The organism is Mesorhizobium sp. UC74_2 (assembly GCF_042701485.1).
Classification (GTDB): Bacteria; Pseudomonadota; Alphaproteobacteria; order Rhizobiales; family Rhizobiaceae; genus Mesorhizobium.
Map to the genome: position 1 here is coordinate 1,414,966 of NZ_CP170562.1, position 57,671 is coordinate 1,472,636.

General features: G+C 63.5%; 45 protein-coding genes, 3 pseudogenes and 3 riboswitches (2 of these 51 only partly in view). Of the genes and pseudogenes, 17 read left to right on the forward strand and 31 right to left on the reverse strand.

The genetic code is table 11. The features are described from left to right. A riboswitch (cobalamin riboswitch) is annotated at nucleotides 1-62 on the reverse strand; it reaches 155 nt to the left of the window's first position. 129 nt (nucleotides 63-191) lie between these two features. From ACFJIU_RS06670 to metH, 9 genes and pseudogenes are all read right to left on the reverse strand, one after another. After that, a complete protein-coding gene (locus ACFJIU_RS06670; RefSeq protein ID WP_379069025.1) occupies nucleotides 192-1,094 on the reverse strand; it encodes an AraC family transcriptional regulator in 903 nt (300 codons plus the stop codon). Nucleotides 1,095-1,174: 80 nt separating this feature from the next. Beyond that, nucleotides 1,175-1,564, reverse strand: a complete 390-nt coding sequence (locus ACFJIU_RS06675; RefSeq protein WP_379069028.1) for a hypothetical protein — start codon at nucleotides 1,562-1,564, stop codon at nucleotides 1,175-1,177. 181 nt (nucleotides 1,565-1,745) lie between these two features. Continuing rightward, a pseudogene (locus tag ACFJIU_RS06680) lies at nucleotides 1,746-2,721 on the reverse strand (GlxA family transcriptional regulator). Between the two features lie 119 nt (nucleotides 2,722-2,840). Then, the gene (gene fdhA, locus ACFJIU_RS06685; RefSeq protein ID WP_379069031.1) at nucleotides 2,841-4,031 is read right to left on the reverse strand and encodes a formaldehyde dehydrogenase, glutathione-independent; all 1,191 of its coding nucleotides are present in this window, start codon (nucleotides 4,029-4,031) and stop codon (nucleotides 2,841-2,843) included. 140 nt (nucleotides 4,032-4,171) lie between these two features. Then, nucleotides 4,172-5,398: an aromatic ring-hydroxylating dioxygenase subunit alpha gene (locus ACFJIU_RS06690; RefSeq protein WP_379069034.1), complete on the reverse strand. Its 1,227-nt coding sequence runs from the start codon at nucleotides 5,396-5,398 to the stop codon at nucleotides 4,172-4,174. Between the two features lie 48 nt (nucleotides 5,399-5,446). Beyond that, a complete protein-coding gene (locus ACFJIU_RS06695; protein ID WP_379069037.1) occupies nucleotides 5,447-5,725 on the reverse strand; it encodes a hypothetical protein in 279 nt (92 codons plus the stop codon). Then, nucleotides 5,722-6,813 (reverse strand): 2Fe-2S iron-sulfur cluster-binding protein, encoded by a 1,092-nt coding sequence (locus tag ACFJIU_RS06700; protein ID WP_379072987.1) that lies wholly within the window; start codon nucleotides 6,811-6,813, stop codon nucleotides 5,722-5,724. The genes ACFJIU_RS06695 and ACFJIU_RS06700 overlap by 4 nt, the downstream gene beginning before the upstream one ends. Before the next feature lie 19 nt (nucleotides 6,814-6,832). Beyond that, nucleotides 6,833-8,080: an aromatic ring-hydroxylating dioxygenase subunit alpha gene (locus ACFJIU_RS06705; RefSeq protein ID WP_379069040.1), complete on the reverse strand. Its 1,248-nt coding sequence runs from the start codon at nucleotides 8,078-8,080 to the stop codon at nucleotides 6,833-6,835. Between the two features lie 114 nt (nucleotides 8,081-8,194). Next, nucleotides 8,195-8,401: riboswitch (cobalamin riboswitch) on the reverse strand. A 67-nt stretch (nucleotides 8,402-8,468) separates the two neighbouring features. Beyond that, a pseudogene (metH, locus tag ACFJIU_RS06710) lies at nucleotides 8,469-12,265 on the reverse strand (methionine synthase). Between the two features lie 218 nt (nucleotides 12,266-12,483). On the opposite strand from metH, the gene ACFJIU_RS06715 reads away from it, so the two are divergent. Then, the gene (locus ACFJIU_RS06715) at nucleotides 12,484-12,903 is read left to right on the forward strand and encodes a Fur family transcriptional regulator (RefSeq protein WP_379069043.1); all 420 of its coding nucleotides are present in this window, start codon (nucleotides 12,484-12,486) and stop codon (nucleotides 12,901-12,903) included. Between the two features lie 39 nt (nucleotides 12,904-12,942). On the opposite strand, the gene ACFJIU_RS06720 is transcribed toward ACFJIU_RS06715, so the two are convergent. The 11 genes from ACFJIU_RS06720 to ACFJIU_RS06770 all read right to left on the reverse strand — a co-directional run bounded on the left by ACFJIU_RS06720 (nucleotide 12,943) and on the right by ACFJIU_RS06770 (nucleotide 25,320). Continuing rightward, entirely contained in the window at nucleotides 12,943-13,794 is an 852-nt protein-coding gene (locus ACFJIU_RS06720) for a metal ABC transporter permease (RefSeq protein ID WP_379072989.1), read from the reverse strand. Further along, nucleotides 13,791-14,651: an iron/manganese ABC transporter permease subunit SitC gene (gene sitC / locus ACFJIU_RS06725; protein ID WP_379069046.1), complete on the reverse strand. Its 861-nt coding sequence runs from the start codon at nucleotides 14,649-14,651 to the stop codon at nucleotides 13,791-13,793. Before sitC ends, ACFJIU_RS06720 begins: the two co-directional genes overlap by 4 nt. Next, nucleotides 14,648-15,547 (reverse strand): manganese/iron ABC transporter ATP-binding protein, encoded by a 900-nt coding sequence (locus ACFJIU_RS06730; RefSeq protein WP_379069049.1) that lies wholly within the window; start codon nucleotides 15,545-15,547, stop codon nucleotides 14,648-14,650. Before ACFJIU_RS06730 ends, sitC begins: the two co-directional genes overlap by 4 nt. Beyond that, nucleotides 15,544-16,464, reverse strand: coding sequence for a metal ABC transporter substrate-binding protein (locus ACFJIU_RS06735; RefSeq protein WP_379069052.1), 921 nt, complete (start codon nucleotides 16,462-16,464; stop codon nucleotides 15,544-15,546). The genes ACFJIU_RS06730 and ACFJIU_RS06735 overlap by 4 nt, the downstream gene beginning before the upstream one ends. 105 nt (nucleotides 16,465-16,569) lie before the next feature. Next, on the reverse strand, nucleotides 16,570-17,022 hold the full coding sequence (locus ACFJIU_RS06740) for a hypothetical protein (RefSeq protein ID WP_379069054.1): 453 nt from the start codon (nucleotides 17,020-17,022) through the stop codon (nucleotides 16,570-16,572). After that, a complete protein-coding gene (locus ACFJIU_RS06745) occupies nucleotides 16,986-17,324 on the reverse strand; it encodes a hypothetical protein (RefSeq protein WP_379069057.1) in 339 nt (112 codons plus the stop codon). The genes ACFJIU_RS06740 and ACFJIU_RS06745 overlap by 37 nt, the downstream gene beginning before the upstream one ends. Further along, nucleotides 17,321-17,563, reverse strand: a complete 243-nt coding sequence (locus tag ACFJIU_RS06750; RefSeq protein ID WP_379069060.1) for a hypothetical protein — start codon at nucleotides 17,561-17,563, stop codon at nucleotides 17,321-17,323. The genes ACFJIU_RS06745 and ACFJIU_RS06750 overlap by 4 nt, the downstream gene beginning before the upstream one ends. After that, entirely contained in the window at nucleotides 17,554-18,681 is a 1,128-nt protein-coding gene (locus ACFJIU_RS06755) for a ribonucleotide-diphosphate reductase subunit beta (RefSeq protein ID WP_379069063.1), read from the reverse strand. Before ACFJIU_RS06755 ends, ACFJIU_RS06750 begins: the two co-directional genes overlap by 10 nt. A gap of 29 nt (nucleotides 18,682-18,710) precedes the next feature. Then, the gene (locus tag ACFJIU_RS06760) at nucleotides 18,711-21,596 is read right to left on the reverse strand and encodes a ribonucleoside-diphosphate reductase subunit alpha (protein WP_379069066.1); all 2,886 of its coding nucleotides are present in this window, start codon (nucleotides 21,594-21,596) and stop codon (nucleotides 18,711-18,713) included. A 104-nt stretch (nucleotides 21,597-21,700) separates the two neighbouring features. Then, a riboswitch (cobalamin riboswitch) is annotated at nucleotides 21,701-21,901 on the reverse strand. Nucleotides 21,902-21,972: 71 nt separating this feature from the next. Next, nucleotides 21,973-23,148, reverse strand: coding sequence for a TonB family protein (locus tag ACFJIU_RS06765; protein ID WP_379069069.1), 1,176 nt, complete (start codon nucleotides 23,146-23,148; stop codon nucleotides 21,973-21,975). A 3-nt stretch (nucleotides 23,149-23,151) separates the two neighbouring features. Then, complete coding sequence (locus ACFJIU_RS06770) at nucleotides 23,152-25,320, reverse strand: TonB-dependent receptor plug domain-containing protein (protein ID WP_379069070.1); 2,169 nt, start codon at nucleotides 25,318-25,320, stop codon at nucleotides 23,152-23,154. A 233-nt stretch (nucleotides 25,321-25,553) separates the two neighbouring features. Here ACFJIU_RS06770 and ACFJIU_RS06775 point away from each other — a divergent pair, with 233 nt between their 5' ends. The 4 genes from ACFJIU_RS06775 to ACFJIU_RS06790 are packed head-to-tail and all read left to right on the forward strand — an operon-like array spanning nucleotide 25,554 to nucleotide 28,934. Further along, nucleotides 25,554-26,615: an iron ABC transporter substrate-binding protein gene (locus ACFJIU_RS06775; RefSeq protein ID WP_379069073.1), complete on the forward strand. Its 1,062-nt coding sequence runs from the start codon at nucleotides 25,554-25,556 to the stop codon at nucleotides 26,613-26,615. 1 nt (nucleotide 26,616) lies between these two features. Next, entirely contained in the window at nucleotides 26,617-27,666 is a 1,050-nt protein-coding gene (locus ACFJIU_RS06780) for a FecCD family ABC transporter permease (RefSeq protein WP_379069076.1), read from the forward strand. After that, nucleotides 27,663-28,499, forward strand: coding sequence for an ABC transporter ATP-binding protein (locus ACFJIU_RS06785; protein ID WP_379072991.1), 837 nt, complete (start codon nucleotides 27,663-27,665; stop codon nucleotides 28,497-28,499). Before ACFJIU_RS06780 ends, ACFJIU_RS06785 begins: the two co-directional genes overlap by 4 nt. Nucleotides 28,500-28,538: 39 nt before the next feature. Next, on the forward strand, nucleotides 28,539-28,934 hold the full coding sequence (locus ACFJIU_RS06790; protein ID WP_379069079.1) for an NUDIX domain-containing protein: 396 nt from the start codon (nucleotides 28,539-28,541) through the stop codon (nucleotides 28,932-28,934). 29 nt (nucleotides 28,935-28,963) lie between these two features. On the opposite strand, the gene ACFJIU_RS06795 is transcribed toward ACFJIU_RS06790, so the two are convergent. Then, on the reverse strand, nucleotides 28,964-30,040 hold the full coding sequence (locus ACFJIU_RS06795; RefSeq protein WP_379069082.1) for a substrate-binding domain-containing protein: 1,077 nt from the start codon (nucleotides 30,038-30,040) through the stop codon (nucleotides 28,964-28,966). Nucleotides 30,041-30,272: 232 nt separating this feature from the next. On the opposite strand from ACFJIU_RS06795, the gene ACFJIU_RS06800 reads away from it, so the two are divergent. Together ACFJIU_RS06800 and ACFJIU_RS06805 are read left to right on the forward strand one after the other, a co-directional pair. Next, a complete protein-coding gene (locus tag ACFJIU_RS06800; RefSeq protein ID WP_379069084.1) occupies nucleotides 30,273-31,730 on the forward strand; it encodes an aldehyde dehydrogenase family protein in 1,458 nt (485 codons plus the stop codon). A 102-nt stretch (nucleotides 31,731-31,832) separates the two neighbouring features. Continuing rightward, on the forward strand, nucleotides 31,833-32,798 hold the full coding sequence (locus ACFJIU_RS06805) for a methionyl-tRNA formyltransferase (RefSeq protein WP_379069087.1): 966 nt from the start codon (nucleotides 31,833-31,835) through the stop codon (nucleotides 32,796-32,798). A gap of 6 nt (nucleotides 32,799-32,804) precedes the next feature. On the opposite strand, the gene ACFJIU_RS06810 is transcribed toward ACFJIU_RS06805, so the two are convergent. Continuing rightward, nucleotides 32,805-33,323, reverse strand: a complete 519-nt coding sequence (locus tag ACFJIU_RS06810) for a DUF2478 domain-containing protein (protein WP_379069089.1) — start codon at nucleotides 33,321-33,323, stop codon at nucleotides 32,805-32,807. 213 nt (nucleotides 33,324-33,536) lie between these two features. Between ACFJIU_RS06810 and ACFJIU_RS06815 the strand changes: the two genes are divergently transcribed. From ACFJIU_RS06815 to ACFJIU_RS06825, 3 genes are all read left to right on the forward strand, one after another. Further along, a complete protein-coding gene (locus tag ACFJIU_RS06815; RefSeq protein WP_379069092.1) occupies nucleotides 33,537-34,493 on the forward strand; it encodes a helix-turn-helix domain-containing protein in 957 nt (318 codons plus the stop codon). Nucleotides 34,494-34,634: 141 nt separating this feature from the next. Further along, the gene (gene adh / locus ACFJIU_RS06820; RefSeq protein WP_379069095.1) at nucleotides 34,635-36,152 is read left to right on the forward strand and encodes an aldehyde dehydrogenase; all 1,518 of its coding nucleotides are present in this window, start codon (nucleotides 34,635-34,637) and stop codon (nucleotides 36,150-36,152) included. A 67-nt stretch (nucleotides 36,153-36,219) separates the two neighbouring features. Then, a complete protein-coding gene (locus tag ACFJIU_RS06825) occupies nucleotides 36,220-36,573 on the forward strand; it encodes a DUF779 domain-containing protein (RefSeq protein WP_379069098.1) in 354 nt (117 codons plus the stop codon). Between the two features lie 76 nt (nucleotides 36,574-36,649). Here the strand turns inward: ACFJIU_RS06825 and ACFJIU_RS06830 are convergent, their stop codons facing one another. Both ACFJIU_RS06830 and ACFJIU_RS06835 read right to left on the reverse strand, forming a co-directional pair. After that, nucleotides 36,650-37,459 carry an autotransporter outer membrane beta-barrel domain-containing protein gene (locus tag ACFJIU_RS06830; protein WP_379072993.1) on the reverse strand — a complete coding sequence of 270 codons (810 nt, stop codon included), beginning with the start codon at nucleotides 37,457-37,459 and terminating at the stop codon, nucleotides 36,650-36,652. Continuing rightward, nucleotides 37,399-40,404: an autotransporter-associated beta strand repeat-containing protein gene (locus ACFJIU_RS06835; protein ID WP_379069100.1), complete on the reverse strand. Its 3,006-nt coding sequence runs from the start codon at nucleotides 40,402-40,404 to the stop codon at nucleotides 37,399-37,401. Before ACFJIU_RS06835 ends, ACFJIU_RS06830 begins: the two co-directional genes overlap by 61 nt. 174 nt (nucleotides 40,405-40,578) lie before the next feature. Between ACFJIU_RS06835 and ACFJIU_RS06840 the strand changes: the two genes are divergently transcribed. Further along, nucleotides 40,579-41,367 carry a DeoR/GlpR family DNA-binding transcription regulator gene (locus ACFJIU_RS06840; RefSeq protein ID WP_379069103.1) on the forward strand — a complete coding sequence of 263 codons (789 nt, stop codon included), beginning with the start codon at nucleotides 40,579-40,581 and terminating at the stop codon, nucleotides 41,365-41,367. A gap of 178 nt (nucleotides 41,368-41,545) precedes the next feature. On the opposite strand, the gene ACFJIU_RS06845 is transcribed toward ACFJIU_RS06840, so the two are convergent. From ACFJIU_RS06845 to ACFJIU_RS06870, 6 genes and pseudogenes are all read right to left on the reverse strand, one after another. Beyond that, nucleotides 41,546-42,631, reverse strand: coding sequence for an ABC transporter ATP-binding protein (locus ACFJIU_RS06845; RefSeq protein ID WP_379069106.1), 1,086 nt, complete (start codon nucleotides 42,629-42,631; stop codon nucleotides 41,546-41,548). A 2-nt stretch (nucleotides 42,632-42,633) separates the two neighbouring features. Next, the gene (locus ACFJIU_RS06850) at nucleotides 42,634-43,680 is read right to left on the reverse strand and encodes an NAD(P)-dependent alcohol dehydrogenase (protein ID WP_379069108.1); all 1,047 of its coding nucleotides are present in this window, start codon (nucleotides 43,678-43,680) and stop codon (nucleotides 42,634-42,636) included. Nucleotides 43,681-43,695: 15 nt separating this feature from the next. Beyond that, the gene (locus tag ACFJIU_RS06855; protein WP_379069111.1) at nucleotides 43,696-44,505 is read right to left on the reverse strand and encodes a carbohydrate ABC transporter permease; all 810 of its coding nucleotides are present in this window, start codon (nucleotides 44,503-44,505) and stop codon (nucleotides 43,696-43,698) included. Then, nucleotides 44,502-45,365: a carbohydrate ABC transporter permease gene (locus tag ACFJIU_RS06860; protein WP_379069114.1), complete on the reverse strand. Its 864-nt coding sequence runs from the start codon at nucleotides 45,363-45,365 to the stop codon at nucleotides 44,502-44,504. The genes ACFJIU_RS06855 and ACFJIU_RS06860 overlap by 4 nt, the downstream gene beginning before the upstream one ends. An 86-nt stretch (nucleotides 45,366-45,451) precedes the next feature. Next, a pseudogene (locus tag ACFJIU_RS06865) lies at nucleotides 45,452-46,724 on the reverse strand (ABC transporter substrate-binding protein). Between the two features lie 220 nt (nucleotides 46,725-46,944). Beyond that, a complete protein-coding gene (locus ACFJIU_RS06870; protein WP_379069117.1) occupies nucleotides 46,945-47,898 on the reverse strand; it encodes a helix-turn-helix domain-containing protein in 954 nt (317 codons plus the stop codon). A gap of 203 nt (nucleotides 47,899-48,101) precedes the next feature. Between ACFJIU_RS06870 and ACFJIU_RS06875 the strand changes: the two genes are divergently transcribed. From ACFJIU_RS06875 to ACFJIU_RS06900, 6 genes are all read left to right on the forward strand, one after another. Then, nucleotides 48,102-48,959, forward strand: a complete 858-nt coding sequence (locus ACFJIU_RS06875; RefSeq protein WP_379069120.1) for a helix-turn-helix domain-containing protein — start codon at nucleotides 48,102-48,104, stop codon at nucleotides 48,957-48,959. 262 nt (nucleotides 48,960-49,221) lie between these two features. Continuing rightward, on the forward strand, nucleotides 49,222-51,297 hold the full coding sequence (locus ACFJIU_RS06880) for a TonB-dependent siderophore receptor (protein WP_379069123.1): 2,076 nt from the start codon (nucleotides 49,222-49,224) through the stop codon (nucleotides 51,295-51,297). A 39-nt stretch (nucleotides 51,298-51,336) separates the two neighbouring features. After that, nucleotides 51,337-52,134 carry an ABC transporter ATP-binding protein gene (locus ACFJIU_RS06885; RefSeq protein WP_379069125.1) on the forward strand — a complete coding sequence of 266 codons (798 nt, stop codon included), beginning with the start codon at nucleotides 51,337-51,339 and terminating at the stop codon, nucleotides 52,132-52,134. Beyond that, a complete protein-coding gene (locus ACFJIU_RS06890) occupies nucleotides 52,124-53,041 on the forward strand; it encodes an ABC transporter substrate-binding protein (RefSeq protein WP_379069128.1) in 918 nt (305 codons plus the stop codon). The genes ACFJIU_RS06885 and ACFJIU_RS06890 overlap by 11 nt, the downstream gene beginning before the upstream one ends. Beyond that, nucleotides 53,034-55,010, forward strand: a complete 1,977-nt coding sequence (gene fhuB, locus ACFJIU_RS06895) for a Fe(3+)-hydroxamate ABC transporter permease FhuB (protein ID WP_379069131.1) — start codon at nucleotides 53,034-53,036, stop codon at nucleotides 55,008-55,010. Before ACFJIU_RS06890 ends, fhuB begins: the two co-directional genes overlap by 8 nt. A gap of 464 nt (nucleotides 55,011-55,474) precedes the next feature. After that, nucleotides 55,475-56,383, forward strand: coding sequence for a GntR family transcriptional regulator (locus ACFJIU_RS06900; RefSeq protein WP_379069134.1), 909 nt, complete (start codon nucleotides 55,475-55,477; stop codon nucleotides 56,381-56,383). Nucleotides 56,384-56,392: 9 nt separating this feature from the next. Here the strand turns inward: ACFJIU_RS06900 and ACFJIU_RS06905 are convergent, their stop codons facing one another. Further along, a protein-coding gene (locus ACFJIU_RS06905) for a N,N-dimethylformamidase beta subunit family domain-containing protein (RefSeq protein WP_379069136.1) crosses the window boundary here: on the reverse strand, nucleotides 56,393-57,671 show its 3' portion. 941 nt of this gene lie beyond the right edge of the window; the window shows 1,279 of its 2,220 coding nt (coding positions 942-2,220); its start codon lies beyond the right edge, outside the window; its stop codon occupies nucleotides 56,393-56,395.

Genomic DNA, 57,671 nt, shown 5'->3' on the forward strand with positions numbered 1-57,671 from the left:
TTCCCTCTTAGCCCCGGCGCGCTGCACGCAACGATCGGGGAACCTAGACGCCTTCACCCTCCTGCAATTGTCAGATGAAGTCAATAGCGCATAAAGAAATGTTTATATCTTTATCGCACGCGTCGGCGTCGGATATGGCGGCTCCGACGCTGTCCCGGTTCGGCCCTGCTTGTCGCGCACGCAGCATCACGTCACGCCGGCCGTTTTTTCAGCGGGATGATGTTCGGCGCTGCCCCAGCCTCGGCGGCGCCGTGGCCAACCGCTTCGCCGCGGGCAAGCGTCCTTCGCGCGTTTCCCTCGGCGAGGCCTGTGGCAACATCCTCGAAATAGCGCGCCGGGGTTGTTCCCAGCATGCGCTTGAACATGGAGATGAACGCGCTGACGCTGTCATAGCCGAGATCGCCGGCGATGTTGGTGACCGACTGGCCCTCCCCAAGACGCCGCAACGCCAGGCCGATGTGAAGCTGCTGTCGCCAGCGAAGGAACGACATGCCGGTTTCCCGTTGGAACAGCCGGCTCAACGTTCTGTTGCTGGCGCTGACGCGGGCGCCCCATTCGTCGATCGTGAAGCGCTGGTCCGGGTGCTCGATCATCGCCCTGGTCAGCCGCTGAAGCCTCCTGTCGGTCGGCATGGGCAGATGGATCGGTTCCAGCGTTGCGGTCGCCAGTTCGTCGAGCAGCACGGCGATGAGCCTGGCTTCGCGTTCGCGGCCCATCGCCGCCGGCGGCGTCGCGCAGTCGAGCCGCAGGATGAGCTCGCGCAGGAACGGCTGGACGAACAGGATGCCGCAATCCGGGTCGAGCGCAGCGGCCAGATTCGCATCGATGTAGAGGTTGAGGATCTTGATATGCCCGGCGACGCGACCGGCATGGGAAACACCGCTCGGTATCCACATGGCGCAATGCGGCGGGACGGTCCAGAGCCCGCCGGCAGCCTGCATCGTCAGCACGCCGCCGATGACACACATCAGCTGCGCCTTGTCATGATGGTGGGGCTCTGTCTCGCCGACGAAAGTCGTTTCGGTGATCAGGCTGAAAACGGGGCGTGGTACGTCATCCACTTGCCCGAAGCCTTGTATTTGCGGAAAATTCACCCGCTTCTCCTGATCCGGATCAACCAAACCGACAGCGTATCCCAAACCCGTGCGGCATGTCATCGAGGCCCTGGAGGAGCCTATGATCCGGCACGCGACTCGAGCAGCACAAGCATGCCTCTCGCCGCCGCTCGCCTCTCGTCGGTCTCGAAAAGAACGGAAAAGCCGAACGCCTTGCTCGCGGTCGCCGCAGCCAGCCGCACCGCCGCGCTGGTGGGTTTTTTCCCCTCGATCACGATCATGGCGCGGCAGTACTTCCTGAAACGATCCCGGGTCCGTTTGAAGAACAGGGCCTTTTCCCTGCGCTCTTCGGCCGTTTCCGTGTCATGGTCGTCCGGTGAGTGGTCGGTTATCAGGACGAACGGTGCCTGCCGGTTCAGAAGCGCTTCGAGCTCGGCGAGAATCGAAGCAGGCGACTGTCCTTCCTCCCGCGCGAAGACAAGCGGGAAGCGCGTATCGTCCAGGAACATTGATTTGTTTCCTTCCGCAGACCGGGTCGATCGGCAAGCCTTTCCGAGGGGCTACCTGGCGGCATCACCGATATCCCAAGCATGCCACGGCGGCGTTCAGGCTGCTCTCGCGCGTCTGCCAACAAATCCCGCGAACCCGCCATTGCGGTTTCGCGCGGACTTTCCCGTCAGATATGGCCCGTCAGATATGGATAGCCGCCGTCCGCAGCTCCGACGGGCTCTGGCCGTGGAACTTCTTGAAGGTCCTGGCAAAGTGCGAGGCGCTTTCAAATCCCGCTTCCAGGGCGATCTCAAGCATGGAGGCATCGGTGTTTGCGACAAGCGCCTTGGCATGGATCAGCCGCACGCGCTTGTAGGCATTGGCGGGCGACATTCCCGCCTTCTCCTTGAAAAGGCGCTCGAGCTGGCGGCGGCTCACCCCTACCTGCCGCGCCAGCTGCGTGATCGGGATACGGTCATTGATATGCTGCTCCATCGCCAGAAGCGTCGCCTTGATACGGACGTCTTCCGCCTCGTCGGCAAATGTGCGCCTCGCCTGCAGATGGAAGGGGGAGCGAGCGTGATCGATCTGGAGGACTTCCAGCGCGTTGCGTTCGGCATCCTCGCTGATGTGGCTGCGCACGATGAGCGCCGCCATGTCGGCGGCGCTGCTGCCCCCGGCGCAAGAACCACGGTTCTCATCGAGATGGAAGATCCTGTCCGAGCGGACGACATGGTCGGGAAACCGGTCCTGGAAGTCGCGCGCATGGAGCCAACTGACACAGCACTCGTGGTTCTTCATGAGTTCCGGCATCAGCCAGGATGAACGTGCCGGTGCACAGGCCGATGAGCGGTACGTTTGCTGCTGCAACGCGACGCAGATAACGCGTGGTCTCGGCGTCGACGGGCTCCTCCACATTGAGCAGTCCGCCGACCACCACGACATGGCTGAAATGAGCCGGGTCGACGAAACCGGACGTTGGAACGACCTGCACGCCGCAGCTCGATTTCACGGGGTTCTTCGAACTTGCCAGCACATGCCAGTCCGCACTGACGCGGCCCGACCGGTCGAGCTCGTCGCTTGCCAGCCGCAGCGTGTCGATGAACAGCGCGAAGGCCGACAGGGTGAAAGAGCGGCCGAGGATAAAACCCACGCGCAGCTTTGCCGGGGAATTCATGGATCTATCTCCTGGCTCGAACACAATCCGGCAGCCTCCCGTTCCCATCGGGAAGAGGCGCAGGCCATCGGTTCTCCCAAAGCCTGCGCCACGGCTGCGACATTTTTGGGTCGTCCCGATCAGGCAGCTTTCGAAATATCGCCATGCGGGTCAAGCACGTACTTGACCGCCGCGCCCTGGTCGAAGCTCTCGTAGCCTCGCGCGGCGTCCTCGAGCGAGATCACCCTGGCGTTGACGATATCGGCGATCGGCAGGCGATCATGCAGGATGGCCTGCATCAATTGCCGATTGTATTTGAGCACCGGCGTCTGCCCGGTGTGGAAGGATTGCGCCTTGGCCCAGCCGAGTCCAAGACGCAGCGAGAGGCTGCCGTGCTTGGCAGCCGCGTCGACAGCACCTGGGTCTTCCGTCACATAGAGCCCGGGAATGCCGATGGAGCCGGCAGCACGGGTGATGTCCATCATCTGGTTCAGCACGATCGCCGGCTGCTCGCCGCCGCTATGGCCGCGGGCCTCGAAACCGACCGCGTCGATCGCGCAGTCGACCTCGTTGGAGCCGGTGACTTCGGCGATCATGTCGCCCAGCCGGTCGCTCTTGGAAAGGTCGATGGCCTCGAAACCCACCTTGGCGGCATGGGCGAGCCGTTCCTTGTTGAAATCGCCGACCATGACGACGGCAGCACCGAGGATGCGGGCGGATGCGGCCGCGGCGAGGCCAACAGGTCCGGCACCGGCGACATAGACGATCGAGCCGACACCGGCGCCAGCGCGAACGGCGCCATGGAAGCCGGTCGGCAGGATATCGGACAGCATGGTCAGATCGCGGATCTTTTCCATCGCACGGTCGCGATCGGGGAATTTCAGCAGATTGAAATCGGCATAGGGCACCATGACGTAGCGGGCCTGCCCGCCGATCCAGCCACCCATGTCGACATAGCCGTAGGCGCCCCCGGCGCGAGCCGGGTTGACGGTCAGGCACACGCCCGTGTCCTGCCCCTTGCAGCAACGGCAGCGTCCGCAGGCCACGTTGAACGGCACCGAGACGATATCGCCGACCTCGAGCATTTCGACGTCGCTGCCCTTTTCGATGATCTCGCCGGTGATCTCATGGCCGAGCACCAGGCCGGCTTCCGCCGTGGTGCGGCCGCGAACCATATGCTGGTCGGATCCGCAGATGTTGGTGGAAACCACCTTGAGGATCACCGCGTGTTCGATGCGCCGGCCATCCGGCGCTGCGAATTTGGGATCGTCGATGTCCTGGACCTCGACCTTTCCGGGGCCCAGATAGACCACGCCTCTGTTCCTGCTCATGCTCTTCCTCCCAGTTGGATTTTCCCAGTCGGATCAGGAGGGCGTTCGATTGAATCGCCAAGCTGATCTAACTCTTTGCTGGAGCATGATCTTTTCCGAAAACGGGTTCCCACTTTTCGAGATCAAGCTCTGGTCATTCGCTACGGGCGGCTGATCTCCTCCAGATACCAGTTGATGTAGCGAAGCTCGTTGTGCTCCATCGGCGCGATCGGGCCGGGCACGAAATAGTGCGAGCGCACGCCACGCGCGGTGTGCTCGATGATCTTCTTGTCCTCCTCGGTGGTGACCTTCCAGAGCCAGGTCAGCTTTTCCAGGTCGTAGTCGCGGCCTTCCTCGGCGTCGCCGCGCACGAGCCAGATCAGCTCCATCTCGCATGTATCGGCGGTCTTCGGAATGAAGCGGTAGATCATGCCATGATCGGGGTAGCAGACGAGGAATGTGGTGCCGCCGAGATGGATCGAGGTGACGCCACCGTCATATTCGGCGAACCGTCCCATCAGCGGCGCAATCGGCTTGCCGTCCTGGCTGCCGGTGGAGACGCCGTCGTAGAGCGCATAGCGGAAGGTGTGGATCGCCTCCTGCCCCATTGCCGAGTTCTGCCAGCGATCGCCGCTGACGACCTCGATGCCCAGCGCGCAAGTCCGCGCCTCCATCGTCTGGTTGAGCTTCTCGATCATCTCGAGCGGCTGCTCCAGCGCATGGGTCTGGGAATATTCGGGATGTGCCGGTCCGCAGTGATAACACTCGACGTAATTTTCGACGGCCAGCTTCCAGTTGGCCTGCAGCGGATAGAGTTCGCGATGCGCCACCTTCGCTTCGCCCCAGCCATACTGGCCGCAACTGGTCCGCAGCGCCTGCTCGATCGGATCGAAGTCGAGCGGCGTCTCGGCGAAGCTGATGAAGACGAGTCCCGACGCGACACGAACATGCAGCTTCTTGAGACCGTGCTCGTTGCGGTCGAAATCCTTCGGCATCAGCCGCGCGGCGCGCAGTGAGCCGTCATTGGCGTAGGTCCAGGCATGGTAGGGGCAGACGAAGAACCGCGCATTGCCCTTGGGCTTGGTGCAGACCTCGGCGCCGCGATGCCGGCACACGTTGAGCATGGCGTGGATCGTGCCATCGGCCACCCGTGTCAGGATGATCTGCTCGTCGCCGAGTCGGAACAGCTCGAAGTCGCCGGGGTTGGGGATGACGCTGGCATGCGCCAGGCAATGCCAGTGCCGGCGAAACAGGCGCTCCATGTCGCGCTCGAAGATCGCCGGATCCATGTAGAACGGCCGGGCCAGGCCGTGGCCTGGCCGGTGCGTCGCGATCAGGTCGCCTATGGCGTCGTCGGCGGCTGATTGGTGAAGATGCACGATGCTCATTGCTGGCTACTCATCGTTGGCTTGGGAGGGCTGGCGCGGGTCTGATCTTCAAAGATTGGGAACGGGTCTCGGCCAGTCGTCGGAACAGGCGACAGTTGCCAGAAGGCTGCGCAGCACCGCGACATCGGGATGAAGGGAGCCGCGACGGTCGATCAGTTCGATCTGCCGCTGCGCGGCAATCTCGAGGCAGATGCCTGGCGGCACGGACATCAGCCAGTCGGCGAAGACTTCTTCCGGTGGCGGCAGCGGCGAGATCGCCGCCATCGTCCTGCCGTCGACCTTTCGCGGTCGCGCCGCGACAATTCTTGCGTCGTCGCGGGTGGTCATGCCTCGATCTCCAACGCGGTGAGTGGCTTTGAGCAGCAGGCGAGGATGTATCCCTCGGCGATCTCCTCATCGAGGATGCCGCCATTGTGGTTCATCTCCACGTCGCCTGAGACCTTCCTGACGCGGCAGGTGCCGCAGAGACCGAACTCGCAGGCCGCCGAGATGCGGACGCCGCTGGCGCGTGCCGCCTGTAGCACCGTCTGGCCGGGCACACATTGGCCATCGACATTGGAACTGGCGAAACGGACCGGCACCGTCGCCTCAGCGGGCACAACTGCTCCTGCCTCGGTGGTGGCCGGGGGCGGGACCTCCACGGGGGGGGCGCCGAAACTCTCCTGGTGGTAGTGCGCCATGTCGAAGCCGGTCGCCTCCAGCATGGTGCGCACGGCACGCATGAATGGATCGGGTCCGCAGCAGAACACTTCGCGCTCGTGGAAGTCGGGCGACAGAAGCGGCAGCCTGACGGCGTCGATCCGCCCCATATGGCCGAACCAGCTTTCGCGGCTCGACCGCTCCTCGATCATGAAACCGAGCGACAGGCCGGGCATGTTGGCGCCGAGAAGTTCCAGCTCCTTGCGGAAGATGATCTCTTCGGGCCGCCTGGCGCAGTTGACGAAGGCGATGTCCGTCCATGGCGCGCAGTCGTTCAGCCAGCGCAGCATCGACATCATCGGGGTGATGCCGGAGCCCGCCGAAATGAAAAGATACTTCCCGGCGGCGTGGTTGTGATGCGAGAAATCGCCTGCTGGGCCGCGTGCCTTGATGCGCGATCCGCGCTTGAGGTTGTCGAACATCCAGCGCGTGCCGATGCTGCCGGCCTGCGCCTTGACGGTGATGGAGATCGAGAACGGCCGCGATGGCGACGAGGCCAGCGTATAGGTGCGCATCAGCGGACCATCGGCCGTCGGCAGCTCCAGCGTGATGAACTGGCCCGGTTTGTAGCGGAACCAGGTCTGCGCGTCCGAGCGGAAGGTGAAGGTCTTCACCTCCGGCGCTTCGTCGACGATGCCGGCCACTTCCAGCACCTGGAGGCGGTCGTTCCATGGCGTCATCTCGTCGAGATGGCGATAGAGGTGGACACCCGTCATGGCGTTCATCGCAGTGGCCTCAAGCGACGCTGCGCAGCGCGGGTCTTTCACCTTCGGTCAGCCGAGGCTCCATGAAGCGCGCATACCATTCGACGAACTGGATCACGCCGCCTTCATGCAGCTCGGAATAGGGTCCCGGCTGATAGGCCGGCGAGTTGATGCCGAAGGCATTCTCCTCGACGATGCGGCGGTCCTCGTCATTGGTCAGCGTCCAGACGTGGATCAGGTTCTGGAGGTCGTAGTCGATGCCCTCGACGGCATCCTTGTGCACCAGCCATTTGGTTGTCACCGCCGTCTCGGTGGCGCTGATGGGAAGAACGCGGAACGTCACCGCGTGGTCGCCCAGTATGTGATTCCACGTCGTCGGATAGTGGTAGAGCATCAGGGTGCCGATGCGGTCGGTGGCAACGGCGTCGGACAGGTTGCGCTGCACGGCGCGCTGGCCGGTCATGGTGTAGCTCACCGCGTGCGGCAGCAGCGGCGCGCGTGTCGTGCGGTATTGACCGGCCGTATCGATGACGAAACGCGACGGCAGTCCCGATGCTTCGCAGCGTGCCCAGTGTTCCAGCAGCTCGGGGTCATCCTCGACACCGTTGACGCCGGTGACGGTCGGGGCTTCCGGGAAGGTCTTGCAGAGCTCCGGATGGTTGCCCGCGCAATGGTAGCATTCGCGGTTGTTTTCCCAGACCAGCTTCCAGTTGCCCTTCTCGACGATGGTGCTCTCGAAGGCGATCTTGGCGTCGGCCAGGCGATGCGGCAGGAAGTAGGGCTCCATCATCTGGCGGAAGGGCGCAAACTCCGCCGGCTGGTCGGCCAGGCAGACGAAGATGTAGCCGCCGGCGCTTTCGCAGGCGACCGGCTTCAGGCCGTAGTCGTTGCGATCAAAGCCTTCGGCCATCTGCCGGGCAAACAGCAGCTTGCCGTCGAGGTCGTAGGTCCACTGATGGTAAGGGCAGACCAGGCGCGCGGAGGTGCCTTTGTCGGCGGTGCAGACGCGGCTGCCGCGATGGCGGCAGGAATTGTGGAAGGCACGGATCCTGTTCTCGCGGTCGCGCACCAGGACGATCGGATAGGCGCCGATCTGGACGGTGAAGAAACTGCCGGGCTTGGCGATCTCGCAATCATGCCCGACGAACAGCCAGTCGCGATACCAGATCAGCTCCATGTCGAGCTTGAAGAAATCCGGATCGGTGTAGAAGGGCTGTTCCAGCGAGAAGCCATCGCGCCTCGCGCGAATGAGCTTCAGCATTTCATGACGTGCGTCCATGTCCTGTCCTCGTCAAAGGACTGAACTGGTGGTGATGGAGGGTAGATGGCCGTACTTGACGGTCTTGGACCGGCGCACGGCTTTCTGCCTCTTGACCGCCCACCGCGATCAGTCGAGTTCCAAAAAGTCCACGGCTGGTTTCCGGGCTCCGAAGCTGTCCTTGCGGGACCGTCTCGACACCTTCCCAGGCCTTCGCCCAGTGGTCTGTCGTCGAGACAGAAGCTTCGCTACCGTTGCGGGGGCAGCGCCGGCATCAAACCGGCTTCCCAATTATCCCTCCGGCGTGGTTCGCCGGAGAGCACCTTGAACATGGTGATCTGATCACGGACGCCGTGCCGGTGCGATGACGAAAGCGACATCGGCGCAGTGCAAAGACGACAGGGCGGAATTACTCAGCGGCCTCGGCTATCGGCGAGGGCACATAGTTAAGGATCGGTCCAAGCCAGCGCTCGACATCGGCGACGGCCATGTCCTTGCGCGCGGCATAATCCTCGACCTGATCGCGCTCGACCTTGGCGACGCCGAAATAGTAGCTTTCGGGCTGGGTGAGATAGAGGCCGGATACCGACGAGCCGGGCCACATCGCCATGCTCTCGGTCAGGCGCACGCCAATCCGCTCTTCCGCCTTGAGCAGGTTGAACAGCGTCACCTTCTCGGTGTGGTCGGGCTGGGCTGGATAGCCGGGGGCAGGGCGGATGCCGCGATAGGGCTCGCCGATCAGGTCGTCTGGCGCGAGGTCTTCATCGGCAGCGTAGCCCCAATATTCCTTGCGCACCTTCTCGTGCAGACGCTCCGCGAAGGCTTCGGCGAAGCGATCCGCCAGCGCCTTGACCAGGATCGAATTGTAGTCGTCATTGGCGCGCTCGAAGCGCTCGGCGATCGCGACCTCCTCGATGCCGGCCGTCACGACGAAGCCGCCGATATAGTCGGGCCTGCCGCTCTCGCGGGGGGCGACGAAATCGGAAAGCGCGACATTCGGCTTGCCGTCGCGCTTGGTCAGTTGCTGGCGCAGCGTGAAGAAGGTGGCGAGCTCGGTGTCCCGGGCTTCGTCGGCAAACAGCTTGATATCATCGCCTGTGGTATTGGCGGGCCAGAAGCCGAGGACGGCTTTCGGCGCGAACCACTTCTCGTCGATGATCTTCTTCAGCATCGCCTGCGCGTCGTCGAACAGTTGCCGTGCCGCCGGCCCCTGCTTTTCGTCTTCGAGGATCCTGGGATAGCGCCCCTTCAATTCCCAGGTCTGGAAGAACGGCGTCCAGTCGATGTAGCGGGCGAGTCGGCCAGGTCCCAGCTTTCGAACACCCTGGTCCCGAGGAATGAAGGTTTCGGCGGCTGGTAGCCGGCCCAGTCGACCTTGTGGGCATTGGCGCGCGCCTTGGCCAGCGGCAGGCGCTGCTTGTCCCGTTCCGAGCGCTCATGCGCCTCGGTCACCTTGCGATACTCGGCCTGGATGGTCTCGACATAGCCGGCCTTCATATCGGGCGAGAGCAGGCTGGAGACGACGCCGACCGCGCGGCTGGCGTCGGTGACGTAGACGGCCTGTCCCTTCTGGTAGCGCGGATGGATCTTGACCGCGGTGTGGACGCGGCTCGTCGTTGCCCCGCCGATCAGCAGCGGGATGTCGAAGCCTTCGCGCTCCATTTCCGAGGCCATATGCACCATCTCGTCCAGCGACGGGGTGATCAGGCCGGAAAGGCCGATCACATCGACCTTTTCGTTGCGCGCGGTTTCGAGGATCCTGGCCGCCGGCACCATGACGCCGAGATCGATGATCTCGTAGTTGTTGCAGGCGAGGACCACGCCGACGATGTTCTTGCCGATGTCGTGGACGTCGCCTTTCACAGTGGCCATCAGGATCTTGCCGGCGCTCTGGCGTTCGCCATTGTCGATGCCTGCGGCGGCATTGGCGAGCTTCTCGGCCTCCATGTGCGGCAGCAGGCCCGCGACGGCCTGTTTCATCACGCGGGCCGACTTAACCACCTGTGGCAGGAACATCTTTCCCGCGCCAAACAGGTCCCCGACGACATTCATGCCGGCCATCAACGGGCCTTCGATGACATGCAGGGGGCGCTCGGCGTTCAGCCGTGCCTCGTCCGTGTCGGCATCGATGAATTCGGTGATGCCGTTGACCAGCGCATGCGAGATCCGCTGTTCGACCGGCCACTCGCGCCAGGCCAGGTCCTTCTCCCTGGTTTCCTTGCCGGCCGTGCCCTTGTAGCGCTCGGCGATCTCGAGCATGCGTTCGGTCGCGGTGCCACCGGCCTTGGGCTGGCGGTTGAGCACCACATCCTCGCAGGCCTCGCGCAGCTCGGGATCGATCGATTCATAGACGGCGAGCTGCCCGGCATTGACGATACCCATGTCCATGCCGCGCTGGATGGCGTGGTAGAGGAACACCGCATGCATGGCCTCCCGCACCGGCTCGTTGCCGCGGAACGAGAAGGACAGGTTGGAGATGCCGCCGGAGATATGGACATGCGGCAGCGTTGCGATGATTTCTCCCGTCGCCTCGATGAAGTCGACGCCGTAATTGTCGTGCTCCTCGATGCCGGTGGCGACCGCGAAGACGTTCGGATCGAAGATGATGTCCTCCGGTGCGAAGCCGGCCTGTTCCGTCAGCAGCTTGTAGGCTCGTGTGCAGATCTCGACCTTGCGCGCCCGGGTGTCGGCCTGGCCGACCTCGTCGAACGCCATCACCACGACGGCGGCGCCATACATGCGGCACAGCCTGGCATGATGCAGGAAGGCCGCTTCGCCTTCCTTCATCGAGATCGAATTGACGATGGCCTTGCCCTGCACGCATTTCAGGCCGGCTTCGATGACATCCCATTTCGAGGAATCGATCATCACCGGCACGCGCGCGATGTCGGGTTCCGCGGCGACTAGGTTGAGGTACTCGACCATCGCCTTCTGCGAATCGATCAGGCCCTCGTCCATGTTGATGTCGATGACCTGCGCACCATTGGCGACCTGGTCGCGGGCGACGTCGAGCGCCGCCGCGTAGTCGCCGGCGGTGATCAGCTTCCTGAACTTGGCCGAGCCGGTGACGTTGGTGCGTTCGCCGACATTGACGAAGGGAATGTCCCTTGTGAGGGTGAAGGGTTCGAGGCCGGACAGGCGCATCTGCGGCGACCGTTTCGGCAGCCCGCGCGGGGCGTGCCTGGAAACCGCGTCGGCGATCGCCGCGATATGTTCCGGTGTCGAGCCGCAGCAGCCGCCGACCACATTGACCAGCCCTTCGCGCGCGAAGTACTCGACCTGGCCGGCCATGAATTCGGGGCTCTCGTCATACTGGCCGAATGCGTTCGGCAGGCCGGCATTCGGATAGGCGCAGGTGAAGGTCTCGGCCACCGAAGACAGTTCTGCAAGGTGCGGACGCATGGCGGCGGCACCAAGCGCGCAGTTCAGGCCGATCGTGAAAGGCTGGGCATGCCGCACGGAATGCCAGAAGGCCGTCGGCGTCTGGCCGGATAGCGTGCGGCCGGAAAGGTCGGTGATCGTGCCGGAGATCATGATCGGCAGCCGGACGCCTTTTTCGGCATAAATCTCCTCGCAGGCGAAGATCGCGGCCTTGGCGTTGAGCGTGTCGAAGATGGTCTCGATCAGGATGATGTCGGCGCCGCCGTCGATCAGCCCGCGCAACTGCTCGCCATAGGCGAGGCGCAGGTCGTCGAAGGTGACGGCGCGATAGCCCGGATTGTTGACGTCTGGCGAGATCGACGCGGTGCGGTTGGTCGGCCCGAGCGCGCCGGCGACGAAACGGCGCCGGCCGTCTTCCTGCTCGGCCCTGCGCAAGGCGCGCCGCACCAGTCGCGCGCCATCGCGGTTCAACTCATAGACCATGTCCTCCATGCCGTAGTCGGCCTGCGCGATCGACGTGGAGGAGAAGGTGTTGGTCTCGACGATGTCGGCGCCGGCCCTGGCATAGGCGTAGTGGATATCCTCGATGGCCTTGGGCTGGGACAGGATCAGCAGGTCGTTGTTGCCTTGCTGGTGGCAGGCGCAGCCGCCGAAGCGGTCGCCGCGGAAATGATCCTCGCCGAAGCCGAGACCCTGGATCTGGGTGCCCATCGCGCCGTCGAGCACGAGGATGCGCTCGCGCGCGGCAGCTTTCAGCGCTGCGAGGATTTCCGAGCCGTCGGGACGCGACGACAGCGGGCCGAAGAGCTCATCGACCGAAGACATATTACGACACTCTTCATTCCAGGAACGACGTCGCAATCTTAGTCACATAAAGACATGTTTATGTCAATATACGATTTCCCTTTTCTGGGTCGAACCCCGGCCGGGGCGACGTGGCTCGCTTTTGTGAATGCGACGCAACTGAGATAGGACTAGAAGCTTCCGAAGGTCCGGACTAAGGGCTTTGATGCTTGACCGGAGTGAGGCGGGAGACCGACAGGTTGGAACGAAACATCGCGGATATCTGCAGGGAGTTCGGACTGAAGCTGACCGGTCCGCGCCGGATCATCATGCAGGTCCTGTTCGAATCGAGCGATCATCCCGACGTCGTCGAACTGCACCGCCGCGTCACCGCGATCGAACCGACGATTTCGCTTGCCACCGTCTATCGCACGGTCAACCTGCTGCGCGAGAAGGGGGTACTGGAGCGTCATACGTTCGGCGACGGCCGCGCCCGCTACGAGACCACGCCGCGCGAGCACCATGACCACCTCATCAATGTGGAAACGGGAAGCGTGATCGAGTTCCAGTCCGAGGAGATCGAGCGCCTGCAGGAAGAGATCGCCCGCAAGCATGGTTTTGCGATCGTCAGCCACAGGCTCGAGATCTATGTGCGGCCCCTGAAGCGGAGCCGGACATAGTACCCGAACGGCTGCGAGGTGACGCGGATGGTCACCGGCTCATTCGGTCACCTCTATCGTTGACCGGGTCCGTACAGCTTTGAGCGTGACGAACAGGAAGGCCGCGACGAACAGTGCGGTGAGCAGCAGCACGATGGTCGGCGCTGGGGCGCTGTCGATGAAGAACGACAGGTAGACGCCCAGCAGCGAGGCCCCGGCCGCGATCACCACCGACAGCCAGAGCATGGCGCTGAAGCGCGTGGTCAGCAGGAAGGCGATGGCGCCGGGCGCGATCAGCATGGCGATGGCGAGGATGATGCCGACCGCCTTCAGTGCGCCGACGATCGTCAGCGAGATCAGGCACAGCAGGCCGTAGTGCAGCAGCTGAACCCGCAGCCCGACGGCTCTTGCCTGCGCCGGGTCGAAGGCATGCAGCAGAAAATCGCGCCATTTGAAGATGATGATACCGGCGGTTATCGCCGCGATGACGGCGGTTTCGGCGATGTCGCGCAGTCCGATGCCCAGGATGTCGCCGAACAGGATGTGGTCGAGATGAACCTCGGACTGGATCTTGACGTAGAGCACCAGCCCAAGCCCGAACATGCCGGAAAACACGATGCCCATCACCGTATCCTGCTTGATGCGGCTGTTGTCCTTGAGGAAGCCGGTGGCGAGCGCACAGACCATGCCGGCGGCAAAGGCGCCGACCGCGTAGGGCAGGCCGATGATGTAGGCGAGCACCACGCCGGGAAAGACGGCATGGCTGATGGCGTCGCCCATCAGCGACCAGCCCTTGAGCACGAGGAAGCAGGAGAGCAGGGCGGTGGGAACCGCAACCAGCACCGCGATGACCATCGCGTTGATCATGAAGTCGAACCGCAGGGGGGCGAGCAATATATCCAGCATGGTCAGGCCGTCCTTTCCAGCGCCTGGGCGGCGCGGCGGCGCGCTGCCAGCATGCCGTGCCTGGGTGCGAAGACGAAGGCGGTCAGGAAGATCAGCGTCTGCAGCACCACGATGATGCCGCCGGTCGCTCCGTCGAGGAAGTAGCTGGCATAGGCGCCGACGAAGCTTGTGGCAGCACCGATGACCACGGCAATCACCAGCAGGCGGGGGAAACGATCGGTCAGGAGATAGGCCGTGGCGCCCGGGGTCACCACCATGCAGATCACCAGGAAGGCGCCGACCGTCTGCAGGGCGGCGACCGTCGATGCCGACAGCAGCGTGAAAAACATGATCTTGAGCGCGACCGGGTTGAGGCCGATCGAGCGCGCGTGGCTTTCGTCGAAGAAAACCACCATGAGGTCTTTCCATTTCAGCAGCAGGATGGCGAGTGAGACGAAGCCGATGATGGCGAGCTGCAGCGTGTCCTCGGGTGTGATGGCAAGGATGTTGCCGAGCACGATGGTCTGGATGTTCACGGAAGTCGGCGACAGCGACACCATGAAGAGGCCGAGCCCGAAGAAGGAGGAGAAGATGAGGCCGATGATGGCGTCCTCCTTCAGCTTGGTGCGCTGGTTGAGGAAAAGCATCGCGGCGGCGGCCAGCCCGCCGGAAAAGAACGCGCCTATGGAGAAGGGCAGGCCCAGCATGTAGGCGCCCGCGACTCCCGGTACGATCGAATGCGAGAGCGCGTCGCCGATCAGCGACCAGCCTTTCAGCATGAGATAGCAGGACAGGAAGGCGCACACGCCGCCGACCAGCGCCGAAACCCACATTGCGTTCAACATGTATTGGTAGCCGAAGGGCTCGAGGAGCAGCGCGCTCATTCGCCGTCCTCCCTGAATTGCTGCTGCATGGCCCCGGGTTCGCCGTAGAAGACCAGCGGCCGCTCGTCATCGGTGATGACGGCGACGCGGCGTCGGTCGCTGTCCGCATGCAGCCCGGCGCCGCCGAGCACGAAATGGCGCAGCACCCCGCCGAAGGCCTTCTCCAGATTGGCCTGGGTGAAGGTCTCGGCGGTCGGGCCGGAGGCGAGCACGGTGTTCTTCAGGAGCACGGTTCGGTCGCAGAACTCCGGGACGCTGCCGAGATTGTGCGTCGACACCAGCATGACGCGCCCTTCGTCGCGCAACGCGCGCAACAGGTCGATGATGGCGTCCTCGGTCTTGACGTCGACGCCGGTGAACGGCTCGTCGAGCAGGATGACACGCCCGTCCTGCGCCAGCGCGCGGGCCAGGAAGACGCGCTTCTTCTGCCCGCCCGACAGTTCGCCGATCTGGCGCCTGCGGAACTCCGACATGCCGACGCGGGCAAGGGCGGCCGAAACGGCCTCGCGATCGGCGGCTTTCGGAATGCGCATCATGTTCATGTGTCCGTAGCGGCCCATCATGACGACATCCTCGACCAGGACCGGAAAATTCCAGTCGACCTCCTCGGCCTGCGGCACATAGGCAACCAGGTTCTTGCGCAGCGCCTCGGCGACGGGCATGCCGAGCACCTGGATGCTGCCCCTGGCAAGCCGCACGAAGCCCATGATCGCCTTGAACAGGGTCGATTTGCCCGAACCGTTGACGCCGACCAGCGCCGTGATCGTGCCGGTCGGGACCTCGAAGCTGGCATCGTGCATCGCGGTCTGGCCATTGCGATAGGTGACGGTCGCATCCCGCACGGAGATGCCAGCCGGCAGAGCCGGCTGGGTGACGATCTTGAATGCTGCCGTCATTGCGAGAGGCCCTCGGCGAGGCCCTGCCGCAACGTGTCGGAGGTGACGCGAAGCAGGTCGATATAGGTCGGCACCGGACCGTCCGCCTCGCTGAGCGAATCGACGTAAAGCACGCCGCCATAGTGCGCGCCTGTCTCGCGGGCCACCTGCCGCGCAGGCTTGTCGGAAACCGTGCTTTCGGAAAAGACCGCGACGATGCCGTTCGCCTTGACCGCATCGATGACCTTGCGGACCTGCTGCGGCGTTCCCTGCTGGTCCGCATTGATCGGCCACAGATAGAGCTCCTGCATGCCGAAGTCGCGGGCCAGATAGCTGAAGGCGCCTTCGCTCGACACCAGCCAGCGCTTGTCCTGCGGGATCTCCTCGAGCTTCTGGCGGATCGGCGCGATCGTCGCTTCGATCTTCTGCTTGTAGGCCTCCGCATTGGCCCGGTAGGTGCCGGCATTGGCCGGATCGTTCCTGATGAAGGCGTCACGGATGTTGTCGACGTAGATCAGCGCGTTCCTGGGCGACATCCAGGCGTGCGGATTGGGCTTGCCGGTGTATGGCCCCTCGGCGATGCTCATCGGCTCGACGCCCTCGGAGACGACGGCGCCGGGCACGTCATGCAGGTTCTGGAAGAATTTCTCGAACCACAGTTCGAGGTTGAGGCCGTTCCACAGGATGAGTTTCGCGCCCTGCGCGCGCTGGATGTCACCCGGCGTCGGCGCGTAGTTGTGAATCTCGGCGCCCGGCCTGGTGATCGATTCCACGATCGCGGCATCGCCGGCGACATTCTTGGCCATGTCGGCGATCACCGTGAAGGTGGTCACGGCCTTGAATTTCTCCTGCGCGGCTGCCGGCGCGATCGCCAGGATGGCGCTGATCGCCATTCCCATCGCTGCGGCCAGGATCGACCGTCTCATCCCATCATGCATAAGCGCCTCCTTGTTGCGACTAATTCTCATTTGCATTCGACCTTTGATGCAAATGAGAATTGTTTGCAATAAGAATTTGCGAAAATACGTTGATGGACGCTGCGGCTAGCTGCCGTGCGCGCCTTTCTGCGTAAGCATGGCTTCGACAATCCAGCCTTTGCCGTCGAGCGCTTCTTTGCGAACCTGTTCGAGGCCGCCGACGATCTCCAGCAGCCTGCCGGAGAGGAGCATGTCGTCCGGCATGCCGGCATAGAGGGTCCAATGCACGTCGTTGTGCCCGCCGACGGTATCCGGTGCCGGGACGGCGGGCTGCATGAAAACGATGGTGTCGGCGTTGTTGGGGAAATCTCCGGCGAGGGAGCGCCCGGTCGCCGTCAGGATCGATCGGCCGACATTGCACAGCGCCACCTTGTGCGCGGTCATCAGCACCTGAATGCCGCTGTTGCCGGGGATCACCTCATAGTCGAGCTCGAAATCTCCGGTCGACCGCAATCGCTGCAGGATGCGTCCCAGCGTTTCGATCAGCGAGAACCCGCTCCAGACGCGAAGGCCCCGCATTCGGAAGCATCCAGTTCCTCGAAGGAGAGACCAGCGTGTCGAAGGTCGCCCGCCAGTGCCTCGCCGCCGTCCTTGTGCGGTTCCCTATAGGTAGTGGTGCGGAACGGCCGGTTCCGCACATAGAGCCCGACGATCTCCGCACGAAGGCGGGCAGGGTCCTTCATTCGTCTGTCGGTGCCTTCTTCAGCCTCGTGATCCGGGATGAAAAACAGGGTCACATGGCCGCGGACGTTGATTGCCTGCACCGTCACGAAATCCGGATTGCCGGCACCGATCCCGACGATGAGGACCTTGCGCCTCATTGCCGGATCGCAGATCCCGGGGCGACCGACCCCTGCAGCGCTTCGAAGAGTTCGGCGAGTCGGCGCGGTCCGGGATGGTCTCCCCGGTATCGCTGCAATCTGGCGATCTCGATGGTCGCCGCCGCGGCGAGGTCCGTCCCGGCGGGTTGCGCAAGCAGCCACGACAGGAACACATCTTCCGGCTGTTGCGGGGCCGCCGGCTGTCCGGCGATGTGTCGTGCTTCGACGTTCAGTCCCATGCCAGCGCCCCGCCATTCTGGTATTCGATGACGCGGGTCTCGAAGAAGTTCTTCTCCTTCTTCAGGTCCATCGCTTCCGACATCCACGGGAACGGGTTCTCGGCCTCTGCGAACACCGGGTGCAGGCCGAGTTGCGCGCAGCGCCGGTTGGCGATGAAGTGCATGTACTGCTCGCACAGCGCCGCGTTGAGCCCGAGGAACCCCCTCGGCATCGTGTCGCGGCCGTAGGAGGCCTCCAGTTCCGCCGCGTCGGCGATCATGGCGCGCACCTCTTCCTGGAACGCTTTCGTCCACAGATGCGGGTTTTCGATCTTGATCTGGTTGATGACGTCGATGCCGAAATTGAGATGGATGGACTCATCGCGCAGGATGTACTGGTACTGCTCGGCAATGCCGACCATCTTGTTGCGCCGTCCGAGCGACAGGATCTGCGCGAAGCCGGTGTAGAACCACATGCCTTCGAAAATGACGTAGAAGGCGACGAGGTCACGCAGGAAGGCCTGGTCTGCCTCCAGCGTGCCGGTGCGGAAGTCCGGATCGTCGAGATGCTGGGTATGCTTCAGCGCCCACGCCGCCTTGTCGGTGATCGACGGCACCTCGCGATACATGTTGAACAGCTCGCCTTCGTCCAGCGACAGGCTTTCAACGATGTACTGGAAGGTATGCGTGTGGATCGCCTCCTCGAAGGCCTGGCGCAGCAGATACTGCCGGCATTCGGGATTGGTGAGATGCCGGTAGATGGCCAGCACGATGTTGTTGGCGACGAGCGATTCCGAGGCGGCGAAGAAGCCGAGATTGCGCTTGATCATGCGCCGCTCGTCGTCGGTCAGGCCGTCCTTCGATTTCCAAAGCGCGATGTCGGCCTGCATCGACACTTCGGTCGGCATCCAGTGGTTGTTGCAGCCGGAGAGATATTTCTCCCAGGCCCAGCGGTACTTGAGCGGCAGCAGCTGGTTCACGTCGGCGCGCGCATTGATCATGCGTTTTTCGTCGACGGAAACGCGGGAACCGCTGCGGTCGATCTCGCCGAGGCCGGTGGCGGCGGCAATGGGCGGCATATCCGCGTCGAGATCGATGATGGTTTTGGGCTGGGCTTTCGGTTCGGACCAGTCGAGCACCTTCTTTTCTCCTTCTTTTTCTTCGCTGCTTACTGGCAGGCTTCGCACTCAGGGTCGTCGATGGCGCAGGCCTTGCCCCAGGCCGCATCGGCATGGATGACGATCGGCTGGGCGGCGGGTGCGGCGGCAAGCGCCGAGACGGCGTTGAGCTTGCCGTCGGTGCCTTTCAGCGTCGATTTCTCGACATGCGTCGCCGAGCGCGAGCGCAGGTAGTAGGTCGTCTTCAGGCCTTTGCGCCAGGCAAGACGATAGAGTTCGTCGAGCTTCTTGCCGGAGGGATTGGCAATGTAGAGGTTGAGCGACTGCGCCTGGTCGATCCACTTCTGCCGTCGTGACGCCGCGTCGATCAGCCAGGAGGAATCGATCTCGAAGGCGGTCGCATAGAGCGCCTTGATGTCGTCGGGCACCCTGTCGATCTGGCCGAGCGAGCCGTCGAAATATTTGAGGTCGGAGATCATCACCTCGTCCCACAGGCCACGCGCCTTGAGATCATGCACGAGCTGCGCGTTCACCACGGTGAAATCGCCGGACATGTTCGATTTGACGAAGAGGTTCTGGTAGCCGGGTTCGATCGACTGCGACACGCCGCAGATGTTGGAGATGGTGGCGGTCGGCGCGATTGCCATGCAGTTCGAATTGCGCATGCCGGATTTCTTGACCCGCTTGCGCAACGCATCCCAGTCGAGCGTGGAAGACGCATCCATCTCCACGCTGGGCCGCGCCTTTTCCAGGAGGACAATGGAGTCTATCGGCAGGATGCCTTTCGACCACAGCGATCCTTCATAGCTCGGATAGCGGCCACGCTCGGCGGCAAGATCGACCGAGGCCGAGATGGCCTGGTAGCTGATCGCCTCCATGCTGGCGTCGGCGAAGGCGACCGCCTCATCGGAGGCATAGGGGATGCGCAGCAGCTGCAGCGCATCCTGGAAGCCCATCAGGCCCAGCCCCACCGGCCGGTGGCGCAGGTTGGAACGGCGCGCCTCGGGGATGGTGTAGAAATTGATGTCGACGACGTTGTCGAGCATGCGCATGGCGACGGAGACGGTCCTTGCCAGGCGATCGAGGTCGAGCCCCTTTTCGCTGACATGGTTGACGAGGTTGATGGAGCCGAGATTGCAGACGGCGACCTCGTCCTTCGACGTGTTCAGCGTGATTTCGGTGCACAGGTTGGAGGAGTGAACCACGCCGACATGGCCTTGCGGCGAACGGATGTTGCAAGGGTCCTTGAAGGTGATCCAGGGATGGCCCGTCTCGAACAGCATGGTCAGCATCTTGCGCCAGAGGTCGACGGCGCGGACCTTGCGGAACACCTTGAGCCCGCCGGCGGCTGCCTTCGCCTCATAGGCCTCGTAGGTCTGCCGGAACGCGGAGCCGTAGAGATCGTGCAGGTCAGCCGTCTCGTCTGGCGAGAACAGCGTCCATTCGCCATTGGCCTCGACCCGTTCCATGAACAGGTCCGGCACCCAGTTGGCGGTGTTCATGTCATGCGTGCGGCGGCGATCGTCGCCGGTGTTCTTGCGCAGGTCGAGGAATTCCTCGATGTCGACATGCCAGGTCTCGAGATAGGCGCACACCGCGCCCTTGCGCTTGCCGCCCTGGTTGACGGCGATGGCGGTGTCGTTGGCCACCTTCAGGAACGGCACCACGCCCTGGCTCTCGCCATTGGTGCCCTTGATGTGCGCACCGAGGCCACGCACCGGCGTCCAGTCATTGCCGAGGCCGCCGGAATATTTGGCGAGCAGCGCATTGTCCTTGACCGCCTTGAAGATGCCGTCGAGGTCGTCGGCGACGGTGGTCAGGAAGCATGACGACAGCTGCGGCCGCAGCGTGCCGGAATTGAACAGCGTCGGCGTCGACGCCATGAAATCGAAGGAGGACAAGAGGTCGTAGAACGCGACGGCCCGAGCCTCGCGGTCGATCTCGCGCACCGCCAGCCCCATGGCGACCCGCATGAAGAAGGCCTGCGGCAGCTCGAAACGCTTGCCCTTCGTGTGCAGGAAATAGCGGTCGTAGAGTGTCTGCAGGCCGAGATACTGGAACTGCAGGTCGCGTTCGGGCTTCAGCGCCGCACCCAGCCGGGCAAGGTCGAAGCGGCCGAGTTCCGGATCGATCAACTCGGCTTCGATGCCGGCCGTGATGAATTCCGGGAAATAGGAGGCGTAGCGCCCCGCCATCTCGGCCTGGGTTGCCTGCTCGCTGCGCCCGGTGACGAAACTCAGGGCTTCGCGGCGGAGGCGGTCGAGCAGCAGGCGGGCCGAAACGAAGGCATAGTTCGGCTCGGTCTCGACCAGCGTGCGTGCGGCCAGGATCGGCGCCAGCGACAGTTCATCCCGCGTGATGCCGTCATAGAGATTGCGGCGTGCCTCGGTGAGGATGGCCTCGGGCGAAACGGCTTCCAGGCCGGCGCAGGCTTCTTCGACCACGCGCGAGAAGCGGGCTTCGTCGAGCGGTGCAAGGGCACCGTCTTCGCCCTTCACGTTGAGCGATCCGCCCGGCGCGACCGCATCCGCCTTGTCCGCCAGGCGCTCGCGCGCCCGCTCCGCGCGATAAAGCACATAGGCGCGCGCCACCTTGTGGTGTTCGCCGCGCATCAGCGCCAGTTCGACCTGATCCTGGATCTCCTCGATATGGAAAGTGCGTCCGGCTTCGAAGCGGCGCGTCAGCGCCGCAACCACCTGTCCGGCCAGGTCCTCGACAACGTCATGCACACGCCGCGAGCCCGCCGCGCTCGAGCCTTCGACTGCGAGGAAAGCCTTGGTCAGCGCCACCACGATTTTCGTCGCATCGAACGGCGTCACCGAACCGTTGCGGCGTATCACCTTGTAGCCGGGCTCGGCCTGAGGCGAATGATGGCTTTCGCCGATCGGTGGGGCCTTGGGAGCTCCGTTCGTGGTGAGCGCTGCAGTCGTTGCCATGTCATCCCCGTGGCGTTGTGGGCGGGGATTTTGGGGGAACGCATTGGCCATTCGGGACGCAGCGACGCCCGGCCACGCGCACCGCCGGGACACCCCGCCCGAGGTTCGTTCTCGTTCGTCGCGGCAGGTCTCCTGGCTCACAGGTCGTCGCCCTTGTCGGCCTTCCCGGTGCGTTACGGCACCAGTGGCATTTTTCGACGCGGGCTCACTGCTTACAGTTGCGGGGGCAGCACCGGTTTTGCACCGGCTTCCCTCTTAGCTCCCGAACCAGACGACTCGGGAGAACCTCGACTCCGATATCTAGTATAGAACAGCGACTCGATGTCAACGACTGGTATGGATGGTCGCGGATTTGCCGACAAGGCATTTTGGCGGTTCAGCGCTTGAAACTGATCGTGATCGCCAGCGTCATCGAGGAGCGGGCTATTTCAGGTGGCGGGGCGGGTACAGGGGAGGCTCGCTTCACGGTCTCGATCGCAGCGCGATCAAGGGCCGCATTGCCGGAGGAGCCCGCGACCGAAGCCGATCTTACGACGCCTTGGGCATTGATGCGCAACTGCACGCGAACCGACGCAGAACCACTGGCGCCCGGGGGATATTGCCTGAAGCGGCGGATATGGGCGATGACCTTGGCCTGCCATTGCGCAGGTGATACCGCGCCGCGTCCGGCTGCCTTCGCGGGTCCCGTGGAGGTTGCCTGCTTCGGCGAAACCGCCGCCGGCCGAACGGCTTTTTCAGATGAGCCGGACCCATCGGCTGCCACGGTCCTCTTCGGCGCGCTCTTGCGCTGCTGGCGAACCGGCCTGGCGGGCTCTGCCCGTTCGAGTTTGCGAGAGCGGCTGTTGTTCTCGGCCTTTCGGGTTTCCTGTCGCGCGGCGCCGGGCTTCTCGACCGGGCGGGCGGGTTTGCTTTCCGGCGCCTTCGTGACGGCCGGCACGGCTGGCACGTTTTGCTGCGCGGAGCGGAGAACCTGTGGTGCAGGGGCGGCTTCCTGCTTCGGCTGCGGTGCTTCGGTTCTGGTTTCCGCTGTTTCCTGTCGCGGCTGCCGCGCGGGTTTGGTCGTCGGGGGCTTGTCGTCTTCAGGGAGCGGATCGGCCTGCCTCGGTTCGTCGTACGAGGGCTTTTCCGGCGCTTTTTCGATGTCAGGCCGAGGAACGGAGCGTGCCGGTTCGTCGACTGCATCCGCGGGCCGCTCGGCCTTCAGGGCAGCCTCGGATACGTCCGGAGGCACCCACTCAACGGAGATGGAGTCGACGATGCCCGTATCGGTGGCGGGAGGCAGGGTTAACGCGGCGAGATAGAGCCCGGCGCCGATATGGGCTGCGACGGAGACCACGCCACCCAGCAGCCAGCGCTGCGCTTCGCTGCGGTCGCCTGACGGTTCTTCGCCGGACTCAGGTTCCGGTGCTGCGGTGTTCGGGACGGCGTCATCGCTGTCGGGTCGCGGCGCCGGAATTTCCGGCGCCGCCTTGTCGTCGGTCGCCGGGACGGGCGAAGCAGGGCCGGCGCCGCGCGCGGATTTCCGCGCGCGCGATCTCGCCGGCCTGGCCATGCCCTAGAACCGCATGGCCGAGTTCAGGTAGAAGGTGCGGCCCTGTTCCGGGAAGCCGTAGGCAAGCTGGTAGTTCTTGTCGAAGATGTTCCTGACGCCGAAGTCGAACTCGAAATTGTCGTTCAGCTTGTAGTTCATGTTGAGATTGACCAGCGCGAAGCCCTTGGTTTCGAAGAACGCGGTCTCCAGCCGGTCCGTCGACCAGCGTGAGCTGTAGATGGCGACGTTGGGCGACACGGTGAAATTCTCGTACGGCACCCAGTCGGCATAGAGATAGGCGCTGTGTTCCGGCGTGCCGATGGGCTTGAGGCCGGGCCTGACCGGATCGGAAAGCTTGCGCTTCAGATAGGTGTAGCTCGCACCCACGGTCAGATTGGAAAGCACGTCCCATTCACCGTAGACTTCGACACCATGGTAACGGCCGTCGCCGATGTTCTGGCTCTGGACTTTCCCGCCACCAACACTCACCGACTGGATCACGTCGGAGACGTCGCTGTAGAACACCGAGCCGCCGATCTTCAGCGTTTCGGTCGGTTTGCCGGCCCAGCCGAGCTCGTAGTTCACGGCGCGCTCGGGGCTGAGATCCGGGTTCGGCAGGGCGTCGCCGAAGCGGGTGCTGAACCGGTCGAACAGTGTCGGGAAGCGGGTGCGCGAGGAAATGCTGGCGTGGAATTCCGACGCATCGCTGTAGCGATAGATCGCCGCTCCCTGCCAGTTGAATGCCGAGCTGCCGCCATGCGGATATTCGGACATCTTCTTGCTGGCGGAGTCGTATTTCTGAGCCTTGATCAGCTTGTTCTTGTCGTAGCTGATGCCACCGACGAAATCCAGGCGCTCGGTTGCGTGGAAGGTGTCTTCGACCGCCACCGACCAGGTGTCCTCCAGCTTCGTCTGCTTCGGGTCGACGAAGGCTGAAGTGCCTGGCTGGTTGTGATCCCAGTTGGTATGGTCGTCGCGGCGGTAGTGAACGGCGCCCTTGAGTGTGTTCATCGGGATGAGTTCGGTACCGGCCTCGACGCTGACGCCATAGGCGCTGTCGTCATAGTAGCTGTTGAAGGCGCGCGCCTGCTTCTGGCTCGTGAAGGTCGAGTCGTCATAGGCCGAAAGCAGGTTGTAGAAGGTGTTGTAGTAGGCCTTGGTCTTTACGTAGGACTCATCGCCGAGTTGCGTATGCGAGTAGAAGGCCAGCGAGTCGATGTCCCAGCGCGGCCATTCCCAGTCGCGCTGGTAGGCGGCGCCCGCCGGCAGCGGTGTCCGCGTGATACCCCGCACCGGCTCGTAGATGCTGTAGGGCGCGGCCTTCTCACCCTGCTGTTTGGTGTAGCTGATGACGTATTCGTCGGTCTCGTTCGGCGTGTAGCCGAGCTTGAAGTTGGCACGCCAGTCGCGAACGTTGGAGAAGTCGCGGCGGCCGCCATCCTCCACGGGCCCGCCGATGCCGACCGGGGCCGGATTGAAGCCCTGCGGCAGGAACCAGCCGTCGCTGTTGCGGAATGAACCGCTGGCCTGGAGATAGAATTTCTCCTGCTTGGTTCCGACCCAGCCGGATGTCGTGAACGCGGAAAGATCACCGGTGTTGCCGAGGTCGACGCCGGTGCGCAGTTCGCCTTCGAATTCCTTGGTCGGCTTCCTGGTGACGAGGTTGATGGCGCCGCCCATGCCGCCAGGCCCGCTCAGCACCGAGACATACCCCTTCTGCACCTGGATCTCGGAAAGGTCCGGCGTCAGGAAGCGGCCGTAGTCGAGACGGTTATCGGCCGGCAGATAGACACGGATGCCGTCGATATAGAGCGGCACCTGGAAACGATCGAAGCCGCGAACGTAGATCAGCCTTTCGTTGCGGCTGCCGCCGGTGTTGGAGACCTCGACCCCCGGCGTGGCTGCCAGCGCATCGTCGAGCGTGTTGCGGTTGCTCTTGTGGATGTCCTTTGCCGTCACCACACTGCGCGACACCGACTGACCGCCAATGTCGGAAGAGGTGCCGGCGGCGGCGCCATAGACGATGATCTCGCCGAGCTCGAAGACGGGGGAAGTGCCCGCACGGGCGGGCGCAGCAGGTGCGTCGTCCTTTTTCTTTTCGACGTTCCCGCCCTGCTGCTGCGCATGAGCAACCGGCAGTGCGGCAGCGGTTGTCAAAAGGACGAGCAAAGTCGTCGACGAAAGTCGCTTCATGAAAATCCCCCTCAATGCCCCGATCGGACTTGCCCGCCGCCAACGTGACGACAGGGCGTCCTCCCAATTTGTAAGCGTAATATACGGACAAATACAAAGAACATGTATCCCGTCAAGGCAGTGGTCTGCGCTAAACAGTTTATTGCAGTAGGCCAGCAATCCCCTTCCTTGACCGATATGTCAGAACAGAAATAACAATCGTGCTGATTTCGAAGCGTGCGAGGGGACGAAAAATGGATCGACGGGGATTTCTGGCGCGGCTCTCGCAGGCATTCCTGCTTCTATGCCTTGGCGTGGCGGCGGCCGCATCCGCGCAGGCCGCAGGCCGCACGATCGTCGATTCCGCGGGGCGTTCCGTCACATTGCCTGAACGTGTGGAGCGCGTGCTGGCGGCAGGCCCGCCGGCCTCCACGCTGTTGTATGTGCTGGCGCCCGACAAGATGGTCGGCTGGGTGCGCGAGCCGGGCGCCGGGGAAAAGGAATTCCTGGCCGCGCCCTACAGGGACCTGCCCGCCTATGGCCGGCTGACCGGCAAGGGCAATACCGCCAATCTGGAACTGGTGCTCTCGCTGAAGCCGGACATCATCATCGATGTCGGCACGGTCGACGCGACCTACGCATCATTGGCGGACCGGGTGCAGGAGCAGACCGGGATTCCCTACGTCCTGATCGACGGCTCCTTTGCCAAATCCGTTGAAACGCTGCGCAAGACCGCCGATCTGCTGGGCGTGCCGGAGCGCGGTGAGGAACTCGCCGCCTATGCCGCAACCACGCTCAAGGACATGGATTCGCTGCTGGCTACTCTTCCGGCGAATGAACGCCCGAAAGTTTATTACGGGCGCGGACCGAAGGGGCTCGAAACCGGCCTGGCCGGTTCGATCACCACGGAAATCCTTGGCGCGGTGGGAGCACACAGTGTCGCCGATGCCGCCGGCAAGGGCAGCCTGGCGAATGTCTCCCTCGAACAGCTCCTGGCCTGGAACCCCGACGTGATCCTGACGCTCGACGCGGATGCCCAGGCAGCCATCCTCAAGGATCCGTCATGGTCGGGCATCGGCGCGGTCCAGAAGCGGCGTGTCTACCACACGCCGACATTGCCGTTCGGCTGGTTCGATTCCCCTCCCGGCATCAACCGGCTCATCGGCGTGCCGTGGCTGGTCTCGGTTCTTTATCCGGGAAAATCGTCCGGCGAACTGGCGGCAACGGTGCGCGCCTTCTACAAGCTGTTCTACCATGTCGAGCTGACGGACAAGCAGCTGGACACCTTGCTCGCGGATGCCCGGCCGAAACCATAAGATGACGCAATCACCAGGGGCAGCTTTCTCGGCGACCGGCAAGGCGAAAGCCCGGCTGGGCTGGGTCGCCGCATGTCTGATGCTGGTCCTCGTGGTGGTGGCGGCTCTGTCATTCGGCCAGTACGGCGTCAGCCTGGCGGAGGCTTTCCGCGTCGTCGCGGCAAGGCTGACGGGGAGCGAGAGCGGCCAGCCGCCGATCGTCGACACGGTGGTGTGGAACGTTCGCCTGCCGCGTGTCCTGTGCGGACTGCTGGTCGGGGCTGCGCTTGCCGTCAGCGGGGCGGTGTATCAGGGACTGTTCCGCAATCCGCTGGTTTCGCCGGACATATTGGGGGTCTCTGCCGGCTCAAGCCTTGGCGCGATCTGTGGCATCTTCTTCTCGCTGCCGGTCCTCGCGGTCCAGGGCCTGTCGTTTGCCGGCGGGCTGGCTGCCGTGGCACTTGTCTATCTGGTCGGCAATGCGGCGCGGGGACGCGACCCGATGCTGATGCTCGTGCTGGCCGGGATTGCGATCGGGGCCTTGCTGGGCGCCTGCATCTCGCTGCTCAAGGTGCTGGCCGACCCCTACAACCAGTTGCCGGCCATAACCTTCTGGCTGCTCGGCAGCCTTGCCAGCGTCACGCGCGGTGACCTCCTCTCGATCCTGCCCGTGATGGTGATGGGTCTCATTCCGATGGTGCTGCTGCGCTGGCGCATGAACCTGATGACGCTGGACGATGAGGAGGCGCGGGCGCTGGGTGTGGAAACGGGAAGGATCCGGCTCGTCCTGATCATTGCCGCGACGCTGATGACGTCCGCCGCCGTCTCCGTCTCCGGCATCGTCGGCTGGATCGGATTGCTGGTTCCGCATCTCGCACGCGCCCTTGTCGGCCCCGATTTCACGCGGCTGCTGCCGGCCAGCGTGCTGCTGGGGGCGGGTTACCTGGTGCTCATGGACACGCTGGCCCGCAACGCGGCCAGCATCGAAATCCCGCTTGGTATCCTGACGGCAGCCGTCGGCGCACCGTTCTTCCTGTGGCTGCTGGTGAAGTCGGCAAGGGGATGGGCCTGATGCTGAGTGCCGTCGATCTCGCCTTCGGCTATCCGGGAAGACGTGTCGGCAGCGGCGCCACCTTTTCAGTCGCCGCTGGCGAAGTGTTCTGCCTGCTCGGGCCGAACGGCTGCGGCAAGACAACGCTCTTCAAGACCGTGCTCGGCCTGCTACCGGCTCTCGGCGGGCGGCTGGACCTGGATGGCATCCCCGTCTCCAGCCTGTCGCGCCGGCATTTCGCGCAGCGTGTCGCCTATGTGCCGCAGGCCACGGCGGCTCACTTTCCCTTCAGTGTCTTCGACGTCGCCTTGATGGGGCGCGCCAGCCGGATCGGTACTTTCGACCGGCCGTCGGCCAGTGACAGGGCGATCGTGCACGAGACGCTCACCCGGCTCGGCATCGCGCATCTCGGCGATCATCCCTATACCGAGATCAGCGGCGGCGAGCGCCAGATGACGCTGGTTGCGCGCGCGCTGGTGCAGCGCCCCGCCATGATCGTCATGGATGAACCGACCGCCAGTCTCGATTTCGGCAACCAGGCGCGCATCCTTAGCCAGATACTGGCTCTTAAGGGCGAGGGCATCGCCGTCGTGCTCTCCACGCATGAGCCCAGCCACGCCTTCGCCTGCGCGGGCACCGTCGCCTTGATGAGCGCGGGCACGATTGTCGCCTCCGGAACGCCGGATGCGGTTCTGACACCCGAGGCCCTCAGCAGGCTCTACGGCGTGGACGTCACCGTGGCGCGTCTCTCCGGGATCGAGCAGCAGGTTTGCGTGCCTGTCCTGCGGCGCCCCATATTGGAGCCGTGCGGGGACGCAGGCTCGACACGACCGTGGGACTCAGCGCATCCCTGATGGGCCAGCGCATCCGCGGCTGGATCGGGAGCGCCGCCAATGGGACACAGGACGATCCGTATCGCGGCTGCGGCCATTCTGGACAGCCGAGGCAGGCTGCTGCTCGTGCGCAAGCGCGGCACGACCACCTTCATGCAGCCGGGTGGCAAGATCGAACCGGGAGAGAAACCCGAAGCGGCACTTCTGCGTGAATTGAATGAGGAGCTCGGGCTTTCCTTCGAGACTGATGCGCTTCGATATCTCGGTGTGTTTTCAGCCGAGGCGGCCAATCAGCCGGACGCCACGGTTGTGGCGGATCTGTATGAAGTCAGCGCCATGGGTGAGCCCAGACCGGCGGCCGAGATCGAAGAGATCGCCTGGCTGGATGCGCAGAATACCGGCGGGGTCGCGCTGGCGCCGTTGACGCGCGACCTGGTGCTGCCGCGTTATTCCTGACGCGACCCCAAGCCGGGTCGCAACGCCGGCTACTCCGATTTGCGAAACACGTCGGCGATCGTCTTGATGACGCCGGGGTCCCTGACGCTGTAGCCAGGAACAAGCGAAATGGCGCTGTGGAAGTCGCGGCCCTGCATGACCTTCAGGATACGCCTGACGGCGTCAACCTCGAGGATGTCCTTGCGGCAGACGAAGAAATAATCCTCGGTCAGCAGGCGAACGAAACCGAGGTCGAACTGCCGGGCTGCCGCCTCGACGCCGAAGGCGACATCGGCCATTCCCGATGCCACATAAGCGGCCACGGCGGCATGAGTGAATTCGGCGTGTTCATAGCCGTTGATGCGGGTTCCATCGAGCTGGTGCTGGGCAAGCAGCAGTTCGAACAGCTGCCGCGTGCCGGAATCGGGGTCGCGATTGACGAAACGGATCTGCGGGTCGAGCAGGCGCTCCACCGTCGTGATCCCGAGCGGATTGCCACGCGCCACGATCAGGCCGACCTCGCGGGTGACGAAACCGATGACACGGTGAACGCTGGGGTTCAGCCAGCCTTTGCTGACGGCGATCGCCCGCTTCCGCAAGTCCCCCTGCGGCAGGTGCATGCCAGCAAGATCGCAGCCGCCATGCGACAATGATACGAGCGAGTTCTGGTTGCTGACATAACGAAAATCGACGTCGAGCCCCGGCTCGCGGCTGAGCAGTTCGCGCAGCTTCGGCACCGCGAAACCATGGCTGGCATGGACACGCAGCACCAGCGGGCCATTCGGCAGCATCTGGTTGATTTCGGTCTCGAGTTCCTGCGACAGGTTCTGGAGCAGGGGCCTCAGCCTGGCCTCGAGCCGCTGTCCCGCCCAGACCAGCTTTTCACCGAACGGCGTCAGCCTGGTTCCGCTGCCCTGCTTGCGTACCACCAGCGGCATCTCGAAGAAGTCCGACCATTTCTCGATCAGGTTCCAGGCGTGGCGGTATGAAACCTCTGCCTTGTCTGCCGCGGCGGTGATCTTTCCGGTGGCATGAATTTCGGCGAGGAAATCCAGCATGATCTGCAGCGAGCGGTTCCCTTCGCGTCTGCTGAAACGCCATACGGGTTCGATCTCGATCTGGATCATGCCTCCTCCATGGCTGACCGGTCGCCGCTTTAAAGATATGAATCAACGTTCATATATTTCCAGCAGAAGATAGGTCTTCGCGATCATATATCTCTGCCGCTCTTTCGGCAGAAGATTTCATATTCCCTCAGAATTACAATGAAAATAGTTTCATGGTCGTGGTGATAGCGACCAATCGGGTCGCGGTCGTGCACAATAGATATGAACTCAAATTCATATTTGGGAGGAAAATGTGCTGGACCGGGTCATCGACAGCGATACGCATAGGCTTCTGATCGACGGGCGTCGCGTCGCGGCCCTTTCGGGGCGCACCTTCGAGACGCTGAACCCGGCGACCGGACAGGTGCTGGCCAGGGTTGCCGAGGCCGGCGTGGAAGATATCGACGTCGCCGTTCGTTCGGCGCGCGCCGCCTTCGAAGGACCGTGGGGCCAGATGAAGGCATCCGAACGCGGCGCGCTGCTGCTCAGGCTGGCGGAACTCATCCGGCGGGATGAAGCCGAGCTCGCCAGGCTGGAAAGCCTCGATTCCGGCAAGCCGGTTTCCGCGATCGCGCGGCAGGATCTGCCGGCCGTGCTGGATACGCTGACCTACTATGCCGGCATGGCCGACAAGATCAACGGCCAGGTGATCCCGGCGCGGCCCGACGCGCTGACCTATACCGTCCGCGAGCCACTAGGGGTCGTCGGCGCCATCATCCCTTGGAATTTCCCGCTGATGATCGGGATGTGGAAGATCGCCCCGGCGCTCGCCTGCGGCTGCACCGTGGTGCTCAAGCCTGCCGAACTGACACCGCTCACGGCTCTCAAGATAGGCGACCTCGCTCTGGAAGCCGGCTTCCCTGCCGGGGTGCTCAACGTGGTGCCGGGCTTCGGCAAGGTGGCTGGCCAGGCGCTGGTCGACCATCCCGACGTCGACAAGGTCACCTTCACCGGTTCGCCGGTCGTCGGCAGGCAGATCCTTCAGGGTGCCGCCGGCAACCTCAAGCGGGTGACGCTGGAGCTCGGCGGCAAGTCGGCCAACATCATTTTCCCGGACGGCGATGTCGATACCGCGGTCAAGGCAGCGGGATCCGGCATCTTCTTCAACACCGGCCAGGTGTGCTCGGCAGGGTCGCGCATCCTCGTGCATGAGAGCATTCACGACGCGGTGGTGGAGCGGCTGGCTGCGCGGGCGCAATCGATCCGCGTCGGCGACCCGCTCGAAACATCGACGGCGATGGGGCCGCTGGTGTCGGAAGCCCAGATGAACCGGGTGCTGAACTACATCGAGATCGGCCGCAACGAAGGTGCTTCCGTGATCACCGGTGGCGCACGGCACGGATCAGCCGGCTATTTCGTGGAGCCGACCGTATTTGCCGGAGTGCATCATGACATGCGCATCTCGCAGGAAGAGATCTTCGGCCCCGTGGCGGTCGTCATCCCCTTCAAGGACGACGAGGACGCGCTGCGGATCGCCAACGGAACGGTCTACAGCCTGGCCGCCGGGGTCTGGACCGGCGATATCGGCCGCGCCCACCGCTTCACCAAGCGGTTGAAGGCCGGCACCGTCTGGGTCAACACCTATGGACCGACCGATATCCGCCTGCCCTGGGGCGGTGCGCGCGATTCCGGCTTCGGCCGCGAACATGGCGAGGCCGCCATCGACAATTTCACCGAGCCCAAGGTGATCTGGATCAACACCGGACGCTGATTTTCCACTCCGGCGCGCTGCCGGCTTTCCACCAACAGTCGAGGACCGACTCTCGCTGAAGGCGAGGGCACGGACGGTCTTTGCCAAATTCGAGGAGGCATCATGCGTATCGCAATCATCGGCCAGCAGGCTTTCGGCAAGAGTGTCCTGGAGGCATTCCTGGCGCGCGGCGACGACGTGGCCGGCGTCTTCTGCGCGCCCGAGAAGCCGGGCGCTCGTCCGGACCCGCTGCGGGTCGCGGCGGAAGAGCATGGCTTGAGGCTCTTCCAGCTCCCCAACCTGAAAAGCCAGGCAGCCGAGGGCGCGTTGCGCGCGCTCGACGTCGATCTCGCCGTGATGGCCTATGTGCTGCAGTTCGCCCCGCAGGCCTTCGTTAACATCCCCAGGCACGGCACCATCCAGTATCATCCGTCGCTGCTGCCGGCCTATCGTGGCCCCAGCTCGATCACCTGGCCGATCATCAAGGGTGACAGCCGCACCGGTCTGACCATTTTCCGGCCGACCGACGGGTTGGACGAGGGGCCAGTGATCCTGCAGAAAACCGTCGAGATCGGCGAGAACGACACGCTTGGAACCGTCTATTTCGATCGGCTTTTCCCGCTCGGCGTCGATGCCATGCTGGAAGCGGCGGACCTTGTTGTCGCCGGCCGCCATGTCGAGGTGGTCCAGGTCGAAGATGCCGCCTCATATGAAGGCTGGTGCCGCGACGCGGAGGCCAGGATCGGCTGGAACGCGCATCTGGATGCCATCCACAACCTGATCCGGGGCTGTGATCCTGCGCCGGGCGCCTGGACGACTGTTCTTGGCGAGAAGGTGAGGCTGTTCGAAAGCCGCAAGCATCCGGTGCGCCGGTTCGGCGACGTCCAGGGCAAGCCGGGCGAGATCGCCGCGATCGGCGAACAGACCGTGCATGTTACCGTCCAAGGTGGGACGATCGAGCTGGGCAAGGTCCGTACCGAGGCAGGCCAGAAACTCTCGGCCGCGGCCTTTGCAAAATCGCATGGGCTTTCGGTGGGTGACCGCCTCGAGTCCGAAGCCCCGCAACTGCAGGCGGCTGCCGGCGAGTAGCCTGGGTCAGGCCGCCAGGCGGGACCTGGCGGCCTGCCACCAACGATCAATCGACTGTTCGTCAGGCGTCAGCTCGAAAGCTCCGGGCGCAAACTGCAGCCAGGCATTGTGTTGCCGGGGCGAGACCGTGGTGATGACCGGCTTGCCGGCTTCGGCGGCCGTCACGAAAGCCGCCCACAGGCCATGCTGCGTGATTTCTGTCTTCCCGAACTTGCTCAGGATGACGGCATCGGCCGTGCTGATCTGGGAAAGTAGGAACTGGCAGGCCGCATCCATGCCGGCTGAGTCGAGATGGCAACTTGCTCCTTCCGGCGGATTGTCGATCTGGATGGAGAATTTCCGGCCTGTAGCGATGTCACGCAGATAGCCGACACGACAGGAGCCTTGAGCGTCGGGAGCAGCAGAAAGCACGCCGACGACCGTGCTACCGGCCTGACGCCATCTGGCCGCCGCTTCGGCAAGGCTGGCCTGCCAATCCTGTCCTTCCGATGTGGTGAGAAAGGCGATGTTGCTGGAGTCGTTCATGGTCAGCCGTTCATAACGAGAAAGAGCAGGGGGGCGGATTGGTCATCGCCGCCGGTTCTCTCATGACCGTGGGCGATCTTGTACGAAATGGCAATGAGTGCTTGTTACCATCCTATGGCAGCTTGCTTGTGTTGTCCCCATTCTGACCGTTATATTCACGTATAGCTAGCGAGCATTTACCAAAGGCACGAAAGACGACGTCTGGAGAAGCCGATGCATGCATACGCCAGGCATGCCGACAAGATTCAGGCAGCCATCAAATCCAGCGATGCCGCGAGGTCTGCGCTTGTGGCGTCCTGGCAACGCTCCGCGTCGCTTCATCGTCTCGATCCCGCCGAGCACAAGCCGCCACTCAGGCTCACAAGCGCGGAATTGCGAATGGCGCACCAGCGCATCGAGCCCTTGATACGAACCGCCCAGGTGAGCCTCGACCGGCTCTACCTCGCTGTGGGCGGCGTCGGCTGCTGCGTCCTGCTTGCCGACACCAACGGCATCCCGGTGGATCGGCGCGGCGCGTCCGGCGACGACAGGACGTTCGAGACCTGGGGCCTGTGGACGGGCACGGTCTGGAGCGAAGACGCCGAGGGTACCAACGGCATCGGCACCTGCATCGTGGAGCAGCGGACCTTGACCATTCATGCCGACCAGCACTTTCTGGATCGCAACACCGGGCTTTCCTGCACAACCGCGCCAATCTTCGATCATGAGGGCAATCTTGCCGCCGCGCTCGACGTGTCGTCATGTCGGGCGGATCTTACCGAGGGTTTCGCCGGCCTGATTTCGATGGCGGTGGCGGATGCCGCGCGCCGCATCGAGGCGGACCATTTCAGGCAGATGTTTCCCGAGGCGCGAATCCTGCTTGCGCCCCCGCAGGACAAGCATGCCGGCGGCCTGCTGGCGATCGACCGCGACGATCTCGTGATCGGGGCAACGCGCGCGGCGCGCATGTCGCTCGGCCTGACATCCGACCAGCTCGCGAAACCGCTCCCGGCCGGTGACCTGCTCGGAAAGCGGGAGCTCGGCGGCGGCGCGTTGCGGGAGGCCGAGCGGGCGGTGTTGCAGCGTGCACTTGCGCGGTCCGACGGCAACGTCGCCGCCGCCGCGCGGCTGCTGGGTGTCAGTCGCGCTACCTTGCATCGGAAGCTCAACCGGCTGGAAATGTCGCGCTAGCGCATTCGGCGTCAGGAACCTGTCGCAGTTCTGCGACACCTCCTAGGGCTCGCTTTCCGCGGTGCGCTGACAACCATCCGGCCAGCAGCAACACTCTCCCTGGGCCGCATCTGGCGGTTTCGACACATCTGGGAGGATGCCATGAACAAGGTGGAATTTCACCGTTCGGCGAAGGCGCCGTTCGCCAAGAAATATGACAATTTCATCGGTGGCCAGTACGTGGCGCCGAAATCGGGCAGGTATTTCGAAAACACGTCGCCGGTGAACGGCCGCGTGCTCTGCGAGATCGCCCGCTCCGATTCAGCCGATGTCGAGGCGGCGCTCGATGCCGCGCACAAGGCCAAGGATGTCTGGGGCAGGACGAGCGTGGCCGAGCGGGCGCTGCTGCTCAACCGCATTGCCGACAGGATGGAGGAGAATCTCGTCACCCTGGCGCTCGCCGAGACCTGGGACAACGGCAAGCCCATCCGCGAATCCACCGCTGCCGATATCCCGCTTGCCATCGATCACTTCCGCTATTTCGCCGCGGCAGTTCGCGCCCAGGAAGGTTCGATTTCCGAGATCGACCACGACACGGTCGCCTACCATTTCCATGAGCCGCTCGGCGTCGTCGGCCAGATCATCCCATGGAACTTCCCGATCCTGATGGCGGTATGGAAGCTGGCGCCGGCACTTGCCGCCGGCAATTGCGTCGTGTTGAAGCCCGCCGAGCAGACGCCTGCATCGGTCCATGTGCTTTTGGAGCTGATCGCCGACATCCTGCCGCCGGGCGTGGTCAATGTCGTCAGCGGTTTCGGCCTCGAAGCCGGCAAGCCGCTGGCATCCAATCCGCGCATCGCCAAGATCGCCTTCACCGGCGAGACGACCACCGGCCGCCTCATCATGCAGTATGCCTCGCAGAACCTGATCCCGGTGACGCTTGAGCTGGGCGGCAAATCGCCGAACATCTTCTTCCAGGATGTCGCGGCCGAAGACGACGACTTCCTCGACAAGGCGATCGAGGGTTTCGTCATGTTCGCGCTCAACCAGGGCGAGGTCTGCACCTGCCCGAGCCGTGCGCTGATCCACGAGAAGATCTATGACCGGTTCATGGAGAAGGCGATCAGGCGCGTCGAGGCGATCGTGCAGGGCGACCCGCTCGACCCGGCGACCATGATCGGCGCGCAGGCCTCCTCGGAGCAGCTCGAGAAGATCCTGTCCTATCTCGATATCGGCAAGAAGGAGGGGGCGGACGTGCTGACCGGCGGCGAGCGCAACGACCTGCCCGGGGATCTGGCCGGCGGCTACTACGTCAAGCCGACGGTGTTCAGGGGCACCAACAAGATGCGCATCTTCCAGGAAGAGATCTTCGGGCCGGTGGTGGCCGTCACCACCTTCAAGGATGAAGACGAGGCGCTGAGCATCGCCAACGACACGCTTTACGGCCTCGGCGCCGGCGTGTGGACCCGCGACGGTACGCGGGCCTATCGCTTCGGCCGTGCGATCCAGGCCGGCCGCGTCTGGACCAACTGCTATCACGCCTATCCGGCGCATGCGGCGTTCGGCGGCTACAAGCAGTCGGGCATCGGCCGCGAGAACCACAAGATGATGCTCGACCATTACCAGCAGACCAAGAACATGCTGGTCAGCTACAGCCCGAAAAAGCTCGGCTTCTTCTGAGCCGTTTTGAGTTGCGTCTGCGGCGCGGCGCTTTTCGCCGCGCCGCTCGCGACGACGGGGGTGAACATTGGAAAAGCTTTCGCAGGACAAGGTCACCGCCACGCCCGAGGCGATCGAGTTGCTCAACGAGATCATCGCCGACCACGGGCCGGTGCTTTTCCACCAGTCCGGCGGTTGCTGCGATGGCTCCTCACCCATGTGTTATCCGCGCGGCGACTTCATCGTCGGCGATCGCGACGTGCTGCTGGGCATCATCGGCGACACACCGGTCTATATCAGCGAGTCGCAGTACAGCGCGTGGAGGCACACCGATCTGGTCATCGACGTGGTGCCTGGACGCGGCGGGATGTTCTCGCTCGACAATGGACGCGAGAAGCGTTTCCTGACGCGGTCGACGCTGTGCGATGTGCGGCAGCGCTAGGCGAACTGACGGTTTGCCGGCTTTCTTTTTCCGTGACTCCAGGGCCGGATCGATCCGGCCCTGGCATTGAGCAAGGTCAGAATTTCACGCTGAGCCTTGCGTCGACGCCGTTGGTCGACGATCCGGAGCCGAACTCGCCATTGTAGGAGATGCCGAGCGTGGCATTGTCGGTCACCTTCATGTCGAGACCGGTCTGCAGCACGAAGGTGTTCTTGGCGATCGGCACACCGGCCACCGTGAACAGGCTGGAACCGGCAAAGCCGACCTTGGTGAACGGCGTGGTGTCGCCGAAGGCATGCTTCCAGCCGACCGTGCCGTTGGCCGAGGCTGCGACCGAACCGAGCATGAAGTCGGTCGAGGCACGCAGGCCGAGCGTCGAGAAGGTGGTGTTGGTGGTCTGCGCCTCGGCACTGAGGGCAGCAGCACCGCCCTTTTCGGTGAAGCCGTCGGTGCGCAGGCTGACATGGGCGAGGTTGACGAACGGCTCGAAGGCGGCTCCTGCCGCATCGAGGCGATAGCCCAGCTCACCGAAGGCCTGGAAGGCACCGGCATCATAGTCGGCCGACAGGCCGTCATTGAAGCCGCGGAAGGAGACGGTGCGGCCGGTCTCGATGTTGCTCCAGGTGTAGGAGAGCCCGGTGCGCAGGGCCAGTGCACCCCAGCGCGTGCCGCCATAGAGGCCGAGATGGTAGTTGTCGCTGTCGCCCGACGAAGTGCGATCCTTGGCATCGAAGGAGGTGCGGCTGTAGCCGGCGAGCACGCCGACGCGCCAGGCTTCTGCAAGCTCGGTGTCGATGCCGGTGACGAAGCCGCCGGTCGACTGCTTCATGCGGGAGGCATTGCCGTCGCCGTCGATGCTGCTCCAGGCACCGAAGACCTGGCCCAGGCGGCAGTCCTTGCGGTGGTTGCGGCTTCGATGTCCTTGCCGTCGGGACCATAGGCCATGACCGGCATGGCGGCTGCGGCGACATCGCCGAAGGCGGCACGGACACGATCGTTGGCTGCGTTGCGCACATATTGCGACGAATTGATCAGCGCGGTCGTACCGGAGGCATGCACCTCGCCAGACAGCTGCTCGAAGGCGGCGCGTGCCTCCTGCGTACTGGTCTGCCAGACGACCGCATCATAAACCGGGTTGCCGCCGCCCAGTGCCCGGATGGCCGCGGCCGCGGCCTGCTGGTTGATTGTCGTGCCGACGGTCGGAAACGCCACCGCGTTGCGGGCAATGTCCAGATAGACATTCTTCGGATCGTAGGCCAGCCCAAGGTCGATGAAGGGCATGTCCTGGGACAGCGAGGCGAACGAGCCGATGACACCACCATCCGCGGTCAGGATGGTGTAGCGGCGGCCGGGTTCATAGTTGCCCGGCGCCTTGGTCAGATTTACGGCCGCGCCCGCGATCGAGGCGGTTCCGCTTGCGGCCAACCGGTCGGAGGTTCCCGAAGGATCGATCTCCAGCTCATAGGTCGAGCCGGCGGCGAGGGTGAGATTGCCGGTCACGGAAAGCGTGCCGATCGAGTTGCCGGGAGAGACTGAGGCCCCGTTGGCCACCACGAGATCGCCGACGGTGCCTTTGCCGGCAAGAGTGGCGTTTGCAGCGACAAAGACACTTCCCGTCAGACGCGCGTTTGCGTGGCCGTCGTCGCCGACAACCAGGCCGCCGCCATTGACCAGTGTCGGGCCGGCATAGGTGTTCTGGCCGTTCAGGATCAGGATCCCTTTACCCGTCTTGACCAGGCCGCCGGTGCCTTCGATGGTCCCAGCGAAGGAGCTGTTGCTGGCCTGATTGACGCCGAGCGAGGCGCTGCCGAGGTCCAGTATGCCGCCGCGGCCGGACAATGATGACATCGACAGATTGAAATCGTTGAGATCCAGCCTGCCTGCATTGACGGTGTAGCCGGTGTCGCCGACGAAGGCACCTGCGGTTCCTGCCTTGAGGACGCCGCCTTCGACAACTGTTCCGCCTGTGTAGCTGTTGGTGCTGGCGAGCACGAGCGTTCCGGCGCCCCGCTTGGTCAGGCTGCCTTGTCCCGATATTGCCTGGTCGACGGCGACGGCATTGCCGGCATCGGCAATGTCTATCCAGCCGTTCTGTTCGAGCACGACGGAACGATTGAGGTCGTTCATCGCCTGGCCGGCTATCCGCAGGCCGCCATTGGCCAGTCGAAGCCTGGCCGCCGAGCCGCCGAGGGCGGCGTCCTCATCGACGATGACGGTTCCGCCGTCGGTCACCAGCGTTTCGCCGATGAAGGAATGGTCGTCGATGCAGTATTCCTTGATCGCCTGGCTGAAGCGGGCATCCTTGCTGCCGCAGTCGAGCAGCGTCTTCTTCTCGGCGAGCGTCAGACCGGTAAGGATCGGATTGCCGTCGGCGTCGGCGATCTGGCCGAGATAGATGTCGTTGCGGTTGTTGTTCCGCGTCAGGTAGAATTCCTTGTTGCGCCCCTCGAAGTTGTAGGCCTCGGAGCCCCATACAAGCCGGGTCTTGGCCGTGCCGCCTTCGTCATAGCTCTGAAGTTGCGGCCCGACCCAGCGCAGTTCCTGCGCGACCGGCTCATGGTCCGAAAACGAATTGCCGTTCGGCAGTTGCGCCTTCTTGGCCAGATTGCCCGAATATTCGCCGGTGTCGGCGATCTCGGTCCATTTGGCGAAGGGACGCGACATCATCACGTGGTCGATGGTGACGCGATCCCAGCTTTCCCAGGTGTTGGTCTTGTCCTCGCCGTCGCTCGTCCAGGTCGCGCGCCCGTCTCCGACGCGGCTCGGCTGGAACTGCTCCCGGTTCCGCTCCAGCTGGAAGAGCTGATATTGCTTCTTCAGCACATTCATCGTCACCGGCAGGTTGGCGGCAACCGGATAGGTTTCATCGGCGAAGTTCAGCCCCTTCGATGCCATGTCCTTGGCGACGATTTCTTCCCACTGCCGCCAGCTCATCTGCGAGATGCTGGTGATGCCGGGGAACTCCGATCGATGACTGTTGAAGTAGCTGGTGATGACGTTCCGGAACTTTGCCTGGCCGTTGCCTTCGACGGTCCGCATGTCATTGGAATAGTTGGTGAAGGCCGCCTCCTGGCCCTGCGGCACATATTGCTGGGCAAGGGTTTTCCAAAGTGCGGTCGCATTGGGGTCGACCACCGTGCGTGCAAACAGCGTCGCCTGCTGTTCGGCGCGGTGCAGGCCGCGCTCGGAGACATCGCCGGCGTTGAAATCGCCGAGGATCACGGTCGGGATCGCGGTTCCGGCAGCGGCGGTGTTGAGTTCCTTTGCCTGTTTCAGGCGATTGGTGGGCTCGTCATAGTAGTTCATGTGGACGCTGTTGACGACGGTATCGGGAAAGCCGTTGCCGGGGCTGATGCGCACGACGTCGCCAGGCAGATTGGTGAAAGGAACCGTGGAGAAGATGCTGCCATTGCCTTTGCCGCCTTCGTCGGGGTTCTTTTGAGCGGGAAGGAAACCTGGCTGCTTGCGCGGCACGAGGTTCATCGCATCGATCGTGTTCTGCGAAAAGGCATCGACGAGGTTTTGGCCGTTGGCGACCTTGTTGTTGTTGTTCAGTTCGGGAAGGACGAACACGTCCGGAGCGACGTTCCGGATCAGCTCTTTCATGGCGTCGGCGAAGACGAACTTGCCTGCTGCTTTCTGGATCGGGTCCCACATCTTGGAGTTTTGCCCGACATTCCAGATGTTGAACGCCATGAACTTGACGGAATGGTTGTTGGTCTGGGCCGACGCCGGCGTCCACGCCGCCGCGGTGGCCAGGGTGACGACGCTGGCCGCAAGGCCGAGGCGTGATATCGCGTTTCTGTTGCCTGCACCTGCGTTGTTGCGCATGGACGATCCCCTCTGCCTGAAATGTTACTTTTCCAACATTAGTCTCCGGATATGTCAGTTTGACAACATTACACACCAGCCGTGTGGGTTTGACAACATTCCAATTTTCGATGTCTTGAGTTGTCTCCGATCGAGGCTCACAACATGGGCCGGGGAGTGGGGCACGAGATTCGGATGAGCGTTGAGGCGACAACGGGTGAGGGGATTGGCAAGAAGGAGAGCCGGCAGGCGTTCCTTCTGCGCTATATCCAGCAGAACCACTACATCTCGATCGACGAGATCACGCGCCTGTTTTCGGTAACGACACAGACCGCGCGCCGCGATGTCATGGCGCTGGAGCAGATGGGGCGCGTCAGGCGGCTGCATGGCGGTGCTGCCACCATAACGACGATCGACCCCATAGCGCTGCGGCAAAGGCGGACTGAAAACGCCGCGCAGAAGGCCAAGGTGGCAGCGATCGTCGCCGACCTTGTTCCCGATGGGGCAGCCGTTTTCATCGATACCGGAACGACTTGCGAAGCGGTGGCGCAGGCCCTGATGTCGCGGCGCGATTTGCGGGTCGTCACCTACAGCCTGCGCGTCGCGACCATCTTGAGCGAAAATTCCAGTTTCTCCATCGCCGTGCCCGGCGGGTTCGTCCGCCCTGTCGACGGTGGCGTGTTCCAGGAGGACACGGCCGACTATGTTCGCCGCTTCAAGTTCGACCTGGCCATCATTTCGGTCAGCGGCATCGATGACGACGGCGATATCTGCGACGACGACCACGCCGAGGTGGCGGTTGTTTCCGCGGCACTGGCGCAATCCGGGCGCAAGATCCTGGCTGTCGACTCGAGCAAGTTCGGCCGGCGCGCGCTGGTCAGACTCGGCTCGTTGCGGGATGTCGATATCCTGGTCACCGACTCCCTGCCGCAGACCCCACTGCTCGGCAAGGTGCGCGCCAGCGGGGTCGAAGTTCATACCTGAAACTGGGCTTTGGCCAGCGCCTGTCGAGTATCGAACCTTTCGTGATGCCCCACCACGGCAGGCGTCAAACGGCGTTGCCGGCGGGAAGCAGCGGCCGGCACTGGCCAAACTCATGGTTGCTGTCGTGCGCAAAAGTGCATCCGCAACACGATGAGCGCCGCGCGATTAGTATCGTCGGCTAGGCGCGCAGGGTCTCGCCGCTCGCCTGGTCAAAAAGATGCAGGCGCTCTTCCGTCGCGGTCAGGATGACTTCGTCACCGACACGGATACGCGCCGCTGACGGAACGATCGCTGTCACTTCGCCGGAGCCGAACGGCACTGAAATCAACGCGTCATTGCCATGAAACTCGGCAAGCGCGACCCTGCCGGAAAGCGCGATCGCGGCGTCCTTCCCACCGCCGAGCGAGAAATCAGCGGGGCGGATCCCAAGCACGGCCCGCATACCGTCCTGTGGCCTGAATGCATGACCCGAAATCAGGAAGCTCTGCTTTGCAGCTTCCAGTCGCCAGCCGTTGTTGCTTTTCCATGCCGTGACATCCAGGAAGTTCATGGCCGGCGTGCCGATGAAACCGGCGACGAACTGTGTTCTCGGACGTTCGTAGATCTCTTCCGGGGTTGCAACCTGCTCGATCTGTCCGGATCGCATCAGCACGATGCGGTCCGCCAGGGTCATGGCCTCAAGCTGGTCATGCGTTACATAGACGGTCGTCGTCTTCAGGCTCTGGTGCAGCTTTGCGATTTCCACGCGCATGTGGTTGCGCAGCTTGGCATCCAGATTGGACAGCGGCTCGTCGAACAGGAACACCTTAGGGGTCTTGATCATCGCCCTGGCTATCGCCACGCGCTGCTGCTGGCCGCCAGACAGTTCGGAGGGTTTGCGATTGAGGTAGGGATCGAGGCCCAGCGTTGCGGAGACAGATCCCACGCGCTGCTCGATCTCGCTGAAGGGCACCTTCAGTCGCCTCAGTCCGAACGCGATGTTGTCGAAGATGGTCATGTGCGGATAGAGCGCATAGTTCTGGAAGACCATGGCGATGCCGCGCTCGCGTGGCTCCACCTCGTTGACGACGCGCCCGTCGATGCGGAGCTCGCCGCCGCTGATCTGCTCCAGCCCGGCGAGCATGCGCAGCAGGGTCGATTTTCCGCAGCCCGACGGCCCGAGGAACACGACGAATTCGTGGTCGTTGATCTCCAGGTTGAAGTCCCGGATGACGGAAGTTGAACCGTATGCCTTGGCAATGTGAGAGCAGACGATGGCCGACATCGCTAGGTCCTCTCTTCGTTCATGCGGATCTGCAGTTTGACGTCGCCGGGCAGGCCGCGGGCAGCCCGTTCGAATGCGAGAATGCTTCGCCCGAAATCGAACGTGTCGGTTATCAGCGGTTTCAGGTCGACCTTGCCGGAGGCGATAAGCTGCAAGGCCCGTTCGAAAATGTTTGCGTAGCGGAACACGGTCTCGATCCGCACTTCCTTGGAAATCGCCGCCGGCACGTCGACCGCGACGGGATCGACGGGAAGCCCCACCAGGACGATCGCGCCCCCGGGCCGCACCGGCCGGAAAATGTCGCTGAAAGCCTTGGGATTGCCGCTTGCCTCGAAGACGATGTCGACGCCCCATCCATCCGTCTCGGCCGAGACGATGTCGGCGAGCGTTGCGTGGTTCAGGTCGACAGGAACGATGCCGGGGTAGCGACCGGCGATCTCCAGTTTCGGCGCGCTGAAGTCGCTGATGTAGACCTTGCTGCAGCCCCCGGCCAGGGCGGCCAGCGCCACCATAATGCCGATCGGTCCGCAACCGATCACCGCGGCTATGTCGCCGGGAACGATACGGGCCCGCGATGCGGCCTGCATGCCGATGGCGAACGGTTCGACCATCGCGCCTTCCGCGAACGAGACCCGCTCGGGCAGCCTGTAGGTGAAGGCGGCCGGATGGACGACCTGCGGTCGCAACACGCCGTGAATGGGAGGCGTTGCCCAGAACGTGACGTCGGGATCGACGTTGTAGATGCCGAGCTTGCTTGCCCGTGATGAAAGGTTGGGCACGCCAGGCTCCATGCAGACCCGGTCCCCGACTTTCAGGTTGGCCACTTCGGCTCCGATCTCGATGACGACACCGGCGGCTTCGTGGCCGAGCACCATGGGGCCGCGGACGACATAGTCTCCGATCCGGCCGTGGGTGTAATAGTGTACGTCCGAGCCGCAGACGCCGACGGTGTGGATTGCGATCCGCACGTCCTGCGGACCGAGTTTCTCAGGCACGTCGATCTCACGGAGTGCGAGCTGGTTCATCTTTTCCAGGACGAGGGCTTTCATGGCAGAGCTTTCAGATCAGGATTTCTTGCGGAACGCGGAGTTCAGGAACCCGCTGAGCACGCCTAGGAACAGCAGCGGGGGCAGGGAAAGCAGCACGACGGACGCATTGAGGATGCCCCAGGGCACGTTCATGCCCTGCTGGGAAAGTTCCGAGGCGACGATCGGCAAGGTCTTGGCGTTGCCGCTGGAAAGCATCAGCGCGATCAGGAACTCGTTCCACACCAGCACGAAGCTGAAGGCGATCGCGCCGACGAGCGCGCGGGAGGCAACCGGCAGGGACACGCGGAAGAACACCGCATAGGGCCCGTAGCCATCGACAAAGGCCGCCTCCTCGATCTCCGGCGGAATGCGCTGGAATGCCGGGATCGCCAGCCACATCGTGACCGAGATGGTAAGCAGCGAGTAGGTGATGGTCAGCGCAAGCAGCGTATCGTAGAGGCCGAGCTGCAGCCAGATGACCATGAGCGGGATCGCCACTGCCACCGGCGGCAGGAAGCGCAGTGACAGCACGAAGAACTGGATATCGGCCGACCATCGGTTGGGATAGCGTGCGACGGCATAGGCCGCCGGCAACCCGAGCACGAGGCCGACGACGACCGCGCTCCCGCAGACGATGATCGAGTTCGTCAGCCCGGCCAGCACGCTGTTGCGTTCCAGAATGTAGGCGACATTGTCCAGGGTTGGCGTGAACAGGAGTTTCGGCACCCTGGTGATGATGTCGACATTGTTCTTGAGCGCGTTGAGCCCGGTCCATATCAGCGGAAACACGGCCAGGAATGCCGTGAACGCCAGCACCAGCCGTGCAAGCAGGCGTGCAGGGCTCATCGTTGCACCCGCTTCCACAGCACCGTGAAGGTGACGCTTGTGACGATCATCATGATCACCGCCATCGATGAGGCGTAGGACACCTTGCCGGCCTCGATGAAGCCCTGGGAAAACGCGTACATATCCAGTGTTTCGGTTGCCACGCCGGGGCCGCCACGCGTCATCACATAGATGAGGTCGAATGAGCGCAGCGACTCGATCATCTTGACGAACATCAGGCTGATCAGCGGTGCCTTGAGCATAGGCAGCGCGACATAGGCCTGAATCTGCCACGGCCGCGCATAGTCGAGGCGGGCCGCTTCCAGCGGTTGGGGAGGCAGGGTCTCGAGCAGTTTGAGCACGATGACCGAGAAGAACAGTCCCCATTGCCAGACATCGACGGCAGCCACGGCAAACAGCGCCGTCGAAGCATCCGAGAGCGGATCGAAGATCCGGCCTGTCAGCGCGCGATAGGGATAGGTGGCGATGCCGTACAGCGGGTGGAAGGCGAATTTCCAGACGAACGCCGCCGATACCCTGGGCAGCAGCACGGGAACGATGAACAGGATGCACAGCAGGTTGCGGGTACGCGCCGATGTGTTCTCGAACATCAGCACGCCAAGCCCGATGGCCACGACCATTGTGGCCACCACGGTGACGACTTCCCACTTGAACGAGACCCACAGCGAATTCAGGAACCGCGCGTCTGAAAACAGCGCCGTGAAGTTGGCGAACCAGACGAAGCTGTGCGTCGTCGAACTGAGCTCCCGGTTCTGCAGGGAAATCAGGATGGCGTAGACGGTCGGCACCATCGCCAGGATGAGCAGTATCACCATGGTGGGTGCCAGGAATGCGGTGGGTAGCGACGATCGCTTCAGCATCACTCGACCTCAGGATAATCGGATCAGGTCACGGTGCGGCCTCCGGCGGGGGAGGTTGCCAGGGCCGCACCGCAAGCGCGAGCAAGCTATTTCTTGATCAGCTCGTCCGCGTATGCCTTGAGTTCATCGAGGCTGCCCTTGACGTCGGTGCGGGTGCCGTTGACCAGTTCCTCCAGCAGGATGCCCCAGCGATCACCGAGATCCGGCCAGCGGCGATCCTGCCAGAAGTTGACGGCAGTCACCTTTCCTGTGTCAGCCATCGCCTTGCCGAGATCGGCGCCATAGATGTCGGCGAACTCCTTGCTGGAGAGGATGCTGGTGCGGTTGAGCTCGCCGAACTGATGCTCGTCGAGCCGGCGTTTCTCGTTCTCCTTGGACGTTGCCCGCGGCGATGAACAATCCGGCGCACCGCTTGGAAGCCTCGTCCGCATTGGCCTTGGCCGCGATGGCGAGGCCGTGGCCATAACCGCCGCCGGGCAGGGGCGATGGTGGCGGCAGGAAACCGACCTTGCCGATCACCTGCGAGTACTTCGGATCGGTAGCCATGCCAGCCAGCGGGGTGGACTCGACCAGCAGCGCCACCTGGCGGGCCAGGAAGGCACCGGTGGACTCGTCCCAGCTGCCGGTCTGGGTACCCGGAGGCGAATATTTGAACAGTTTGAGATAGGTGTCGGTGGCCTTCAGCGCCGCCTCGGAATCGAACACCGGTTTGTCGCCGTCGAACCAGGCGCCGCCATATGCCTTGAAATACGGCATCCAGCGCCAGACATTGGCGCCCGAGCCGCGTGCCCCGCGCAAGGCGATGCCGTAGACACCCTTGTCGGGATCATTCAGTTTCTCGACCGCGGCCAGGAGTTCGTCGAGTGTCTTCGGAGGCTGCACGCCGGCTGCTTCGAGCAGGTCCTTGCGATAGACCATCAGGTCGCCGCCGCCGGTGAGGGGAGCGAACCAGATCTTGTCGGCAACGGTCGCGACCTTCTGCCGGCCGGGATCGAAATCGGCATAGTCGTAGTCCGCGGGATAGTAGTCCGTAAGGGGCACGATCCAGCCGGATGACGAGAACAGCGCCACATTGGCTTCATCGACGTAATAGACATTGTAGTTGCCGACGGTGGATGCATCGGCGCGCGACTTTGCCCGGCGGTCGTTCTCGTTGAGATAGTCGATCTGGAACGTGGTGCCGCTGAGGTTCTTGAATTCGTCTTCGTATTTCTCAAGAAGGGTCAGACCGTCGCGTGGCTGCGCCAGTACCTTGATGGGCTTTTCACAGGATTTCTCCTGCGCGGCGACCACAGTTGAAGTTGCTGTCAGAAAAAGACAAGCGTATGCGATGCTCGAAGCGAGCTTTCTCGAAGCCATATTTTCCTCCCAGGCAGATTGTATTTGGATGATGCCGCCCTCGATGGCATCTCCACTTGGCGTCCCCCGAATTCGGGTGTGACGCCGATATGCATGCTAGCAGTTGCTGGCCGGGGCTCTAGCGCTCCTGCTGCATGATTCCTGTACTTTCATGCAAGATGGCCGTGCGTTTGCGACGTTTTTGCGTTGCACAATGGATCAAAAGTCCGTTTGCGCCTGGTTACACGTCGCGCTTCGAAAGGCGATGCGAAGCCATCTTGCGGTACTGGGAAGGCGTCATGTGGTGCTGGCGCAAGAACGTCCGATTGAAGTTCGAGATGTTCAGGTAACCGACCTCGAAGCAGATCTCGGTGACGGGCATGTCCGACTGCGCCAGCAGCTGGGTGGCTTTCCAGATGCGCAGCTTGTTGATGTGATCGGTGAAGGTGTGGCCGCTGTTTCTCTTGAAGAAGCGGGAAAAGGAGCTCTCGCTCATTCCGGCCAGCGCGGCCATGTCGGGCAGGCGGATTTCGTGGCCGATATTGGCCAGGATGTGGGAGAACACCCGCTGCAGCGTGTCGGCCGAACCGTATTCGAGGTCGGGCGAGAACGTCTGCGACGACAGGACATGGTATTCGTGCGACCGTTGCAGCACGTCGAGCAGGCCGAGGAATGCGGAAAGCTTGGCGATGCCCGACAATGGTTCCATGTCATGGATCATCCTGGTGGCGCGCTCACGGGTGCCGGAATGGAAGCTGAGACCGCGCTCCGCTCTTTTCAGGAATTCCGCGCAGTTTCCCAGTTCCGGCAGCAGGGTGGCTGCGTCGCGCAGCTTGTCCGGGTGGAACTGGATGACGATATCCCGGCCTTCGATGAGCTCGCCCGGCTGCACCTGCGTGACCCAGTCGTGTGGAAGATTGCTGCCGACGACGGTCAGTTCGCCTGGGCCGAATTCGCCGATGTGATCACCGACCAGCAGCAGGCCCGACGCGTTGGTGATCAGATGGATCTCGATCTCGGGATGGAAGTTCCAGACATTCCGCACCCAGGGATAGTCATCCTTGCGCCAGAGGAAGGTTTCGTCGGCGCTTGTGAGCACGTATTCGAAAGAGGCCTGGCCGGCCAGTCGCATCGTCAGTTCCCGGTTCTCGTGGTTGGCTGCTGCTTGTGGTTCGGTGATGCGTCCTTTGAACACGAAAAGGACTGTCGTCGTTTTGTGCGGCCCTTGTCCAGCCCGCACCCGCTATTGCCGGGAAAGGGCAGCCAGACGGGCGTCGCGCAAATTCAATCAACGCTTGCTGTTAAAATATGAGTAATGTACTCATGAATCTTCGACAATCTCATCCCTGATGCCGAAGGATGGGGGCAGGTTTGAACTTCCGCCCGAAAATGCACGCCATGGTCCACGGTTTTGCCGTGGTCGACAATCTGAAATGGCGCGCCTGGGACGACGTGGTGGCCGATGTCTGGCGCGCCCAGTGCGCGCAGGACGCACAGGGCGACTATGTCTCTCCCGATCCGCGCCTGTTCGTCATGCTTGATCTGAACCCCGGAGGCGTCTTCGTGTTCGATCATCCGGGCGCGGGAACGGCCGGTCGTCATGACGCCGCCGAAACCATGAGCTACGTGCCGGCCGGCATGCCGATGAGTGGCCGTGGCGAGCGGCTGAGGCGGATCAAGCATCTCGATCTGCATTTTTCGGAAGCCGCCGTGACGCGGCGTTTCGGCCGGACCGTCGACCAGGCGCGCCTGTCGACGCCGCGTTTCCAGTTCAGTGATCCGCGGATGGGGCCGCTGGCCCGGGCCATCGCCGACGAATGCACCAACCCGGTCGCGATGCACGGCCTGTTCGGTGCCGGCCTGATCAATGCGCTGCTGGCACTGCTTTTCGACATCCGGGGCGAGGAGGGGCAGCGCAGGTCCGGCCTGTCGCGCAGCCAGCTGCGGCTGGTCACCGAGTTCATCGAAAACAACTGCTTCAGGTCGATCCGGCTCAGCGAGCTGGCCGATCTGGTGCAACTGTCGGAAACGCATCTGAGTCACGCTTTCAAGGCCTCGACCGGGCTGCCGCCGCATCGCTGGCAGATGAAGGCGCGTATCCGCAAGGTTCAGGAAAAACTGCGTCGCGAATCGCTGACCTTGAGCGAGGTGGCGCTGGCGGCGGGTTTTTCCGACCAGGCCCATTTCACGCGCGTATTCAAGGCGGTGGTGGGTCTGACGCCGGCCGAATGGCGCCGCAATGCCGCGCACCAGTGACCGCTGTTCAGGCCGCCTGTTTTTCAGTCAGGAATCGACAATTCACCGCAAGAAGGTCCAAGCCACCGCAAGATAAGATGAGTTATTAACTCAACTTAATAGCTCAACCGAATTGAAAGCCCTTTCCAGTGCGAAAGGCGAGGTGGCGTGGGGGTCTGCATGGCACGTATTCAACTTACATTGCTCGGCGCTTCGGGTTTGGCGGTTGTCGCCTCGTTCGGGGCCGGTTCTTGCCCAGCAATCCACCCAGCTGGAAAAGATCGTGCTCCAGGGCGAGGGCGGCGAACAGACAGGGGGCCGTTCGGCTGCCGTCGGCAAGGTCAAGGGCGTCGTCGCCAAGGCCACCACGACCGGATCAAAGACTGCCACCGATATCAAGGAAATCCCGCAGTCGGTGTCCGTCATCGGCCGGGAGGAGATCGACGAGCAGGGCGCGCAGAAGGCCGACGAGGCGCTGCGTTACACCGCAGGCGTGTTCGCGCAGCCCTTCGGGCCGGACAGCGACACCAACTGGATGTTCATCCGCGGCTTCCAGGCCACGGCGACCGGAACCTACATGGATGGGCTGCAGCTGTTCAGCCATGCCTTCGGCGGGTTCTATGTCGATCCGTTCAGCCTCGAGCGCATTGAGGTTCTGAAGGGGCCGGCCTCCGTGCTCTACGGCGGCTCGAATCCAGGCGGCGTCATCAACTATGTCAGCAAGCGTCCCGATTTCGAGACACGGCGTTATGTCGAGACAGGCATCAACGATGCCGGCAACGCCTATCTCGGTGTCGATCTCGGCGGCATTTCAGCCAACAGTGTGCTGAGCTACCGGGTGCTCGGCAAGATTGCCGGCGGCAATACCTATTCCGATCTCCAGGACGGCTGGCGCGGCTTCATCTCGCCGAGCCTGACATGGAAGCCGGACGAGCAGACCAGCCTGACCATCCTGGCCAACTACAGCCATATCGACGAGACCCACAATGGCGGCTCCTTCCTGCCCTATCAGGGTACCGTCGTCGACCGCATCGTCGGCGGGATCAATTATGGCCGCATCCCGCGCGACGCCAACTACACCGAGCCGGATGTCGATACCTACCAGCGCCGGCAGGGCGCGCTGGGCTACGAGTTCGAGCATACCTTCGACAGCGACTGGACGATCCGCTCCAACGCCCGCTTCAACGCGGCAAACGTCAAGGAGGTCAGCATCTATCCGAATGGATGGGCGGGGCCGACCACGCTCGACCGCATCAATTTCGGTCATGACTCGGATGTCACTTCATTCCTGCTCGACAACCAGGTCGAGGGCAAGTTCGATACCGGCGGTATCGAACATCGGCTGCTGGCGGGCATCGACTACAAATTCTACAACATCGACCAGGTGCAATCGTCGGCGCTGTTCGGCACGACGCCGCCCATCGACGCCTTCAATCCGGTCTACGGCGTCGGGCTGACGCCAAGGGTCAGCTATCTCAACCAGGATCTAAGCCAGCAGCAGCTGGGCCTCTATGTGCAGGATCAGCTGCGCTTCGGTGGCGGCTGGATCGCCACCCTGAACGGCCGCTACGACCGCGGCTGGCTGAGCGTGCACGACCGGCCGAACTTCTATGCGCCGACGCTGGACGCTACCCAGAAACGCAGCGACGGCTCTTTCTCGGGGCGCGCCGGTCTCGCCTATGAATTCGACAACGGGCTGACGCCCTATGCCAGCGTGGCTACCTTCTTCAATCCGCTCATCGGTACCAATGCCTCGGGCAAGCTGTTCGAGCCGGAAGACGGCATCCAGTACGAAGCCGGCATCAAATACGCGCCGACCTTCGTCGACGGCCTGTTCACGCTGTCGGTGTTCGACCTGACCCGGCGCAACGTGCAGTCCAACCTGACGCCCTTCACCTATGTCCAGACCGGCGAAGTGCGCTCGCGTGGCGTCGAACTGGAAGGCAAGGTCAATGTCACCGAGGATCTCAAGGTCACCGCGGCGCTGACCGCTTACAATATCGAGGTCACCAAGGACGAGGATGCGACCATCATCGGCAAGCGGCCTTTCATCGTGCCGGAGGTGATGGCCTCGGCCAAGGCCGACTACACTTTCCGCGGCGGCTGGTATGACGGCATTTCCGTCGGCGGCGGCCTGCGTTATGTCGGCTCGTCCTGGGCCGACAACCAGAACACGCTGAAGGTTCCGGCCGCGACCCTGGTCGATCTGAAGCTCGGCTATGAGAAGGACAATTGGGGTATAGACCTCAATGTGACCAATGTGTTCGACAAGGCCTACGTGTCGAGCTGCCAGGGCGCCCTGGTCTGCAGCTACGGCGAGGGCCGCGCCTTCAAGCTGAAGGCGCATACAAGCTGGTAGTCGCCGGAGGCGACTGCCGCCGTTATGGGGAATGACGTCATGGATGCAGCAAACAATGCCGACCTGCATCTCTACGATGTCGAGGGCGTCTCCTTTGCTGCCGGCGGACGCACCATCCTGTCCCCGCTCAGCATGACGCTTCAACCCGGGCGTTTCTACGGCCTGGTCGGACCGAACGGGTCGGGCAAGAGCACGCTGCTGAAACTTTTGGCGCGCCAGCAGGATCCGGCCGCCGGCTCGATCCGGCTTTCAGGCAGGCCGCTCGAAACCTACGGCACCCGCGATTTCGCCCGCTGCGTCGCCTACATGCCGCAGTTCACGCCGCCGGCAGAAGGCATGAATGTGCGTGAACTGGCCAGCCTCGGCCGGTTTCCGTGGCATGGCGCACTCGGTCGTTTCGGCGCCGATGACGAGGACAAGGTCACCCGCGCCCTGGCGCAGACGTCGCTCACCGCCCTTGCCGGACGCATGGTCGACAGCCTGTCGGGGGGAGAGAGGCAGCGCGCCTGGCTTGCGATGATGCTGGCGCAGGACACACGCTGCCTGCTGCTCGACGAGCCGACCTCGGCGCTCGACCTCGCGCATCAGGTCGAGATCCTGGCGCTGGTGCGCGAACTCAGCCGCAGGCAGGGTCTCGCCGTGGTTGCAGTGTTGCACGACATCAACATGGCGGCATCGTTCTGCGACGAGCTGATCGCACTGTGCGAAGGCCGGATCGTCGCACGCGGCACGCCCGAGCTGATCCTGGAGCCCGCGATGCTGGACAGCATCTATGGTTTGGCGATGGGCATAACCAGGCATCCGCAAACCGGTGCGCCGATCAGCTATGTCCTCTAGACGCGATGGCCAATCGGCAGGCGTGTCAGCTTTGCCCTGTCTCGACAGGCGAGCTTTCCTGGCCCTGGCCACCTCGGCCCTGCTGCCGCAACCGGCATCCGCGGCACAGCCGCGCATCGCCGTCATCGACTGGGGGCTGCTTGAAACGGCGCTGGCGATCGGTGCCGTGCCGGCCGCCGCGACGGAGCTGAAGCAGTTTGCCCGCATCGCCGTGGAACCGGCGGTGCCGGCAGGCGTCGTCGATCTCGGCCTGAGGGGTTCACCGAACTACGAGCTGCTGCGCGCAATCGCCCCCGACCTGATCCTGATATCCGGCTTCTATGAATATCAGCGCCCCTCGCTGGAGCGCATCGCTCCGGTGCTGGCGTTGCCGATCTATGAAGCCGGCAAGCCGCCTTACCCGCTGGCGCAGTTATCGACACTGGCACTCGGCGAACGCGTCGGGCTCAGGCCCCAGGCCGAGCGCTATGTCGCCGAGACGACCACGGAACTGGAGAGGCGGCGCCTGGCCCTGCGGTCTTTCGCGTCACGTCCCGCCTTTCTGATCAGCCTCGGTGATGCCCGCCATTTCCGCGCCTTCGGTGCGGACTCCATGCCGGGCGACGTACTGGCGCGGCTGGGCATCGGCAACGCCTGGAAGGATGACACCAGTTACAGCGCGGCGGCGCCGGTCGGCATCGAGGCGCTTGCCCGCGTCCCGGAAGCCTCGATCATCGTCCTTGCGCCTCTGCCGGCGGAGGTCAGCCGCGGTCTGCCCGACAATGCGCTGTGGAACGCCCTGCCAGCTGTCCGCGAAGGGCGTGTCGCGGTGCTCGATCCGGTCAACCATTTTGGCGGCCTGCCATCGGCGCGGCGCTTCGCGCGTCTGCTGGCCGATGCCACGGCACGGGGGCCGGATCATGGCTAGCCGCGTGCCAATACCGATCCTGCTGTGGGGCGGGCTCGGGCTTTTCGCCTGCGCGCTCTTCGGCCGGAAGGTCGCGGCGCAGTGGTCCGGGCTGCACTCGGGGCAGGCTGTGGATCTCGATCGCGTCATTCTGTTCTACAGCCTGCTGCCACGGGCTGCGGTCGCTTTGCTTGCCGGCGCGGCGCTCGGGCTTTCAGGCCTGCTGCTGCAGCGCATACTGCGCAATCCGCTGGCCGAACCCTCGACGCTGGGCATTTCGGCCGGCGCGCAGCTGGCCCTGGCGCTGGCAACGCTCTACACGCCCGCCCTGATCGAGCATTCATCCGCCGGGGTGGCCTTTGCCGGTGGTACGCTCGCCGTAGCAATGATCCTTGCCCTGACCTGGCGGCGCGGGCTTGAACCTGTCTCGGTCGTGCTGGCCGGCATGATGGTGGCACTGACAGCCAATGCCGCCGGTGCCGCGCTGATCCTGGCCAATGGCGACTATCTGTTTTCGCTGTTCATCTGGGGCGGCGGCTCGCTCGTCCAGCAGGGCTGGGATCCCGCCATCGCCATCGGCTGGCGGCTTGCCGTCGGCCTTGCCGCGGCCGTTCTGCTCATGCGGCCACTTGCCATTCTCGGCCTCGATGATGTCGCGGCACGCGGCCTTGGTCTGTCGCTCAATGCCAGCCGCTTCCTGCTGATCGCGCTGGCGGTCTGGCTGGCGACAACCGTCGTGGCGGAAGTCGGCATCATCGGCTTCGTCGGTCTCGCCGCACCGGTGCTGGCCACCCTGTCCGGCGCCCGTTCGCTGAAGCAGAAGCTGATCGCCGCTCCGCTGATCGGCGCCGTGCTGCTTTGGCTGACGGACGGCCTGGTGCAACTCGCTGCCGGGGCCGGTGGCGAAAGGGTGCCGACAGGTGCCGCGACCGCCTTGCTGGGCGGGCCGCTGCTGCTCTGGTTGTTGCCACGCCTGCGCCTTTTCGAATGGCCTGCGCTCGATCGGCCCGCGCACACGGCCCGCCGTGCTGTCCGCCCCTGGTTCCGCGTCGCCATGCTCGGCATGGCTGGCATCATCGCGCTGGCCGTTGCGCTGCTGCTCGGCCAGGGGCCGCACGGATGGTCACTCGCCGGCGGTGACCTGCTGGCCGATCTGGTGGCGTGGCGCCTGCCGCGCGTCGTCGTCGCAGCGGCCTGCGGCGGCATGCTCGCCGCCGCCGGCGTCGTCATCCAGCGCGTGACCTCCAACCCGCTGGCGAGCCCTGAGGTGCTGGGCATCGGCGCCGGCGCCGGTGCCGGGCTGGCGGCTGTCCTGCTGTTCACGGCAGGCGCGGGTCTCGGCTGGCAACTGGCCGGCTCGACTGCCGGGGCACTCCTGGCGCTCGCCGTGATCCTGGTCATCGCTGCGCGCGGCAATCTCGGCCCCGAACGGCTCCTGTTCGCCGGCATCGCCATGAATGCGCTGTGCAGCGCCGTGCTTGCCGCCGTCATCGCGCTCGGCAACGCGCAGTCCTACAGGCTGCTCGGATGGTTGACCGGCTCCACCATCCAGGCGACCGGGGTGGAGGCGTCGATCGCCGTCTTCGGTCTTGTCCTGATCACAACCCCGCTGCTGCTCGCTGCCCGCTGGCTGGCGATCCTGCCTTTCGGGCCCAATACCGCGCTTGCTCTCGGGCTCTCGGTCCGCCTGGCGCGCAACACGCTGATCCTGCTCGCTGCCTTCGCCAGTGCCGTCGCTGCCCAGTTCGTCGGTCCGCTCAGCTTCGTCGGCCTGATCGCGCCGCACCTGGCCCGCATGATCGGCCTGGATCGACCTCGCCCGCAACTGGCCGGTGCGGTCGTCCTCGGCGCGCTGTTGATGATGCTGTCGGACTGGCTGTCGCGGATGCTCTTCTTCCCCTACCAGCTCCCCGTCGGCCTGTTCGCCTCGCTGCTGGGTGGGGTGTATCTGACCGTCCTGCTGGGCAGGGGCGTCCAGCGGCACGGCTGACCCTGGAGATTTGGTGCCCGCCTGGCACTTTTGTAGGCGATATGCCACCAGGCGGGCTGCTTCCCCGTCGATGTGCACCTTGAGCGTCGAAGCGCGGCGAACATACGTGCTTTGGCGGAAAGGGGTACTGGGTGTTTGGAATTTTTTTGTGTTGGTAAACAGATATAGGCTATGTTGGAGCATCGATTATTGATCGTGTGAATTAAATTTTGAATTTATCACGATGCCTTAAGTAAGCTGTCGAAACGATCTGCACCAAAATATTTCCGTTTGTGTATCAGTTTGCGGGCGAATGATCGTCTTTCTGATAACGAAGCGCCTTCCTTCGCAGGAAAATTTATCCAGTTCTCGTCCGCATCAGGCGCAACAAATGAAAACCATCGGAGCGAGGCCTTTCGATTTGCGCGGCGATAGTCGCGCCATGCGTACTATACGTGCGCAAAACACAATGCTAGCGTCGATGGATGACCGCAGTCTCTCCGCTTCAGGAACGCATCCGCAACCAGCTTCAGGCTGAGTTTTTCACCGGCATCCAGGTTGGCGAGCGCATCAACGAGGCAGAGATCGCCTCGGCGCTGGGCGTCTCGCGCACGCCCGTACGCCAGGCATTGATGCAGTTGCAGCGCGAAGGCATCGTCAGCTACGAGCCGAACCGCGGCTTCAGGCTGGTCGAGGCGGTCCAGCGCGATGCCGAGCAGGCCGGTGCGCTGTCGCTCGATGAAAAGGTGATGCGCGACATGGCGCTGGGCCTGCTGGATGGTGTGATCAGCGAGCGCGCGCTTCTCGGGCGCTATGGCGCGACGCAGGGTGCCCTGACGTCCACCTTGCGTCGCCTGATGCGGGACCAACTGGCCGAACCTTCTCCCGGGCGCGGCTGGATTTTTGCCGATGTCGGGGCGGCCGCGCTGGAAGACGGTTATCGTCTGCGCCAGATCATCGAGCCGGCCGCAATCTTGTCCGACCGCTATCAGGTCGACGAAGCCGCACTCCAGGCGCTCGACGCCGAACATGTGCGGGCCATCGAGGCCATGGAGACCATGGACAGCCGGCGCCTGTTCGAACTCGATGCCAAGTTTCACCTGATGGTTGCCCAGGGCACCGGCTCCGCCAGCCTTGTCGCGGCGATCGCGCGGCAGAACAACATCCGCCGGGTCAACGAATATCTCGGTTTCGGCCGGGCCGAACGCATCCGTCAGTCGATGGTCGAGCATCGTGGAATCATGGCGGCGTTGCGGGCCGCCGAATATCAGGTCGCTGCAGCGCTGATGCGCATGCATCTGCAGACCTCGCGCGAGGAGACCTTCGTCCATCTCGAGGAAGACCTCGAATCCGTGCGCTCCGGCCGCGTTCGCATCGGCGGCGAAGACGGTTGAAGGGGACGCTCAGCCGAACGGCGTCTCGTCGGCAAAGCGGCGGATGACATTCTCGGTGATGGCGGCGATGTGATTGTCGTAGCCGTTCCAGGCCAGGGCACCGGCCCAGGCGATCGAGCCGGTGGAGAAAACGGCACCGCCATCCTGCGTCTCGAAAAACACCATGTCGGCGCGGATGAGGTCGCACTGGGTTCCCGACCATGTCGGGGTCGGATCGAGCAGGTCCTCGGGCGTCATCAGGTAGACGTCGGTGTGCAGCCGCGATGATGCCAGCACCAGCGCGTGCGGCGGCGTGCCGAGGCTGAAATCGGCACGGTCGATCTCGTTGCCGGCGGCGCCGCCACCATTCAGGCCGAAATCGCCGAGGATATCGCCCTGGATGCCGTCAAAGATGAAGGCGGCGCGTGGATCGTGGCTCGACGGATTGCGCAGATAGGGCGACGACAGATCGAACCCCTGCGCCGTCATGCCGACGCCGAACACCTGCTGCGGTGCGCGGCCGATGCGGCGCCACAGGCCGCCAAGTTCGTCGGTGAACTGATGCCAGTAGTTGCCAGTGCCCGGCTCCCAGCCGCGAATGCCGGACTCCGCACGCCGGCACTCGATCACGCCCGGCAACGTCTCGCTGTAGGCGATGCGCCAGTAGAAACCATTGCCGCCGAGATAGGCGACGCGCCCACCCTTGGCCAGGAACCCCTGATAGGCGTCCAGCATGCGGGTGCTTGTATATTCGGGATGGCTGCCGGTGAGCACGGCGCGATAGCCGTCGAAAGCCGCGACGCCCTCACGATCGAGATCCTCGTCGGTCAGCACGTCATAGGCGATGCCGCGATCCTCGAGGAAGCCGAGAATGTGTGTGTCCGCGTTGAATTGCCAGATGTTCGAGCCGGAGCCGCCGATGAAACCCTGCACCCTGGGCTGGAAGTCGAGGATGGGGCGCAGCCTCGATGAATAGAAGACGCCCGAACCGTCATTGTGCACCTCATACATCGACAGGCCGTATTCGGGATGTTCCTGCAGGTGCAGATGATGCCGGTCGAGCTGCAGCAATTGTCCGGCGCCGATCTCGGTCTCCGAGACATCGATGCCGAGACGATGGTTCGCATAGGCCATGTAGCTGGCGGTTGGCAGGACGAAGACGACATCGTTCCTGCTGTGCCTTGCCCGAACGGCAAGCACGACGAAATATTCGGCCTGCGCATCCTCGTGCGAGAACAGCCGTACGGCATAGACACCGCTCTTGAGGTCGGCCGGCAAGGTCACCGTGAAATCGGTCTGCCAGCTGGCG

Coding starts and splice junctions, on each gene's coding strand:
- ACFJIU_RS06675 (WP_379069028.1), bottom strand. CDS start 1,564: ATGTTCCTGGACGATACGCGCTTCCCGCTTGTCTTCGCGCGGGAGGAA.
- fdhA (WP_379069031.1), bottom strand. CDS start 4,031: ATGAGCAGGAACAGAGGCGTGGTCTATCTGGGCCCCGGAAAGGTCGAG.
- ACFJIU_RS06690 (WP_379069034.1), bottom strand. CDS start 5,398: ATGAGCATCGTGCATCTTCACCAATCAGCCGCCGACGACGCCATAGGC.
- ACFJIU_RS06695 (WP_379069037.1), bottom strand. CDS start 5,725: ATGACCACCCGCGACGACGCAAGAATTGTCGCGGCGCGACCGCGAAAG.
- ACFJIU_RS06700 (WP_379072987.1), bottom strand. CDS start 6,813: ATGACGGGTGTCCACCTCTATCGCCATCTCGACGAGATGACGCCATGG.
- ACFJIU_RS06705 (WP_379069040.1), bottom strand. CDS start 8,080: ATGGACGCACGTCATGAAATGCTGAAGCTCATTCGCGCGAGGCGCGAT.
- sitC (WP_379069046.1), bottom strand. CDS start 14,651: ATGAGCGCGCTGCTCCTCGAGCCCTTCGGCTACCAATACATGTTGAAC.
- ACFJIU_RS06730 (WP_379069049.1), bottom strand. CDS start 15,547: ATGACGGCAGCATTCAAGATCGTCACCCAGCCGGCTCTGCCGGCTGGC.
- ACFJIU_RS06735 (WP_379069052.1), bottom strand. CDS start 16,464: ATGCATGATGGGATGAGACGGTCGATCCTGGCCGCAGCGATGGGAATG.
- ACFJIU_RS06740 (WP_379069054.1), bottom strand. CDS start 17,022: ATGCGGGGCCTTCGCGTCTGGAGCGGGTTCTCGCTGATCGAAACGCTG.
- ACFJIU_RS06745 (WP_379069057.1), bottom strand. CDS start 17,324: ATGAGGCGCAAGGTCCTCATCGTCGGGATCGGTGCCGGCAATCCGGAT.
- ACFJIU_RS06750 (WP_379069060.1), bottom strand. CDS start 17,563: ATGGGACTGAACGTCGAAGCACGACACATCGCCGGACAGCCGGCGGCC.
- ACFJIU_RS06760 (WP_379069066.1), bottom strand. CDS start 21,596: ATGGCAACGACTGCAGCGCTCACCACGAACGGAGCTCCCAAGGCCCCA.
- ACFJIU_RS06765 (WP_379069069.1), bottom strand. CDS start 23,148: ATGGCCAGGCCGGCGAGATCGCGCGCGCGGAAATCCGCGCGCGGCGCC.
- ACFJIU_RS06770 (WP_379069070.1), bottom strand. CDS start 25,320: ATGAAGCGACTTTCGTCGACGACTTTGCTCGTCCTTTTGACAACCGCT.
- ACFJIU_RS06775 (WP_379069073.1), top strand. CDS start 25,554: ATGGATCGACGGGGATTTCTGGCGCGGCTCTCGCAGGCATTCCTGCTT.
- ACFJIU_RS06780 (WP_379069076.1), top strand. CDS start 26,617: ATGACGCAATCACCAGGGGCAGCTTTCTCGGCGACCGGCAAGGCGAAA.
- ACFJIU_RS06790 (WP_379069079.1), top strand. CDS start 28,539: ATGGGACACAGGACGATCCGTATCGCGGCTGCGGCCATTCTGGACAGC.
- ACFJIU_RS06795 (WP_379069082.1), bottom strand. CDS start 30,040: ATGATCCAGATCGAGATCGAACCCGTATGGCGTTTCAGCAGACGCGAA.
- ACFJIU_RS06805 (WP_379069087.1), top strand. CDS start 31,833: ATGCGTATCGCAATCATCGGCCAGCAGGCTTTCGGCAAGAGTGTCCTG.
- ACFJIU_RS06810 (WP_379069089.1), bottom strand. CDS start 33,323: ATGAACGACTCCAGCAACATCGCCTTTCTCACCACATCGGAAGGACAG.
- ACFJIU_RS06815 (WP_379069092.1), top strand. CDS start 33,537: ATGCATGCATACGCCAGGCATGCCGACAAGATTCAGGCAGCCATCAAA.
- adh (WP_379069095.1), top strand. CDS start 34,635: ATGAACAAGGTGGAATTTCACCGTTCGGCGAAGGCGCCGTTCGCCAAG.
- ACFJIU_RS06835 (WP_379069100.1), bottom strand. CDS start 40,404: ATGCGCAACAACGCAGGTGCAGGCAACAGAAACGCGATATCACGCCTC.
- ACFJIU_RS06840 (WP_379069103.1), top strand. CDS start 40,579: ATGAGCGTTGAGGCGACAACGGGTGAGGGGATTGGCAAGAAGGAGAGC.
- ACFJIU_RS06845 (WP_379069106.1), bottom strand. CDS start 42,631: ATGTCGGCCATCGTCTGCTCTCACATTGCCAAGGCATACGGTTCAACT.
- ACFJIU_RS06850 (WP_379069108.1), bottom strand. CDS start 43,680: ATGAAAGCCCTCGTCCTGGAAAAGATGAACCAGCTCGCACTCCGTGAG.
- ACFJIU_RS06855 (WP_379069111.1), bottom strand. CDS start 44,505: ATGAGCCCTGCACGCCTGCTTGCACGGCTGGTGCTGGCGTTCACGGCA.
- ACFJIU_RS06860 (WP_379069114.1), bottom strand. CDS start 45,365: ATGCTGAAGCGATCGTCGCTACCCACCGCATTCCTGGCACCCACCATG.
- ACFJIU_RS06875 (WP_379069120.1), top strand. CDS start 48,102: ATGGTCCACGGTTTTGCCGTGGTCGACAATCTGAAATGGCGCGCCTGG.
- ACFJIU_RS06885 (WP_379069125.1), top strand. CDS start 51,337: ATGGATGCAGCAAACAATGCCGACCTGCATCTCTACGATGTCGAGGGC.
- ACFJIU_RS06890 (WP_379069128.1), top strand. CDS start 52,124: ATGTCCTCTAGACGCGATGGCCAATCGGCAGGCGTGTCAGCTTTGCCC.
- fhuB (WP_379069131.1), top strand. CDS start 53,034: ATGGCTAGCCGCGTGCCAATACCGATCCTGCTGTGGGGCGGGCTCGGG.
- ACFJIU_RS06900 (WP_379069134.1), top strand. CDS start 55,475: ATGACCGCAGTCTCTCCGCTTCAGGAACGCATCCGCAACCAGCTTCAG.